This is a genomic window from Billgrantia antri (assembly GCF_019430905.1).
Classification (GTDB): domain Bacteria; phylum Pseudomonadota; class Gammaproteobacteria; order Pseudomonadales; family Halomonadaceae; genus Halomonas; species Halomonas antri.
Window position 1 is genome coordinate 1 of the sequence record NZ_JAHYCA010000002.1, and the last position, 55,815, is coordinate 55,815.

Consider the following 55,815-nt stretch of genomic DNA (forward strand, 5'->3'; position numbering starts at 1 on the left):
ATCCCATGCCGAACTCAGCAGTGAAACCGCTCAGCGCCGATGGTAGTGTGGGGTCTCCCCATGCGAGAGTAGGTCATCGTCAGGCATCTCTTCAGAAACCCCGGCCAACTGGTCGGGGTTTCGCCGTTTAGGGCCTGTCCTGGAGAGTGGCGGAGCACCGCCCTCCGGACGGCCCGAACATCGTCAGGCACCATCTCTTCCCAAACCCCAGCTTCGAAAGAGGCTGGGGTTTTTTCATGTGCGCCTGTCTGAGGTCGGTAGAGCGAAGAAGAGCACGTTACACTGGTAAACAGGACCACACAGGATAGAGTGGAACAGAGGGTAGTACAGGGTTAGCGTATCGCTGAACGCCATCACCGACATGGAGCAAACTGAGTGAAGTCAATAAGACACGGAAAAGTCGCCTGGTTGCTGGTGGCAATCCTGATGGGCCTGATGGGCCTGCTGGGCTGCAGTGAGCCGGATCGTGAGGATACGACGGAACGTAATATCGACAAGGCTATGGACGAGACTCAAGAGCGCCTGGGAGAGGTAGGCGAAGAAATCGAGAAGGATATGGAGGAAGAGAGAAAGAACAACGGATAGAGGAGGCGCGCCACCTTGGCCGCTTGATTCAAGTTTCTTCCCCGAGTGCCGATAAATTTGACTAAACGGTCAAAGCGGCGTGACCACCCTGGCGATACGCCGCAGCCAAGGGGAAGTAAAATGAAAAACCTCACCATCGCCCAACGGTTGATGCTAATCATCAGCCTATGCATGCTCCTGATCGTCGGCGGTGCCACCGCCATTCAGTACCGTCTGTTCGGCGATTTGGTGACCGACCGGGTCACGACGGCCGAGTTGCCGGCCACGCTGTCGAGCATTCGCAACGATATCGAAGCGACGCTGGCGCCTCCTATCGCCGTGGCCGAGGAGTTGGCTCACAATCGCTATCTCAAGGATTGGCTGGCCGCAGGCGAGCCAGCCGTGGACGCCGACCGGGCCACTACCCATTTCAGGGACATTCAGCAGCGCACTCAGGCCGATGTGGTGTTCTACGTATCGGCGCAGAGCGGCAACTACTACACCGCCAATGGAATCCAGCGCACCCTGAGTCGCGAGGACGACCGCTGGTTCTACGACCTCATCGAGGCCTCTGGCGGCGACGCTTACCAGCTCGATATCGATAACGAAGGCGGTGAGCTGAAGGTTTTTATCAACCATGTGATCGAAGCGAACGGTGAGCGTGTCGGCATTGCGGGGGTGGGGTATACCCTGGAGACAATGGCGTCCGCTATTCGCGATTATCGCCTGGGTGAGAGTGGTACGGTATTCCTGGCCAACCGGGCTGGTGCCATCAGTATTCATCCCGACGGCGCAGAGCGGGTAGGCGAACCATTGACGGAGCTGCCAGGCTGGGAAAGTGTCGCCCCTGCACTGCTGGCGGAGGAGGGTTATCGATACTCTACGCTGCGTGACCTGGAAGGCGCCGAGCATTTGGTAGCAGCCATCGACATACCCGGCACCGAGTGGGTCGCCTTCGCCCAGGTTCCGCGTGATGAGCTGTTTGCCGATCTCAACCGAGCGGTCGTGCTGATTCTATTGGCTGTGGGCCTTATCCTGCTGGCGAGCCTGGGAGTGATCGCGCTATTGCTGCGCTCGCAAATGCGGCCGATACGGCGTACTGCCGAAGCGATGCGGGATATCGCTCAGGGAGACGGGGACCTGACCCTGCGCTTGCCGGTCAACGGCAAGGATGAAAGCGCTGAGCTTGCCGTGCAGTTCAATGCCTTCGCCGACAAGATGCATGACGTACTGAGTCTTGTGCGGGCCAGCAGCGATACTGTGCGCCTCGCCGCCCAGGAAATCGCTACCGGCGGCAAGGACATGTCAAGGCGCACGGACCAGGCGGCTTCCAGCCTGCAGGAGACTTCGGCCTCCATGGAGGAGATTACCGGCACCGTGGAAAATACCTCCGCGTCATCCCGAGAGGCCAATGCCTTGTCGCAGGCTTCGGCAGAGCTTGCCCAGCGTACCAGCGGGCAGGTAGAACAAGTCGTGACCACCATGGGGGAGATTCAGCAAGCCTCGGTGAAAGTCGGCGACATCGTACGGGTCATGGACGATATCGCCTTTCAAACCAACCTGCTGGCTCTCAATGCTTCGGTCGAGGCGGCGAGGGCAGGTGAGAGCGGTCGCGGGTTTGCCGTCGTGGCTGGCGAGGTACGCCAATTGGCCACGCGCAGTGCGGCGGCCTCGCGTGATATTCGTCAGCTGATCGAAGCCTCGGGCGAAAAGGTGCAGAGTGGTACCCGTTTGGTGAGTGAAGCCGGCAAGGCAATGCATGAGCTGATGGAAAGAGTGCAACGCGTGGCGGGCATGCTGAGCGAGATCAGCCATGCCGCCGGTGAACAGAGCGATGGTATCGGCCAAGTGAATATTGCCGTGGCGGAACTGGACCGCATGACGCAGCAGAACGCTGCGTTGGCGGAGCAGTCGACCACGGCGGCCGATCAGCTCAGCGAACAGGCCGATCAGCTAGCGTCGATGGTGGGCCGCTTCAAGCTGCGCAGCGACCTGTTGCCGGCACCCGACGCCGAGCCAGCCTGAAATGTCACGTGGCTATTGCTGCGATGGGGCATCACGGGATTGCTCGGTGTCCGTGACGGAATAGGAAGAGCCGGTCAAGGACCGGCTCTTCGCCTTATAAGTACAGGTCAGCTGGCGTTCTGCTCAATACCTTGGAGGTACCAGGGAGCGCCATCGCGCACATCGCGAATCAGATGCCAAGTCTCGTTGAATTCGGTTTGTTCACCGTTTTCTTCGAGAATGCCATGGAAGATCACCGTGGCTTCCGCTTGGCCACCCATCTCACGCACATCACCGAGTTCGGCGAACAGGCGCACGATCTCCGTGCGGTTGTTGGCCGGCTGCCTGTCGCGCTCTTCACGCAACAGATTGTATAGCTCGGGCGTTACATACTCCTGGATACCTGCAAAATCGTTATTGTCCCAGGCGCGTTGCAGGGTCATGAAGTGTTCCTTGGCCCCGGTAAGGAAGCGCTCTCGGTCGAACCAGGCCGGTAGGCTGCCAAAGCTGCTTCCACCCATGGCGACACCCTGTGTCGGCTGGAAGGCCTGGGGCTCAAGCGGTGACTGACGCTCGGCCGCTGGCTGGGGGCCTCCGGCCACGGCAGGGCGGCGGCGCGCCAACAGCCGGAGCAGCAGGAAGCCGAGGCCGGCGATCAGCAGAATGTCCATCAGCCGCAGTTCGTCGAAGGCGCCGCCAAAGAACATTGCCGCCAGCAGCCCGCCGGCGAGCATGCCCCCCAGCATGCCGGGCATGCGTGAGCCGGTAGCCCGGTTCGACTGTGCCTGACGTGCCGGAGCGGCCTGGCTGGAGGTGGCTGCCGGGCGGTCGGCCGAGCGGGAGAAACTGCCGATGTTGCCGCCGCCGCCCATGCGGCGGGCTTCGGCATGTTCGACGGCCAGGCCGAAACCCATCACGGCGACTATCAGCATGACCAGGAAGTGGCGCATCGATTGGTTCCTCTTCAGGATTGAGGGTAAAGTCGAATTTGGTTGCTCCATTCTAACGGCTATGCTGGAGGAAGTGCTGAAAAAATGGGGAAAACCATGCGCTTGAAGAGTGAAAGCAGCTTGCTGCTGATCGTTGATCTGCAGGCAGGCCTGCTGCCGGTCATCGATGGCGGCAACCAGGCCCTTGCCGAAGCGCAGTGGCTTGGCGGGCTCGCCTGCGAGCTGGACGTGCCGGTCTGGTTGACCGAGCAGTATCCGGAGGGGCTGGGCGGGACCGAGCCGCGGTTGGTGGAAGCACTACCCGATCATCGGCTGTGGCGTAAGGTGCATTTCAACGCCCATGCCGAGGCGGATTTTGCCGCTGCGCTGGAAGCGAGCGGCAAGCGACAGGTCGTGCTGTGCGGCAGCGAAGCGCACATCTGCGTGCTGCAGACCGGCCTGGGACTACTGCAAGCGGGCTATGAGGTGTACTGGCTTTGCGAGGCAACGGTCAGCCGGCGTGCGGAGGAGGCAAGGCTCGCCCGCGAGCGCATGACCGCGGCGGGGGCGATCCCGGTGAGTGCCGACATGGTGGCCTACGAGTGGCTCGAGCGCTGTGACGACGAGCGTTTCCGCCAGGTCCACAAGCGCTTTCTCAAGCCACGCTCGTCGCGCCCGCTACGTTTCTTCTGACCCGTTCAGTTCTGGTTCTCACGGCGCGTAAAGACCAACGTGTCGCCTTCCGACATGGCGGGGTTGAAGGCGTAACCCGCCACATCGAACGCCTTGAGATCCTCAGGGTCATCCAGACGCTGCCGGATCATCCAGGCGGCCATCAGGCCACGTGCCTTCTTGGCATAGAAGCTGATGATCTTGAACTTGCCGTTCTTTTCGTCCTTGAACACCGGTGTGATCACGCGAGCATCCAGCCGCCGGGTGTCGATGGCCTTGAAGTACTCGTTGGAGGCCAGGTTGACCAGCACCTTCGAGCCGCTCTCGGCAATGGCTTTGTTGAGTGCCCCGGTCAGAGTGCCTTGCCAGTAGGCATACAGATCCTTGCCGGCCGGGTTGGGCAGTCGAGTTCCCATCTCCAGGCGGTAGGGCTGGATCAGGTCGAGCGGGCGCAGCAGACCGTACAAGCCTGAGAGGATGCGCAGGTGTCGCTGGGCAAATTCGTTGTCGTCGTCGCGGAATGCACTCGCCTCGAGACCTAGGTAGACGTCGCCCTGGAAGGCTTGTGCGGCCGGCTTGGCGTTCTCGGGCGTGAAGCGGGGCTGCCATTCGGCGAAGCGGGCGGCGTTGAGGCCGGCCAGCTTGTCGCTGATGCCCATCAGCTCGCTGAGCTGCTGCGGCGAGTAGTCGCGGAGAATGGCAACGAGTCGCTGGCTATGGTCGAGAAAGTCCGGCTGCGAATGGATGGTCGTCGTGGCAGGGGTCTCGAAGTCCAGCGTCTTCGCCGGCGAGATCACGCTCAGCATGGGGTACTCCTGTAGCTGATATGAGGCGAATCGGGAATGGACCGATTATATCAGCAGCGCGGAGTTCGCAGGGCTATCGTGGCGATAGCCCTGGCGAATGAAGCGATGACGCAGGTGGCACCCTCAGGGACAGGGGTTGGGAATTCGCTGATGCACCTCCTCGATGGCGTCGAGCACGCTCTGGTCGAGCTTGAGCGATTCGCTCGCCAGGTTGCTCTCGAGCTGCTCCATCGTGGTAGCGCCGATGATATTGCTGGTGAGAAAGCTACGCGAATTGACGAAGGCCAAGGCCATCTGAGCCGGGTCCAGATCGTTCTCCCGAGCGATATCGACATAGGCGCGGGTGGCCTGCTCGGCAAGTGGGGAGGTGTAGCGTTTGAAGCGCTCGAAGAGCGTGAGGCGAGCGTTCTCAGGACGCGCACCATCAAGGTACTTGCCCGATAGCACACCGAAACCGAGCGGCGAGTAAGCCAGCAGGCCAACGTTCTCGCGTTGGGCGACTTCGGCCAGGCCGATTTCGAAGGTTCTGTTGAGCAGATTGTAGGGGTTCTGGATCGAGGCCACGCGCGGCAGGTCGAGCCGCTCGGCCAGCTGCAGCGACTTCATCACGCCCCATGGCGTCTCGTTGGAAAGGCCGATGGCGCGAACCTTGCCGGCTTCGACCAGTTCCTTGAGGGCAGCCAGGGTCTCTTCCAGCGGGATGGCTTCGTCCTCTTCATCGTGCTCGTAGCCCAGGCGTCCGAAATAGTTGGTCGAGCGTTCAGGCCAGTGCAACTGGTAGAGATCGACGTAATCCGTCTGCAGTCGAGCAAGGCTGGCATCGATGGCCTGGTGAATGTGTGCACGGCTCAGGCGCGGGCCGCCCCGAATGTGCTCGAGGCCCGGTCCGGTGACCTTGGTGGCGACGATGACGTCATCGCGGCTTTCGCGACGCCGGAGCCAGCTGCCGATGTAGGCTTCGGTGCGGCCCTGGGTTTCGGCGCGGGGCGGGACGGGATACATCTCGGCGGCGTCGATGAAGTTGATGCCGAAGGCTACGGCGCGGTCGAGCTGTTCATGGGCTTCGGCTTCACTGTTCTGCTCGCCGAATGTCATGGTGCCCAGGCACAGGCGGCTGACTTCGATGCCCGTGTCGCCAAGCGGTCGCGTCTGCATCTTCGCTCCTGTCTGAGAGGGGTCGTAAGCGTTCTCGAGGCATATCCAAAGCCATGCTAGCCGAGGCCTACCACGGCAGCAAATCATAGGGGTTGAGTCCCCGCCGGGGCGAGCGTATGCTGGCGACCCTCAGCGGCCCCGGCGGAGTCCCGCGGCAAGCTCAAGACAGGCCATGACGAGGATCACAGGGTGTGAGCGCAGCGTCATATGGCCAGCTTCACGACGTAGGCAAGGTTGTTTGCACTATGACGCAGGCATCATCATTGTTCACCCGACTCGAGTACCGTCTTGCGGAACAGCTCTTCCACACGCGCTGGCTGCCTCGTTCGCCGCGTACCCAGCGTCTGACCATGCATCTGTTCGAGCGCTGCGCCGATGCCGGTCATCCTGCGGCACTCTCGCTTTACGGGCATATGCTATTCCAGCGTGGCGTGAGTCCGCAGGACAAGGCGCGCGGGGCGCGCTACGTCATCGAGGCGGCGCAGGCCGGCAACCTCAAGGCTCAGTACCAGGCCGGGCGCATCCTCGAGCATGGTTGTGCCCAGTATCCGCGGCGCGAGGAGCGTGCCGTCACCTGGTATGCCCGTGCCGGCGAATCGGGACATCCGCTCGCGGCCATGCGGCTGGCCAAGGCCTATCGCCTCGGCGAGCTGGGGCTGCCCGTGGATGGCGCCCAGGCCGAGCGCTGGCAATCCCTTGCCGACCGCCACGCCGGATGGGAAGGTGACGAACTGGACAGCGGTACTGCCCAGGCCCGACACTAACCGTAACCTTTCCCGCCACGGCTGATGCCATGCCGCCCTGCTTTCGAGGACACGCCCATTCGTGACGCTGCCGACACTGCTGGATATCGAGGCGTCCGGGTTCGGGCGCGGTAGCTACCCCATCGAGATCGGCCTGGCACGGGCCGACGGCAGCTGCTGCGCTTTTCTCGTCCAACCCATGGCAGAGTGGACGCACTGGGACCCCAAGGCCGAGCTGCTGCATGGAATCTCCCGCGCACGCTTGCAGCGCGAAGGGCTGCCCGTAGCGCAGGTCGCTCGCTGGCTCAACGATGAGCTGAGCGAGATCGGCGTGGCCTACAGCGATAGCTGGGGTTACGACAACACCTGGCTGTCGTTGCTGTTCCACCATGCCGGCATGCTCCCTGCCTTCCGCCTCGAGGCGCTGCGCATTTTGCTCAGCGAGCCGCAGCTTGCCGTCTGGCACAGAACCCGCGAGGCGCTGGTCAGGGAGTTAGGTATTCATCGCCATCGCGCCGGCGAGGATGCCCGCCTGCTCCAGCTCACCTACCAGCGCACCCGTCAGCAGGCCAGCTGCGGCTAGCCCTCACCGCTCACTGCCAGCAGTACCTTGCCGATATTGGCATCCCGCTCGATATGGGCATGGGCGGCTTCGGCTTCTTCGATCGGCCAGCTGCGGTCGATCAGCGGGCGGATCTCTCCACTGGCCAGGCGAGGCCAGACATGAGCCAGAAGCGCATCGAGAATGGCGCCCTTGGCCGCTGGCGGCCTGGCACGCAGGGTCGAGCCGATCAGTCGCTGCCGCTTCATCAGCATTCGCCCCATATCGAGTTCGGCGCAGCGTCCACCCATCAGGCCGATCAGCACCAGGCGGCCCTCGGCGTTGAGTACCTGTTGATTGTCGGCAAGATAGGCCGCGCCGACCGGGTCGAGAATCACATCCGCACCGCCCCATTGCTTTACGGCTGTCACGAAGCTGCCCTGATGACGATTGAAAACGCCATCGGCCCCCAACTCACGGCAGGCGAAAAGCTTGTCATCGCTGCCCGCCGTGACGAAGCAGGGGTGGCCGAAGGCCCGGCAGAGCTGGATCGCCGCAGTGCCGACGCCGCTGGCGCCGGCGTGCAGCAGGACGCGCTCGCCGGCTGCCAGCTGGCCCTCCATGAACAGGTTGAGCCAGGCGGTGGCGAACACCTCGGGCAGGGCCGCGGCGTCACGCAGGCCGAAGCCTTGTGGCAGTGGCAGGACCTGCCGCGCATCGACGACTACCTCCTCGGCATAACCGCCTCCGGCCAGCAGGGCGCAGACCCGCTCCCCTGGGCACAGGCTGTCGACTCCGGGGCCGGCCTCGACCACCGTGCCACTGACCTCGAGGCCGAGGATGTTGCTGACGCCGGTCGGGGGAGGGTAGTGCCCGGCGCGCTGCATCAGGTCGGCACGATTGACGCCGGCCCAGGCGACACGCAGGCGAACTTCCCCCGCTGCGGGCCCCTCGGGGGCGGGCTGCGCACGCCAGCGCAGGTGGTTCTGCTCGACGGCGATGGCATGCATGGGTGACCTCCTAGGTTGCGGTCTCGGCGAGGCGGGCTTCCAGGGCGTCCAGCAGGGCGGCGGGCTCCTCGGCATCGATCAGGCAGGTGCGGGTTCGGGCGTTGAGGAAGCCGTGCTCCACGGTACTGTCGAGGAAAGACAGCAGTGGGGAATAGAAGCCGGCGGTATCGAGCACGCCGATGGGCTTGTCGTGCAGGCCCAAGTACTGCCAGGTCCAGGCCTCGAACAGCTCTTCCAGGGTACCGATGCCACCGGGCAAGGCGATGAATGCATCGGCGTGAGCCGCCATGCTGGCCTTGCGCTCATGCATGTTGTTCACGCGGATCAGCGTGGGCAGTTCTTCGTGAGCCTGCTCGCGCTCCACCAGATGGTCGGGCATCACCCCGATCACATCACCGCCGCCGGCCAGCACGGCGTTGGCCAGCTCGCCCATCAGGCCGATGCGCGCGCCCCCGTAGACCAAGCCATGGCCACGCGAGGCCAATTCTCGCCCGAGTCTTCGGGTCGCTTCGACAAAGGCGGGATCCCGGCCGTCGCGGGAGCCCAGGTAGACACAGAATCTCGACATGCGCTTCTCCTTGGCAAGCACTTATCCTAGCTGCCCGAAAGAGGCTTCGAAAGCGTCGAGACGGTCTCAGGGAAGGCAGTCGGCCACGGCAAACTCGGCGTCGAGCCACTGGCCGATGACGTTATTGCCGCACAGGTGGTGGGCGTACTGGGTGTGCAGACAACGCACCTGATCCCAGTTGGCGATGCCGCCGATGCCGCGTTCGCGCAACACGACCTCGTAGCCGAGGCGTTCGACCTCGCTGCGCTGCGCCGCATTCATATGGCGCCAGCGGGTCTCGACATAATCGCGATGGCTGGCATGGTAGGCAGCGAGAAAATCGGCGTCGTCCCGCAGTCTTGCCTCGAGCTGCTTGATCACACCGCTGGCTTCGATGCGGGAGATGTCGATCTTGAGTCGCTCGGAGCAGAGCCAGTAGAGCGTGGGAAAAGGCTTGCCGTCGACGATGGGGGCCATGCGCAGCACCAGAGGAGTGCCGTTGCCATCGGTGGCGGCGACCGCCTCGATGCCGCGCGGGGCTCGTCCCAATTGCTCGGTGATGATGGCCAGTTGGCGGGCGTCAGGCGTCTGGTCGGTCTGGATCACCATCGTTGCGGTCCCGTACGAACTTGTTGGAGCGGCCCACGGCGCGAAAGAAGGTCCGGTTGAGCTGCTCGGGCGTGGGCACGTAGCCGCGCCATTGGCGTTCGCAGTACTCGTTGGCCCGCGCCATCAGCACGTCGTAGAGGCGATTGAACGGCGCATCATAATCGTAGGGGTCGGCGCCGAACAAGCGGATATGCGGATAGTCGGCGAACCGTTCCATGAAATAACGCTCCAGATCGGCCTCCACGGCGCGATGCTGGGCCACGTTGTCGGGGTCGAGCCAGAGGTTGTAGCGGATGCCCATCTCGGTCTCCTGCCAGTATGAGTGGCCCTTCATTCCGTGGGTCACATTGTTTTGACCACGAGAGCGCGGGTTTGGCTCATGCGAATCAGGCGCGTGCCAATGGCACCAGGCGCGCATGGCACAGGCGAATCAGGTCGGCAGGCGCCAGGGTGATCTCCAGGCCACGCCTTCCGCCGCTGACGTGCATTTTCCCGAGACCCTCGGCGCTGGCGTCGAGGAAGGTCGGCAGCCGTTTCTTCTGGCCCAGCGGGCTGATGCCGCCCAGCACGTAACCGGTGCTGCGCTCGGCCTCGGCCGCCTCGGCCATGCTCGCGCGCCGGGCCCCGGCCGCCTTGGCCAGCGCCTTGAGGTCGAGCTGGCTGGTGACCGGCACGATGCCCACCGCCAGGCGTCCGTCATCGAGGCGGACAATCAGAGTCTTGAACACGGTATGAGGGGCGAGCCCAAGAGCGCTTGCCGCCTCCTCGCCATAGGCGGGGGCGCGGGGGTCGTGCTCGTAGCTGAGCAGCTCGAAGCTGGCGCCATCGCGCTCCAGCGCCCTGACGGCCGGGGTCATGCGTCGGTGGTCTCCTCGAGCGGCTGCAGGTGGGCCTCCAGGGCTGCACGCAGCTCGCCCGCGATGGGCACGGCGCGCTTGGTGGCGTGATCGAAGTGCACCATCACGGTATGGCCCAGGTTGGTCAGCTCGCCCTTCTGCCTCGCCTCCTGGGTCACGGTGAAGGAGCTGTTGCCGAGCCGCGAGACGTAGGTACGGATCTCGATCTCGCTGCCGTAGTGCAGTTCGGCCCGGTAGTCGATCTCCATGCGCGCCATGATCAGCCGCCACTTGCGGGGGTCCAGGTCCGGGGTGAATAGCCGGAACAGATCGTTGCGTGCCAACTCGAACCAGGCGGGCAGGCGGGTATTGTTGACATGGCCGAGAGCGTCGGTGTCGTAGAAGGCGGGTTCGATGGTGCGCACGAACATGATGGGCCCTTTGCTGTCTTGTGGTCTTGTGGAGTGCCGTCGTCAGGCAGACAGCATTGCCCCGAGCAAACGCTAGGTCAAGTGTCGGCGACCTGCCTCTCGCCGTACCAGGCCTGCAGCCGCATCCAGCCGAGCAGCCATAGAGTAGCCACGGCGAACCCCGCCAGGGTGCCCCATAGCAGGCCCAGCGTGGCATAGGTGAGCGACACGCACAGCGCATAGCAGAGCAGTGCGCCAAGGCCGGCCGGATAGTGCTTGATCACCGTGGCGGCCGGCGCTGCGCCGTGGGTGAGATGCAGGATCACCAGCAGGGGGTACATCGAGATCGGAAACGCCGCCAGCATGCCGGCCCAAGACGTCGGCAGCACGTGGGCCAGGCCGGTAACCACGAAGACGATGGCGGTAGCCAGCCCGGCACGAAGCAAGAGCGGCCTCCAGCGAGCTCCGTTCTGATGTACCGTGACTCGCGTTTCCGGCACGTGGCGATAGAGCCAGGTGAAGGCGAAGATGGCTACCAGGGTGACCAGCGTCCCGCTCAACCGATCGAAATCGAAGCGCGTCAGCACGAGGCTGGTCAGCCACCAGGCGGCGAGGCCGCCAACGGTGCCTCTCAGCACACCGCGAAGGCCGTCCCGGCGACCGCACAGCAGGTAGCCGCCGCCCAGCGCCATGGTGGCGGTGAAGCCGGCCAGGCTGAACACGGCGCTCTCGGCGGCGAAGCCGGGAGATATCTCCAGGCCGATGAAGAACAGCGCGATGGCCGTCCCCAGCGGGTAGCCGGAAAGCAGGCCGGCCACCCGCGTGCTGACGCGTTCGGCCACGATCGACAGGCCGAGTACGATACCGATCGACACCGCGAGCTTGGCCAGCTGCCAGCTCAAGGGGACATCCATGGCGATTTTCCTTGCAGGTAGACGGCTAGATGAGGCGCAGGCCCTGGCGGTCGGCCCAAGCGGCACCCACCGCATGGGTCAGTCTCTCCTGCAGGTGGGCAGGCAGGGCGGCACGTGCTTGGTCGACGCTGGCAAACTCGCGGTTGCGCAGCCAGCAGTAGGCCCAGGCGCAGGCCTCGTCCTCGCTCTTCGGTACCGGGCGCGCCGGCATCTGGAACAGCAGGAAGGCAGCGGTACGCGCCGCCCACAAGGGAATGTCGTCGCCGGATCCGGAGCGGCTCCATTCGGCGAGTCGGGTGCCGTCGGGCGTCGCCTCGGGCTCGCCCAGTTTCGCCACTCGGGCGGTCTCTGCCAGGATCAGGGCGAGGCGGTCCGGCTCGCCTTGGCCGAGCTGACGCCACTGGTCGATCAGTGCCGGCATGCCCCGGCGAACCTTGGCATAGAAGCCGCTTTGCGGCATGGTTTCGCTCATACTGCTGCTTCCCGAGGAGAGGACATGGAGTTCGATTTTGCCACGCCTATCGAGCGTCGCCACCCTGGTCAGGGAGAGTGGCCGTCGCAGAAGTGGCATCGCTATGATGCCAGTATCCTGCCGCTATGGGTGGCCGACATGGACTTTCGCTCTCCTCCGCAGGTGATCGAGGCGCTAAAGGCACGGGTTGATCACGGTGTCTTCGGCTATGGACTGGTGCCGGACAGCCTCAGGCACACCCTGTGCGAATGGAGCACGCGGGAGTACGCTTGGCCGATCGAGCCGGAATGGCAGCTGTGGCTGCCAGGTGTGGTGCCGGCGCTGCACCTGGCCAGTCTGGCGCTGACCGAGCCGGGCGAGGGCGTCCTGACCGTTACGCCGATCTATCCGCCGTTCCTGAAGGTGGCCGAGCGTACCGGTCGCCTGGCCCAGCAGGCTCCGCTGGGCGAGCCGAGTGGCCCCGGCGAGCCTTGGCGGCTCGACCTGGAGGTGCTTGAGGCGGCGATAACCCCCGAGACGCGGCTGCTGCTATGGTGCCATCCCCACAACCCCACCGGCCGGGTGTGGCGACAGGCAGAACTGGCCGCACTGGCCGAGCTGGTCGAGCGACACGACCTGCTGGTGGTTTCCGACGAGCTGCACTGCGACCTGCTGCTCGAGGAAGGGGAGTCGCATAGGCCGCTGGCGGCGGCTTTTCCGGCGCTGGCGGCCCGCATCATCACGCTGTGGGCGCCCTCCAAGACCTTCAACCTCGCCGGGCTCACCGCTGCCTGTGCGGTGATCCCGGATGCCACGCTGAGGCGACGCTTCGCCGCGGCAATGCGGGGCCTGATGCCGGACGTCAACGTGTTGGGTCTGGTCGCTGCCGAGGTGGCCTACGACCAAGGCAATGCATGGCGTAAGGCCCTGCTTGGGGTTTTGCGGCATCACCGGCAAGCGCTGGTCGAGCGCGTGGAGACATGGCCGGGTGTGAGCATGAGTGCGCCGGAATCGACCTACCTGGCCTGGCTCGATCTGCGCCGCGCCAACGGGCTGTCGCCACATTCGGCTTCGCCGCAACAAGTGCTGATGGAGCGGGCCGGGGTGGCTCTCTCCGACGGTGCCGATTTTGGCTGGCCCGGCTTCGTGCGACTCAACTTTGGTACTACCGCTACCCAGCTCGAAGCCGCCCTGACGCGGCTTGACAGGGTGCTGAAAACGTAGGCCGAAGCGGCAGTCGGCCCGTTCGGGCCGACTGTCATTCCCCGGCAGGTGTTCAGTAGAGCAGCGTGAACAGCTTGCGACGATAAGTGACCGTCAAGGGATGGTCGGCTCCCAGGGCGTCGAAGACCCGCAGCAGGGTCTTGCGCGCTGCATCGTCGCCGTAGCCGCGGTCCTGGCGCATCACGCCGAGCAATCCCTCCAGCCCGTCCTCGTAATTGCCATCAGCGACCTGGCGCAGGGCGCGCTTGTAGCGCGCCTCGCTGTCGTCGCGTGCGGCCAGGGCGGCGAGCTCGTCGTCGTCGGGCGCTTCCTCGCGAAACTCGACGCTGGCACGCACGCCACGGGCCGGCGCGGCGTCGCGCTCCTCCGGCGGCAGGTTGTCGAGCAAGTCGAGGGCTTCCTGGCTGCGGCCTTCTGCGACCAGCGCGCGGGCCAGCTCCACCTGATAGGGGTGGTGCTCGGGATTCTGCTGCACGAGCTGCTCATAGAGGGTGCGTGCCGTGGCTGCGTCGCCCTGGGCCAGAGCCTCGGCGGCTTGCTCCTCGGGGCTGGCAGGAGCGTCTTCCGGCGCCGGGAAGTAGCGTGACAGCCACTCGCGGATCTCTTTCTCGGGCAGGGCTCCCTGGAAATGATCCACCAGCCCGCCCTGACTGATCAGCTTGACGTCGGGCACCGAGCGCACGCCGAGTTGAGCGGCGATCTCCTGATTCTCCTCGATATTGAGCTTGGCCAGGAGGAAGGCACCGCGATACTCCCGGGTCAGCTTCTCGAGGATCGGCATCAGTGTCTTGCAGGGCTGGCACCAGGGCGCCCAGCAGTCGAGCAGCACCGGTACCTGCATGGAAACCTCCAGCACCTGCTGGATGTTGCTGCGGTCGACGTCGATGATCAGCTGCTCATCGCCGGGCACCGCTTCCTGCGATGACGGGGAGGGTTCCTGTGGTGCCGTCAACGGGGCGCCACTGCGAGGGTCGACGATGGACATGGAAACGACCTTGGTCAAAGAGTGAATTTGTTTGAAAGATGCGGGTAAAGGCCGCGGGATTCAAGGGGCATCCATTGTCCCACGTTGCGCGTTGGTCGAGGGGACGGATGCAGGCGCGGCATCCGGTCGGGGGCTGTGGTAGTCTCATCCTCGTCCGGCCGTATCGGGGCCGGGCACCCAGACATGAGGAGCCGTGGGATGGCAACGTACCGACTGAACCGCGATAGCGACCTGATCGACAACCCTTCACCGCGCTGCGCCTGCATGCTGGTACTGGACACCTCCGCGTCGATGTTCGGCCCGCCGATCCGTGAATTGAACGCTGGCGTTCAGGCTTTCATTTCGGCGATTCAGGAGGACGACATGGCCGCCTGCTCGGTCGAGCTCGGCGTGATCACCGCTGGTGGCAAGGTCACCGAGCAGTTGCCTTTCACCACGGCCATGGATATCTCGCAATGCCGTCAGTTTACCGCCGCGGGCCTGACACCGCTGGGTGGCGCCATGGAGCTGGCGCTGGATCGCCTGGAGGAGCGCACCTCGGCCTATCGCAAGGCCGGCGTGGCCTACTACCAGCCATGGCTCGTGGTGATCAGCGACGGCGTGCCGACCGACCAGTGGCAGGCGGCTTCGGTGAGGGCACGGACCCTGGCCCAGCAGCGCAAGCTGGTGGTGATGCCGGTGGGCGTCGAGGAAGCCGATCTCGAGGCGCTCAGCGCTTTTTCCACTCGGCCGGCCAAGCGCCTCGATGGGCTGAAGTTCCGAGAGTTCTTCCTCTGGCTCTCGGCCAGCATGAGCCGGGTTTCGGCGTCATCGTCGACCACCGATCAGGTCAAGCTGCCGCCAACGGACAGCTGGGACAGCATCTAGAGCGGATGCATGGCGTCGAAGGAGGCCGAGTGGTAGCACGCGCACTGGTGGTGACGGATTCGCAGGGCAAGGAGCGCCGGCTCGGCAAGCGCCTCGAGCGTGGTGGCGAAGGCGAGATTTTCGCCCTGCGCGAACGCCCCGACGTGATCGTCAAGTGGTACTACCCCGAGGTGCTCGACAAGCGTGGAGAGGAATTGCACCGCAAGGTCGAGGCGATGCGTAGCCTGCGCGACGCCCACATGACCCGCGATGTCTGCTGGCCATTGATTCGGGTTTTCGATGCACAGCAGCGCTGGATCGGTTTCGCCATGTACCGGGCGCGTGGCGTGAAGATGAGCTTCCTCGCCCATGCCCTGTTGTACCAGCGATATTTTCCCGGCCTGGATCGCCGCCGTATCGTCGCTTACCTGATCCGTTTCGTCGAGATCGTCCAGCAACTGCACGAGGCCGGGGTCTGTATCGGTGACTACAACCTCAACAATATATTTTGTGTTCCTGGGTCGGAGCAGGTCACGCTGATCGACTGCGACAGCTACCAACTGCGCGTTGACGGCACTTTCTACCCTTGTCCCGTGGGCAGTCCGGACATGACGCCCAAGGAACACCAGGGCGTCTCGTTCCGTCATACGGTACGTTCGCCGCGCAGCGAGGCTTTCTCGCTGGCGATCGTGCTGTTCAAGTGTCTGATGCTGGGGCGTCACCCTTATGACATCGTAGGCGGCGACGATCCGGTGCGTAATCTGCGGCGTGGCAACTTCGCCTATGGCCGTGGCCAGCGCGACGTGCCTCAGGGCGTCTGGTACGAACTCTGGACCGAGCTGCCCGACACCGTCCGCGACATGTTCGTGACGACTTTCACGGTAGGGGCCGATGCCCCCATCCAGCGCGCCACGCTGGCGCAGTGGCATGCCGCGCTTAGCGACTACCGTGAGGCGATGACGGCGGGGGAGTATGCCGTGCGTTTGGCCAGCCCCGGCCGGCCGCTACGTTCACAGGTGCAGCATGCCCGTTGAATCGTCACCCACCCACGGCGCGTCGTTGTCTGCCTGGTCGGTCATGAGCGTCGCTACCGCCGGGCTGGCGCATCTGGAAGGCTCGCCGCCCTTGCCCTGCCAGGACGCGGCGGGTGGCGCGGCGACTCCTCGCCCCGCCCTCGTGCTGGCCGATGGGGCCGGCAGCTCGCCGGACTCCGGCTTGGGCGCGCGCGTGCTGATCGCCGCCATGTTGCGGCTGGTCGATACCCTCGAGGCGCAGCTCGCCTGGCTGCTCGACGGTCGGGATGAGCCCTCCCCGGAGGTGCTGCGCCAGTTCGCCGAACTGCTCTCCCGCCATGCACGAGGGAGCCTGGTCGACCGCGCTGCCGAACAGCATCGCGCGGCGCGAGATCTGCGCTGCACGCTGCTGCTGGCATTGGTAGGCCATGAGCGGCTGCTGTGGCTCAAGATCGGCGATGGCGAAATCGTGCTGGAGCGGGCCGCCCCCCTTGCAGAGCGGGCGGGAGAGGAGCCTGGGCTGGCGCCGCATCTCTTCACCTTGGGCGAGCGGGGCAAGGGGGAGTTCGCCAATCAGACGTGCTTCGTCGACGAGCGTCTGGACGTCACACAGGTGCAGTACGGTTGCGAATCAACGGTGGCACTGACGGGAATCGCCTTGATGAGCGACGGTGCTGCCGAGAAACTGGTTTCGCTCGACGGCGAACAGGTCTCGGGGCAGCTCAGCTACTGGTTCGATGATCTGCGGCAGGGACGGCTGCGCCAACGCCAGCTGGTGCGGCGCTTCTACAGCGAGGAGTTCTGCCGTGGCACCAGCGGCGACGACCGCAGTATCGCCTTGTTGGCCAGGGAACCGGAGGCGCGGTGAGACGTCGAAGTAATGCCATGGCGGCGAGACGAGCCAGCGGTCGCCATGGCCGGTCAGCGTTCCGTATGCCACCGACCAAGCTATTACCTGGCGGTCCTGAATACGCTGACTAGACGCGGTGCCAGGTACGGCTCGCATGGCGACGCGAAGGCAGGCGGTTCGCCGCGCGGCGAAGGAAAAACCAGGGAGGGAAGATGCGATGCAGCCGCCGCAGTACAGGCCGGATATCGATGGCCTTAGGGCGATAGCCGTCATTCTGGTGGTCACCTACCATGCCGGAGTGCCAGGGTTTGCGTTCGGCTTCATTGGCGTGGATATCTTCTTCGTCATATCGGGTTACTTGATCACGAGTTTGCTGATACGGGAGCTGGCGGATACCGGCCATATCAGTCTTCTCGCTTTCTACGGCCGCCGCATCCGACGACTGATGCCGGCAATGGTCGTCGTGATTCTCTCTTCCCTCGTTCTGGGCTATGTCCTCCTGACACCCATCGGACAGCAGCAGAGCCTGTCCGAGTCGGCCATCGCCTCCATCGCGTTCTTCGCCAATTACTACTTCATTGCCACCACAGGCGGCTATTTCGATGGCCCCACCGACCAGGTGCCCTTGCTGCACATGTGGTCTCTCTCCGTGGAGGAGCAGTTCTATGCGCTTTGGCCGGTGCTGCTGATTGTCGGCACGCTCCTCGCCAAGCGCTGCGGAAAACATCCCTGGACCTTCTTGGCAGCGATTGCCTCGGTCGGCATCGGTGCTTCATTTTGTTATGGAGTATGGCTTTCCAGCCTCAATCCGAACGCGGCGTACTTCTCCGTTCTTTCCCGCGGCTGGCAACTGCTGGCGGGCGCACTGCTGGCATGTCTCATAGGCCGCGGGCTGCTTCCGCAAGCCTCGAATATCGCCATGTCTGCTTTAGCTGTGCTCGGAGCGGTGCTGTTGCTGGTAGCGGCGTCGATCATTGAGGGTTCTCACGGGTATCCCGGCTGGGCGGGCATGCTGCCCGTTCTCTCGGCATTGGCGTTGATCGTATCGGGGTTCGGCAGTGCTTCGACCCCAATCTCGTGGCTACTCTCCACGCGACCTTTCGTCTTCGTGGGCAAGGTGTCGTATCCCTGGTACCTCTGGCATTGGCCCCTGTTGGCCATGTCGCGCGCCTATCACCTGGGCGAAGCCGACCTCAGCCGCGATCTGGCGCTGGTTGCTCTCTCTTTCGTACTGGCATGTCTGACGTACTGCCTGGTGGAGAAACCCGCGGTGCGCTTCTTCAAAAGGCATTTCATCACCAACAAGCAGCTCGTCAAGCTGGGCGGCCTGTCATCCGTCCTGCTTGCTCTCGCTGCATTCGGGCTGATGAGTCATGCCAATCAACAGAAGAGCGTCGGTCTCTATCGGCAGCTTGAAAGCGCTGCGCAAGAAATGCCCGACCTGCGTGCAGCGTGCCATTTGAGCACTCCCTTTCAAGGACTGCCGGAGGTGTCCACTTGTATGAACCGCTCCGAAACGGACTCTCCCGACCTGTTGCTATGGGGGGACTCTCATGCCGATCACTACTCGCCGATGCTGGACGAGCTGGCAAGCAACTTGCAATTTACCTTCCTGCAGAGAACCTTCAGCACGTGCCCGCCATTGATAGGTTATTCACACGGCTACTCCAGCGGTCATTCTCGGGAGAACGACCGCCACTGTGAGCTGTTCAAAGCGGAAATGACGAGCGAGCTGTCCCGGTTGGTTGAAAGGGGGCTTTCCGGCGTCGTGTTGAGTGCCAGTTGGCTGGGGAGACCGAGCAGTGAGACGCATATCGCTCAGGCAGAGGAGGGCCTCAGGAAAACGGTCGATACGCTCCTCGGGCATGGGTTGCGCATCGTCGTCGTCGCCCCCACGCCTGTGTTCAGCGTGCCCATGACGGAGTGCCTGGCCAGGCGGACGGAGGCATCATGCAATAATTACCAGCGACGGCGGGAAAAGCGAAGGGAAGCCATGCTGGCCGTCATGCATGACATTGCCGAGCACGAAACGGACGTCAGGGTGGTCGACTTCCATGAGCAGCTGTGCCCCGGCGGGAATTGCCACTCTCTGCTGGGGGATACCGTGGTGTATCGAGACGAGCACCATCTCACGACGCGAGCCGCCAGAGAACTTGCCTCCGCTGCGCATGGCGATATCGCCTGGCTGTTGGCGGACACGGCTCCGGGCCGCTGACGTTGAAACGAAGAGCGAACCGACGGTCGTCGGTTCTCACCGTGCGGGCAATAAAAAACCGAGGCTTCAGGCCTCGGTCTTCCTGTTGGATAGCGGGGGCCGCTGACGTTGAAACGAAGAGCGAACCGACGGTCGTCGGTTCTCACCGTGCGGGCAATAAAAAACCGAGGCTTCAAGGCCTCGGTCTTCCTGTTGGATAGCGGGGGCCGCTGACGTTGAAACGAAGAGCGAACCGACGGTCGTCGGTTCTCACCGTGCGGGCAATAAAAAACCGAGGCTTCAAGGCCTCGGTTTTCATGTTTGGTAGCGGGGGCCGCTGACGTTGAAACGAAGAGCGAACCGACGGTCGTCGGTTCTCACCGTGCGGGCAATAAAAAACCGAGGCTTCAGGCCTCGGTCTTCATGTTTGGTAGCGGGGGCCGGATTTGAACCGACGACCTTCGGGTTATGAGCCCGACGAGCTACCAGACTGCTCCACCCCGCATCAACGTGTTGCGTATTCTACGCTTTTTCTGCGCTGTGTCAAGGTGGGCAGCAATCCTCGTGCAAGCGCGGCGCTTGTGTCCATAATCAAGGGGGGAAGCTTGAAGGCGAGCCCTTCTGCCAGCATCCTGTTATTGCTGGCCTGCTGTGCCAGATCAAGCAATACGATGACAAGCGTCATGATCAGGGAGGTGGAATATGACTCAATCAGCACCCGTAGCGTGGGTCACCGGCGGAACCGGTGGTATCGGTTCCGCGATCTGCCGCGCACTGGCGTCGGCGGGCTACCACGTGGTGGCGGGCTATCACAATCCGGAAAAGGCCAAGACCTGGCTCGAGACGCAGAAAGCCGACGGATTCGACAATATCTCCCTGTCGGGTATCGATCTGACCGACTACCAGGCCTGTGAAGCGGGCGTGAAGGAGATAGAGGCGGCCCATGGGCCGATCAGCATTCTGGTCAACTGTGCCGGGATCACCCGGGACGGAACCATGAAGAAAATGACAGCAGAGCAGTGGCACGAGGTCATCGACACCAATCTCAACAGCGTATTCAACACTTGTCGCAGCGTCATCGAAAGCATGCTCGAGCACAAGCATGGGCGCATCATCAACATCTCCTCGATCAACGGGCGCAAGGGCCAGTTCGGTCAGGTCAACTACTCGGCGGCCAAGGCCGGCATGCATGGCCTGACCATGGCCCTGGCCCAGGAGACGGCCACCAAGGGCATCACCGTCAATACCGTGTCGCCCGGCTACATAGCCACCGACATGATCATGAAGATTCCCGAGAATGTGCGTGAAGCCATTCGTGAAACCATTCCGGTGAAACGCTATGGCACACCGGAGGAGATAGCCCGGTTGGTCGTGTTCCTGGCTGACAAGGAGTCCGGCTTCATCACCGGGGCCAACATCGACATCAACGGTGGCCAGTTCATGGGTTGACCGTGCAGCGAGACTTGACGGGAGGCCACTGGCCTCCCGTTTTGGTTAGTACGGCCCGCTTCACGGCGGGGGCAGACGTGTCAGGCGCGTCAGCAGCGAATCGAGCTCGCCGACTTCCCGTTCCCATTGCTCGGGTGAGACCGGTCCCGTCGCCAGCAGGTTACGGAGTACGATGCGGACCTCCTCGGCACGGCTCAGCTCGCGACCAAGTCCTTCGTTGAGTCGCTCGACCTGAATGGCCAGACGCAGGGGCTCGTCGTGCTGGCTGATGCGGCCCATGGCGAGCAGCGAAAGATGAACGCGCAGTCGGGCCAGACGTTCACCGACCTCTTGAAGCGGCGGCGGGTCTTGCCGCGCGGCGTTGCGCCGCTCGTGGGCGCTGAGCATCTCATCGGACAGGTCGAAGTCCTGAGCAAGGGGAACGTCCTCGCAGGCACCCCCTTCTAGGTAGGCGGCATCGGCTGCCAGATGGGCTTCGAGCAGGGGGCGGCAGGCTTGCCACTGCTGAATTTCTTCCACCACTGCCAGGCGTGCCAGACGTTCGCGGCGGGTGCGCACGATACCACTCCAGCGACGACGCATACCTTCCGTGCGTCGTCCCGTGGGCAGCGGCTCCAGGGCGGCGGCTTGTGCAATGGCCTGCTCCAGTACCTGACTGTCGGCGTGGCGAGCCGGCTGCCACGCGTCGAGCCGGTCGATTAGGGCCTGCATCTCGTCGAGACGTTGACGCGCTCGCTGAGCGCGGTCGTCGCGTTGTGCCTCGCGCATGGCGAAAACCTGATCGCAGGCCGCGCGGAATTCGCGCCATAGCGTCTGTTCTTCACCGCGCGGGGCGCGCCCCAGCTCCCGCCAGCGCTGTTGCAGGCTTTTGGTGCGTTCCGCTCGCTCATCGGGGGGCAGCGGGCGCTCAATCAAGGCCTGGACTTCATCGATGAGTTCGCGCTTGGCATCGGCCACCTCCTTGGCACGCTGGTCGATCAGCCCCTGCAGGGCAAAGCGGATACGACCGAAGCGGCGCCCGATGGCCTGGGCCTGATCGCGCGGTACGGGAGAGTGGCGACGCCACTCTTCGCGTGCCTGATCGCGGATGCGCCGCAGTGCATCCGGGTCGGCATCGCCGGCGGGCGCTTCGAGCAGCGCCTCGAGCTGTTCGCAGAGGGCGGTGCGTGCCTCGAGGTTGCGGGCACGCACGTTGGCCTGATGCTCGCGCCAGGGGGCCAGGCGCTCATGGATGCGGTCTGAGGCACTGCGGAACCGTTCGGAGAGCTCGCGGCTGGCCGCGGCATCGCCGAGTCCCTTCCAGTCGCGCACGAGCTGGCGGTGGCGTTGATCGAGTTCGGCGTCGGTGATGCCGCTGTCGTCGGCAAGCTGCTCGATTGCCTGACACAGCTGTTCACGCTTGGGGCCGGCGACGAAGCCGCGCCAGTCGCGTAGCTCCGCGAGCCTGGCGCCAAGGCGCTTGAGCGTAGCAAGTTGGGGACGCAGGCTCGCGGCGGGAAGCGAGTCGGAACGATGACGGAGGCTCTGGTGCAGGCGACTGGCGCCCTTGAAGGCACCGCGGTCGAGCAGTTTTTCCAATTGGATGAGATCCTGGGAGAAGCGCTCGAGGCGTACCTCGAGGGCCTCGTCTTCGGACTCTTCCCGGCCGGCCAGCCATTGCTGTGCGCGGGCCAGCAGCGGCGACGGCGGTAGCGTGTCGGGCCAGTCACATGCAGCGACGCTGGCCTGCAGCCGCTCGGCGTCCTGCTCCTTCAGTGCTATTTCGATATCGGCAGCACGTGCTTCGAGGCGCTCCCAGGCTCCGAGAACCCAGTCGTAATCCTCGAGCACACTGTCGTAGCGCTGACGCAGCGCCTCGTCGGTCACGTGCAGGTCGGAGAGCGCTTGCCAGCGGTTGGCCAGCAACACCTTCTGGGCGCGCAGGCTGGCGATGTCCTGAGCCGTCAGGCGGTCGCCTCTGGGCAGGCCAGCCAGGCTCTCCTCAAGCGCCTCGAGCAGCGATTCCCGAGCCTCGGCCGCCTGCTCGCGGCGGCGGTCCGTCTCGGCAATGGCATGCTCGCGTGCCTCGTGGTCGGAAATGACCTTGCGGCACTGCAGGCTGGCCTCCTGGAAACGGCGCTCCTGCTTGGGGTCGGGTAGGTCCTCGAGCGACTCCCATTCGCGCACCAAGTGCCGGTACCGGCCCGCATAGAGGGGTTCCCAAGGCGCTCTGGCATGTGCCTCGAGCTTTGCCAGCAGTGCTTCGCGCTGCGCCCGGGCCGCGGCCAGGGAGGCGGCATCCGTGCGCAACCGGTTCAAGCGCTCGCGTGCCTGGCGCATCACCTGGCGGTCGCGGCGCGCCCGCTGGACCAATTGCTGCAGGCCAGCTTCGCTGGTCACCCGTGCCGCTGCTGCATGCCGCACGGCAGCGATGCCGTTGTCGCAGGCTTGTTGGATGAGGTCCTCTTCCGCCGTCAGGCGTGCCACCGCGGCCAGGCGCAGTTGCTGGTTGTCCCCCTCCAGCGCTACTTGCGACAGCAGCCCCCTGTCGTCGAGGCGCTCGACGATGCGCAGGCGCTGAGTCAGGTCGATACCGCCGCTGCGGCCGCTGAGCAGCATGACCAGCCGATGGCGGATCTCGGTCAATTCCGGCTGGCGCGTCAGGAGTTCGAGGAGCGTCTCGGGAGAGGCGATTCTCTCCAGTGCGGCCTGGCGGACGGTGGCTTCCGCATCGAGACACAGCGTCTCCAGCACCTGACGCTGATCAGGGCTCGCGGGATCGAGTCGGGCAATGGCCTGACATCGAACCTCGGCATCGGGGTGCTGCCAGCGTGGGGCGAACAGGCGGCGAAGGAATCCGGGCATGGGGCATCCTGAAAGTAAGACGCGCAGCGGTGGCTGCGCATGCCGTATTGTTGCTGTCGAATCGGCGTCTTTCGTCTAATGTGTGTTATCTAAGCACGCGCCGCGGCTGGGGAAAAGCCTGCCGGAACAGGAGCGTGTGGGCAAATCGCGACAATGGCCGCCGAGGCCTGGCTGGCCGTATCATCAGTTGCAGGGGGGATGGGAGTCGCTTAGCTTTAGTCCCACGACCCGACAACACCCGAGTGGAGTCCGGCAATGAGCCTCAAAGTGGACAGGGCAGACATGGCATTCACCTTCAAGGGGGGCATGCTGCCCATGACGGTCATGGAATTGGCTAGTGCGGATCCGGAGCAGATCCGCGAGCAGCTTTCGGGCAAGCTTAGCCAATCTCCCGCCTTCTTTCAGCATACCCCCGTGGTCCTCAGCGTCGAGAAGCTCGACGAGCCCCATCTGGCTCTTGAGCGGATCTGTGCCGTGTGTCGCACCCACAAGCTGTTGCCGGTGGCGGTACGTGGCGGGACAGATCCCGTCAAGCAGTCGGCTTGGGCGCTGGGGCTGGGTTGGTTTCCACCCTCAGATGGGGCGCGTACCCGCTCGCTCGAGGAGGTTCCCCCCGTTGAAGCGCCGACGGCCAATGCACCCGAGTCGGCCGCCTCGGTGGCGAGTGGCGGACGCATCTACCGGGGAACGGTACGCTCGGGGCAGCAACTGAGCGCTCCCGACGGCGACCTGGTGGTCATCGGGGCCGTCAACGCCGGGGCGGAGGTGCTGGCGGCGGGTAGCATCCACGTCTACGGCGCACTGCGCGGACGTGCCCTGGCCGGCATTCATGGCGATACCGAGGCTGGTATCTTCTGCCGTGAACTGCATGCCGAGCTGCTTTCGGTAGCGGGTAACTACAAGCGTCTCGAGGACATCGACCCGCATCTGCTGGGTGCCTCGGTCCAGGTCGCCCTGCGTGACGCGCAGCTGGGGATAACCTCGCTGGCCTAAAGCGATTTGCGCTTTCTTCGTCTTTCTTCGTCTATCCAAAGGAACGTGTAACTTGGCCAAGATTATCGTAGTGACCTCAGGCAAGGGTGGGGTCGGCAAGACGACCAGTGCAGCGGCCATCGCCACCGGGCTGGCGCTGCGAGGCAACAAGACCGCTGTCATCGACTTCGACGTGGGGCTGCGCAACCTGGATCTGATCATGGGCTGCGAGCGTCGTGTGGTGTATGACCTGGTCAATGTGATCCAGGGAGAAGCCGGGCTCAACCAGGCGCTGATCCGCGACAAGCGCGTCGACAACCTGCACATCCTGCCCGCCTCCCAGACACGCGACAAGGATGCCCTCACGCCTGAGGGCGTCGAGAAGGTACTCGATACCCTGGGTAAGGACTTCGACTACATTCTCTGCGATTCCCCCGCCGGTATCGAGCGCGGCGCGCAGCTGGCCATGTACTACGCCGACGAGGCGATCGTGGTCACCAACCCCGAAGTATCATCGGTGCGCGACTCCGACCGTATCCTCGGGCTGCTCGCCTCCAAGACACGGCGTGCCGAGCGTGGCGAGGATCCGGTCAAGGAGCATCTGCTGATTACCCGCTATAACGCCGCACGGGTCGACCATGGCGACATGCTCAACCTCGATGACATTCGCGAGATTCTCGCCATTGATCTGCTCGGTCTCATTCCCGAGTCAGAAGCGGTGCTGCGTGCCTCCAACCAGGGGGTGCCCGTGACTCATGACGATGACAGCGATGCGGGCCAGGCATACATGGATACCGTCTCGCGTCTGCTCGGAGAGGAAGTGCCGCTGCGCTTCCATGAACTCCAGAAGAAGAGCCTGCTGAGCCGCATGTTCGGAGGAGGTCGCCGGTGAAGTTGCTGGAATTTCTGAAGCGCGAGCGCAAGAAGACCGCCTCGGTGGCCAAGGAGAGGCTGCAGATCATCGTGGCGCATCAGCGCAGCCAGCGTGGCCAGCCCGACTACATGCCGATGCTGGAGAAGGAGCTCCTAGAGGTGATCCGCCGCTACGTGCAGGTGGACGACGACGCCATCAATATCAGTCTGGACAGCGAGGACAACTGTTCGGTACTGGAGCTCAACGTCACGCTGCCGCGCAGCTAAAGACACCGAGCGAGCCGCGCTGCGTCCGCAACGCGCTCGTTCGACGCTTCCGCGGCTGAGACGTCCGCAGGGCTATGGTAGGCTGTGCCGCTCAGGACGCAGTCAGGAGACAACGCGCCCATGGCGAAGCCCAATGCCGCCCAAATGACCTTCCTGTGGCACGATTACGAGACCTTCGGCGCCGACCCTCGTCGCGACCGGCCCTCTCAGTTCGCCGCGATACGCACCGATGCCGACTTCAATGAGATCGGCGAGCCTATCGAGCTCTTCTGCAAGCCGGCGGACGACTACCTGCCCCATCCTCAGGCGTGCCTGATTACCGGCATCACGCCGCAGCAGGCGCGCCGCCGCGGGCTGCCCGAGGCCGAATTCGCCGGTCGTATCCATGCGTTGATGAGCGAGCCAGGCACCTGTGCGCTGGGCTACAACAGCCTGCGTTTCGACGACGAAGTGAGCCGCTGCCTTTTCTATCGCAACCTGCTCGACCCCTATTCGCGGGAGTGGCAGAACGGCAATTCGCGCTGGGACCTGATCGATGCGGTGCGTGCCTTTCATGCTCTGCGCCCGGCAGGTATCGAATGGCCACGCCGCGAGGACGGCTCGCCCAGCTTCCGGCTCGAGGACCTGACCGCCGCCAACGGTATCGTTCATGAAGGGGCCCACGACGCGCTTGTCGACGTGCGCGCGACCATTGCGCTGGCGCGACTGCTCAGGCAGAGCAATGGCCGCCTCTTCGACCACCTGCTGGCGCTGCGCAGCAAGCGCGAAGTGGCCAAGTATCTCGACATCGCGGGGCGCAAGCCGGTGCTCCACGTGTCGCGCCGCTATCCGGCCAGCCGGGGCTGCAGTGCCCTGGTGATGCCGTTGGCCGAACACCCCACCAACCCCAATGGGGTAATCGTTTACGACCTTTCCGTCGACCCGGGAGCACTGCTCGAGCTGGACGCCGAGCAGATCCGTCAGCGAGTCTTCGTCAGCAGCGATGACCTGGCCGAAGGCGAGGAGCGGATTCCGCTCAAGGTCATCCACATCAATCGTAGTCCGGTGGTGCTGCCGGCCGCGGCGCTCAAGGAGGTGGAGGGACCGCGCAAGGGCGAATATGGCGAGATCGTCGAACGCCTGGGGCTCGATCTGGCGGCATGCCGCACCAACTGGAAGCGTCTCGCAGCGAGCCCCGAGGTGGCGCAGAAAGTCAGCGAGGTGTTCGCCCAGTCGCCGCCGGAGGGCCCTCACGATCCTGATCTGATGCTCTACAGCGGCGGCTTCTTCTCCCCTGCCGACCGTCAGCAGATGGCCCGTGTGCGCGAGACGCCGCCGTGGGATCTGGTAGATGCCCGGTTTGCCTTTCAGGATCCGCGCCTGGAAGAGATGCTGTTTCGCTATCGGGCCCGCAGCTACCCCGACACGCTGACCAGCGAGGAGCAGGCGCGCTGGGAAGCCTACCGCTGGGAACGCATGAACGATGCGACGGTGGCCGGTTTCACGCTGAAGGATTTCGCCCGCGAAATCGAGCGCCTCAATCAGGTGGCGCTGAGCGATCGCGATCGCCTGATTCTCGAGGAACTCGTCATGCATGTGGAAGCGATGATGCCCGCTCAGGCCTTCGGCTGAGGAGAACAGCACCCGGCGACTATGACGCCTCGTTTCGACATGACAGCGCCCGGCCACTGGCCGGGCGCTGCGTTTGGATGGCTCGCCACGCTTAGTCGTCGGCTTCCGGCAAGGGTTCCAGGTGCCGGGCCAGGGCGGCGACGTCGCTGGGCTCGTCGCCAGGGTCATAGGCCACCGTGGCGATGGCCGTCTCGAGCAGCCCCGGCCAGGTCTGACGCAGGTCGTCGGCGGTTACCGTCAGCACGCGCTGGGCCAGCAGCTCGCGGCGATCGAAATCGGTGTCGCCGAACGACAGGGCTCGCCAAAGACGATTGGTGCGCTCGGACAGACTGGTGTCGCGCTGCAAGAGCGTGTCATGCACGGCTTGGCGATAGGGGGCCAGGTCGGCATCGTTCATCGCTGCCAGGCGCTGGCCGAAGTCTGCCAGGAAGGCGTCGATATGCGCCTGGATCTCGTCGCTGGTGGCGTCGGGAGACTGCACCAGCAGGCTCAGCCCCGGGGCGTCGATCAGCGGCGAGTAACCGGCGTTGACGACGTAGCCCAGCTGCTCCTCGGTGCGCAGTCGTTGGTAGAAGGGTGTGTCGATCACCTGTCCCAGCACCGAGAGGCGTGCCTGGGTGTCGAGCGAGCGGTCATTGCCCTGCAGGTAGCGCAATACCAGTGACTCTTCGCGCGTCGTATGGGGATGCAGGGTGGGGAGGTCGTCGTCGACGCGCAACGGCACCAGGTCGGGTATTGCCTCCTTGGGCTGCGTGGGGGCGAGCATCTCCGCCACGAGTCGGCCTTCGCGCCGCGCCAGCTCGGCATCGAGGTTGCCGACGGCAAGCGCCTGCAGGCGCAGTTCGTCAAGGAACTGCTCGCGGAACTCGCGCAGGTCCTCTACCGTCAGTTCGCGGCTGGCTTCAAGCAGTCTTTGTGTTGGCCAGTGAGGGCGCATCAGGGCTTCTGTCAGGGTGCGGTGGCCCTGGCGGAACAGCGCCGCCTGGGGGGCATTGCGCCACTCGCGCTGCAAGCGGTAGCGCACTCGCTCGAAGTTCGCCGTATCGATCTCACCCTCGATCAGCTGCTCGAGGGTGCGGCGCATGACGCGGTCCTGGCGGTCGCGCCAGCCCGAGAAGGCCAAGGTGATACCGCGGGCATGGGCGTAGGCATCGACGTCGTGCCCGGCCAGCCGAGCAGCGTAAAATTCCTCGTTGAGGCTGTCGTCGAGCCAACCTGCCAGGAGATCGGCCAGGACGGCATGGCGTGGGTCGCTGCTGGCCTTGGGATTCTGCAGGCTGAAGCGCCACTCCACTTTGGGTGTGTTGAAGCTGGAGTCTGCCATGTGCCAGAGCTCGAAGCCGGGGGCCTCGAGCAACTGTGAGGGGCGCTCACTCTGCACATCGAGCAGCGTCACGTCTTCGGCGATGAAGGGGTTGGGGGCGGGCAGGGCGAGACCCGCCAGCGGCTCTGCAGCGTCCGTTCCCGGCTCGACTTCGCGCCATGGGGTGTCGAACCAGGGCGACGTCCGCTCGCCCTCGACCTCGGGCCCGCTGTAGACACGCAGCAGCGACTCGGGACGCAAAGCATCGAGGTATTCCTCGATCAGGCCACGATCGAAGCCCTCCATGCGGTAGGCAGCATACTGCACGTCCTCCACCGGGAAGCGGGCCAGGTTCATGGCCAGGCGCATGGCGCTCTGCAGCGCTGAGCCGTGCTGCTGGAAGCGAAACTGCTGTTCGGCAAGCTGGGCCTGCTCATCGTAGCGCCACGCTTCCAGGCCCTGGTCGCGAATCTGCTCGATGGCGGCAAACAGCGTTGCCTGAATCTCGTCGATGCGTTCGGCGCCGTCAGGTGTCAGGCTGACCCGGACGGTGAAGAGCGCATGGCGCTCATCGCCACGCCCCACACCGGCGGAGAGCCCATCGGCCAGCCCCGCCTCGCGTAGTATCGAGTAAAGGCTGCCGTCCCCTTCGTGCCCCAGCAGGTGGGAAAGGTACTCGGCGGGTTTATGACGATAGTGCCGAAGCGGATCGGGGATCGGGAACATGAAGCTCACATGACGGCTATCGCGTACCGACTTGAGCCTCACGTAGAGCGGTAGGCTTCCTTCCTCTATCAGGGGCTCCTCGATCACGGGACGCTCCAGGCCACGGTCGGCGATGCCTGCGAAGCGTTCGGTCACCATGGTTTCCAGCGCGTCCAAGGATTGCGGAGCGACCACGGCCAGGTGCATCACGTTGGCGTCATAGTGGTGCTGATAGAAGTCGATCACCCGTTCCCGCAGGGTAGGCTCGCCTTCAGGCCGGTCTGCCAGCGTCTCGCGACTGCCCACCGAGAATCCAGTAGTGGGGTTCTCGTCATTCAGCACCTCATTGAGCACGTCGTTCTCGCGCCGGCCATCGTCGCGTATACGAGACATGTACTCGGAGTGCACGATATTGCGCTCGCTCTCGAGCTTCTCGGGATTGAACAGCGGCGAGAGAAAGAACTGGCTGAAGCGGTCCAGGGCACCGGGCAGTGCCTCTGGCTCGATGTCGAAGAAATAGTTGGTGTCCTGCGGGGCGGTGAAGGCGTTGTGAGTGCCGCCGTGACGTTGCAGGTAGCCTTGGTAAGCATCGGCTTCGGGATACGGTTCGGTGCCAAGAAACAGCATGTGCTCGAGGAAGTGGGCAAGCCCGGCCAGGTCGTCAGGGTCCTGTGCGCTGCCCACGCCGACGTTCATCGAGACCGCTGCCTGATCGGCCTCGGGGTCGCTGACCAGCAGCGCGGTGAGGCCGTTGTCGAGCTTCAGGACCCGGTAGTCGCGACTGTCGTGGGGGCTGACATGAGGATGGACGACTTCTTCGACCGCCTCCTCCGAGGCGCTGGTGTCATCCGCTGGCTGTGCCTGGCTGAGGGCAGGCAGCGAAAGGCCGAGCAGCAGAGTCGCCAGCCAGGGCAACGGACGCTGGCGGGACAGGCAATGCAAGGGCAGGCGGGGGTTGGACATCATCTCTCCTGTTCGTTCCAGCGCAGCATGGGGCCCGTAGGGTGGGCGCAGGCGGGATCCTGATTGACGGGGTCGTTCACCCTTCTTGATACCGGAAAGGCGCCCAACAGTTCCCGTGGGGCGGGACGCAAGAGTGCCTGGGCCGTCTCTCGTGGAGTCTCGGGGTCGAGCCAGCGCAGGGCGTCGGCGGCGTCGATCAAAGCCGGCAGTCGATCGCTGAGCGGGGCCAGGAAACCGTTGGTTGGCACCGTGACAAGGGCCGTCGAGTCGGTGTATTCGGTCAGGTCGGTATGGTAGCGACACCAGATCCCGGCCAGCAGCATCGGGCCGCGATCGACTCGAACGACCAGGAACGGCTGCTTGAAACGCGGCTGCAGCTTCCATACGTAGACGCCCCCCGCCGGCACCAGGCAGCGGCGGGCCGAAAAGGCATCGCGGAACATCGGACGTGAATCGAGCGACTCGGCCCGGGCGCAGTGGGGCGCATGATCGAGCACGGTCAGCCATGAGGGTGTCAAGCCCCAGAAGGCCCGAGCCAGGCAGGTGCGGCCGGCTTCCAGCCGAACATGCGAAACTGGGCGCCTCGGCGCCAGGTTGGCGGAGGCCAGCAGGGGGGACTCTTGGTGCAGTTCGGGCAGCAGTCGGCCAAGGTCGAGTGGCGGAATGTAGAGGCGGCCGGCCATGGCGTCTCCAGGTGTCGGGGTGGCGTCAGGTTAGCCAAGTCGAGCAAAACAGGAAAGGGCAGATGTTCAGTGGTCGAAAACAGTGTTCGATGTGCGCTATCCTAAGCTACCGGGTGAAGTACTTCCGCCCCGAGATGTGCAAGCTCTGCGAGGAACTCGATGGCTCGTCCCCGACAGCATGTGCCCGAAGCGCTCCATGCCCAGGTCATGGCCGCATGCGATGACTGGCTGCAGGGCAATCCCGTGCATGCGCTTTCGCTGCGCGCGTTGGCGCGCGAGGTGGGCTGTGCGCCGAGCACCCTGCTCAAGCTTTATGGCAGCTTCGGCAATCTTCTGCAGCACGTGAACATCGAGACCTTGGCAAGCTTGCGCACGGTCATCGAGCCGTTGACCCAGGGTGCGGAGCCTGAAAGGCAGATGCGGGCACTGGCACTGGCCTACTGGCAATTCGCCCAGCGCGAGCCGTTCCGCTGGCAGTTGCTGTTCGATTATCCGCTGGCCCAGGAGGGCGAGCTCGACCAGCGGCAGTCCGATATGATCGAGGCCCTGTTCCTGCGTGTCGAGACGAGCCTCAAGGAGTATCAGCCGGCGCTAGGCGACCTGGAGGCGAGGCGCCTCGGGCGTACCCTGTGGGGCAGCGTGCACGGCCTGGTACAACTGGGCCTCAACGAGCGTCTCGGCTACTGGCAGGGGCAGCAGCTCGAAGTGCCGGAGCTGCTCGACCAGTTGCTCTCCACCATTCTCGCCGGCCTCAGGAATAGGTCCGATATCGCGTGAAGCTCGTGCTCTACGGGCTGCTTGGCTCACTGGTGGTGTTGGGGAGCTGGCGTGTGGCGCGTGCGCCACGGCCGCTCATCCGCTTTCTCATCTTCGTGCTGATTCACTGCTGCTACCGCCTGCGCCTGCGTGGGCGTGCCTTCATCCCGGCCAAGGGGGCCGCGGTAGTGGTGTGCAATCACGTCAGCTTCATGGATGCGCTGGTCATGGGTGGGGCAAGCCCCCGCCCGTTGCGTTTCCTCATGGATCGGCCAATCTACGAGTCGCCTTGGCTCAACTGGTTGTTCCGGCTGGTGGGAGCGATTCCTGTGGAGTCCGATCGGCGTGATCCCGGCAGCGTGCGCCGTGCCCTGGAGGAGGTCAGTCAGGCGCTGCGCAGCGGCGAGATAGTGATGCTCTTTCCCGAAGGGCGATTGACTCCGGATGGCGAGGTGCATGCCTTTCGCCGTGGCCTCGAGACGATCCTGGCGCGTGACCCGGTGCCGGTGATTCCGGCTGGCCTGTCGGGTCTGTGGGGCTCATGGACCTCGCATCGCGATGGTCCGGCGCTGTCCGGGCGGCCGCGTCGCTTCCGAGCCAGGGTGGCACTCTACTTCGGCAAGCCGATACCGCCCCGGCTGGCGCGCCGCGAACTGCTCGAGGCGCGGGTGCGTGCGCTCAAGGCCGAGGGCGATACGTGGGTCTGCGCGCGCGAGGTGACTTCCTCGTCGCGGCGACCCTGATCAGGGCTGACGCCGGCCGCTGCGTACCGTCTGCCAGCAGCGCGCCGAGGTGATCAGGTTGTCGCGGACGTCGAGAATCTCCATGCGAACGCTGCCGATCTGGAGGCAGGCAGGGCCGTCGGGAAAGGCTTCCAGATGCTCCAGGATCAAGCCGTTGAGGGTCTTGGGGCCATCGGTGGGCAGTTTCCAGCCCAGCGTCCGATTGATATCGCGGATGTTGGCAGTGCCATCGATCACGTGGCTGCCGTCGTCCTGACGGTGGATCTCCTGATCCTGCCCGGCCACGTCGGTGGTGAACTCGCCGACGATCTCCTCGAGGATGTCCTCCAGCGTGACCAGCCCCTCCACGTCGCCGTATTCATCCACCACGATACCGATGCGCCGCTTCTGCTTCTGGAAGTTGAGCAGTTGAGTGTGTAGCGGTGTCGACTCGGGAATGAAATAGGGCTCACGCGCTTCCTGCACGATGGAGGCCTTGGTGACCTCATCACGTGAAAGGAAGCGCGCCGCGTTGCGCAGGTGCAGCATGCCGATGATGTTGTTGATGTCGCCCTTGAACACCGGCAGGCGGGTGTGCTGGCTGGTGCGGATCTGGGCCAGGATGGCTTCCAGCTCGTCGTCCAGGTCGATGCCGACCACCTCGTGGCGCGGCACCATGATGTCGTTGACCGTGACGTTCTCGAGATCGAGGATCGACAGCAGCATGGCCTGGTGGCGGCGTGGAATCAGCGTGCCCGCCTCGTGCACCACGGTGCGCAGTTCGTCGCGAGTCAGGCTGTCCGCACCGCCCTCGATACTCTTGACCCCGAGCAGGCGCAGCAGGCCGTTGGAGATCGCATTGACCAGCCATACCAGCGGATAGAGCAGCTTGAGCAGCGGTTCGAGTATCAGCGATGAGGGGTAGGCGATACGCTCGGGCTTGATCGCGGCATAGGTCTTCGGGCTGACCTCGGCAAAGATCAGGAGAACGATGGTCAGGATCAGTGGGGCGATCGCGGGGCCGGAAACCTCGCCGAAGAAGTGGATGGCGAGCACGGTGGCGATGGCGGCCGCCAGGTTGTTGACCAGGTTGTTGCCGATCAGGATCACGCCGATGAGCCGATCCGGGCGGCCCAGCAGCCGTAGCACTCGGCGAGCCCGGCCATCTCCGCTATTGGCCTCGTGATTCAGCCGGTAGCGGTTGATCGACATCATGCCGGTCTCGGAGCTCGAGAAGAAAGCGGAAAGACAGATGAGCAGGAACAGCAGGCCGAACAGCAATCCCAAAGGGAAGTCGTCGCTCAAGGTCGTTGGATCCTCGTTGGCGTGTCAGCCCCGTTTGTAGGGATTAGGCTCGGCAGTGTCAAGGGGGCTTCCGATTCAGGTGCGGTTGAGGATGACTTCCAGCACGAGTTTGCTGCCGAAATAGGCCAGCAGCAGTACGGCGCAACCACCCAGTGTCCAACGCACCGCACGCATGCCTCGCCAGCCCAGGATATGATGGCTGATCAGCAGGATGGCAAAGATTACCCAGGCGGCCAACGAGAGAATCGTCTTGTGGGCCAGGTGCTGGGCAAACATGCTCTCGACGAAGACGAAGCCGCTGAGGATCGACAGGGTGAGCAGTGCCATGCCGGCCCAGATCAGCTCGAACAGCACGCGCTCCATCGTGGCCAATGGGGGAAGCACTTGCACCATGCCACGAATATGGTGATGACGCAGGGCTTGATTCTGCAGGCCGAGGAGTATCGCCTGGCAGGCGGCGATGAACAGAATGCCGAAGGCCAGGGCCGAACTCACAGCGTGTAGGGCGATGCCCGGCGTCATGCCGCCGGTGCGCTCGGGGCTCGGCAGGCCGACTGCCAGAAGCAGCGCCAGGCCCGACACGGGGAACAGGGCGACGGCCACGCTGAGCACCGGCTTGGCCAGGCTCACGCTGAGCAGCAGAAGCACCATGATCGCCGTCAGTACCACCGCGCTGGTCGACAGGCCCGGCATCAGGCCGGGGCTCCGGTCGATCAGCCCGACAGCGACGGGAAGATGGAAGAGCAGGCCGAGCAGGCCCAGGGCGCGCACCAGGGCAGGACGCTGCGGCACGCGCCGAAGCAGCGTGAGCCCTTGCCAGGAAGCTGCGCCCAGGTAGAGGATGAAGGCCATGATGGCCAGAGGAAGCGCCTGCATCAGTTGTCGTCCGTGCGCCGTCGCCGACGTCTTTGCATCTCATGTGGATGGTGTCTGTCGAGAGCTCCACTATACCCAATCCTCGCTGCGGCGCACAGCCGTGGCGCGTGGTGGCATGCATGGAGACTGGCCGCCGCAGGGCGTATAATGTCGCCCAGATTCTACAACCGCATCATCAGGGCTGTTCCGTCGCCGGGTGGGCCGTCGCTTTCGCGAAGTGCGTGACACGTCGCCGCAGGCCCTATCGCCAGGACGAGACATCGCCTCGATCCGACAGCCTGACAGCCGGAGTGGCTTATGTTCCAGAACCTCAGCGAGCGGCTTTCTCAGACGCTCAAGTCGATCAAGGGCCAGGCACGCCTGACCGAGGACAACATCAAGGACACCCTGCGCGAGGTGCGTCGCGCCTTGCTCGAGGCCGATGTCGCCCTGCCGGTGGTCAAGGATTTCATCGAGCGGGTGCGTGAGCGTGCGGTGGGCCAGGAGGTGTCGAAGAGCCTCTCGCCCGGCCAGCAGTTCGTCAAGATCGTCCAGCAGGAGCTCGAGGCGACCATGGGCGAGGCCAACGAAGGGCTCTCGCTCAAGGGGTCGCCCGCGGTGGTGCTGATGGCCGGCCTGCAGGGGGCGGGCAAGACCACCTCCGTGGCCAAGCTGGCGCGCTACCTGAGGGAGCGTGAAAAGAAAAAGGTGCTGGTGGTTTCCGCCGACGTCTATCGCCCGGCAGCCATCGACCAGCTCGAGACGCTGGCCGGCGAGGTGAACGTCGACTTCTTCCCCTCGCGCTCCGACCAGCAGCCGGTGGCCATCGCCGAGGCGGCGATCAAGCACGCCAAGATCCAGTTCCACGATGTGGTGATCGTCGACACCGCCGGCCGCCTGGCCATCGACGACGCCATGATGGCCGAGATCGCCGAGCTGCACCGCTCCTGTCAGCCGCAGGAAACCCTGTTCGTGGTCGACGCCATGACCGGTCAGGATGCAGCCAACACGGCCAAGGCGTTCCACGAGGCGCTGCCGCTGACCGGCGTGATCCTGACCAAAGCCGATGGCGACGCCCGCGGCGGTGCGGCGCTGTCGGTGCGTCACGTCACTGGCAAGCCGATCAAGTTCATGGGGGTGGGCGAGAAGGTCGATGCCCTGGAGCCCTTCCATCCGGACCGGGTGGCCTCGCGCATCCTCGGCATGGGCGACGTGCTGTCGCTGATCGAGGAGGCCGAGCGCACGGTCGACAAGAAGAAGGCCGAGCAACTGGCCAAGAAGGTCAAGAAGGGCGAGGGCTTCGACCTCGAGGACTTCCGCGACCAGCTTCAGCAGCTCAAGAAGATGGGCGGCATGGGCGGCCTGCTCGGCAAGCTGCCCGGCATGGGGCAAATGGCCGAACTCGCCCAGGGGCCGGGGCCGGAGAAGGAGCTGGGCAAGCTCGAAGCGCTGATCAACTCGATGACGCCCCAGGAGCGGCGTAAGCCGGAGATCATCAACGGTTCGCGCAAGCGTCGCATTGCCGCCGGCGCCGGCCTGCAGGTGCCCGACCTCAACCGTCTGCTCAAGCAGCACAAGCAGATGCAGAAGATGATGAAGAAGGCGGGCAAGAAGGGTGGCATGCAGAAGATGATGCGCGGCATGTCCGGCATGATGGGCGGAGGCGGCCCCGGCGGCCCCGGTGGGATGGGCGGTATGGGAGGCCCCGGCGGTTTCCCGTGGCGCTGATGCGGCGCTCGAGAAAAGGGTTTCAAAGCGGGGCTGATTTCCGTAGAATGCTGCGTCTTCATGGCAGGACCGTGGTTCTGCCCGGCTGCACGCTTGTAAAGAAGCGCAAGTAAAGAAAGTGACCGAATGACGCGAAGGCGGGTCCACGGGCCCGCTTTCCTGGCAGTTGCCGAGTACCCCGGCCGTTCGCCGGGCCGGCGCATCGGTATTAAACGTAACCTCAACCGAAGGACAGTTAACGCCATGGTTACCATTCGTCTGGCACGTGGTGGCGCCAAGAAGCGTCCCTTCTACCACCTGACCGTGACCGATTCACGCAACGCCCGTGATGGCCGCTTCATCGAGCGCCTGGGTTTCTTCAACCCGATCGCCCGCGGTCAGGAAGAGCGTCTGCGCGTCGACCTGGACCGCATCGCCCACTGGCAGAGCCAGGGCGCGCAGCTGTCCGGCCGCGTTGCCGAGCTGGTCAAGGAAGCCCGCAAGCAGGCCTGAGCCTGTGATGCCCCGTCAATGTCATGAGTGAGCAGGCCGCAAGCAGCATGCGCGACGACCACGTCGTGCTGGGCAAGTTGACCAGCCCCTACGGCGTCAAGGGGTGGCTCAAGGTCTACTCCCATACCAGTCCGATGGACGGCATCCTAGATTATCCCGAATGGGTGATCAGGCAGGGTGGTGCGTTGACGCGCCATCGGCTGTTGCAGGGGCGCCGTCATGGCAAGGGCCTGGTAGCCCTGCTGGAAGGCATCGACTCGCGCGAATCCGCCGAACGCGCGGCCGGCGCCGAGATCCTGCTGCCCAAGACGGAGCTGCCCGAGCTAGGCGGCGGCGAGTACTACTGGCACCAGCTCGAAGGGCTCACGGTCGTGACCCGCGAGGGTGTGGTGCTGGGGCGTGTCGCCTACCTGTTCGAAACCGGGGCCAACGACGTGCTGGTGGTCAGGGGTGACCCGCAGGGGGAGCCGCCGGCCATCGACGATCGTGAGCGTCTGCTGCCCTTCCTGCCCGACGAGGTGATCGTCGGGGTGGATCTGGCGGGAGGCACCCTGAGCGTCGACTGGGATCCGGACTTTTGAGCTTTGAGACAGAAGCCGGGGCGAGCGCAGTGCCGGCCATGTGGGTCGGTGTGGTGTCGCTGTTCCCGGAAATGTTCGAGGCCATCACCCGACACGGTGTCACCGGGCGAGCGGTCGACCAGGGGCGCGTGGCGCTGGAGTTCTGGAATCCGCGCGACTATGCCAGCGACCGGCATCGTACCGTGGATGACCGCCCCTACGGCGGCGGTCCCGGCATGCTGATGAAGGTCGACACCCTGCGTGCGGCTATCCATGCCGCCCGCAAGAGGGCGGGCGAGGCGACGGGGCAACGGCCCAGGGTCATCTACCTGTCGCCCCAAGGGCGACGGCTCGACCAGCAGGGCGTGCGCGAGCTGGCCTCCGGCCCTCCGCTGGTGGTGGTGGCCGGACGCTATGAGGGCATCGATGAGCGCATCGTGGAGAGCGACATCGATGAGGAATGGTCGATCGGCGACTATGTGCTCAGCGGCGGCGAGCTGCCGGCCATGGTGCTGATCGATGCTGCGGCAAGACTGGTTCCCGGTGTGCTGGGGCATCAGGATTCCGCGGTCGAGGACTCCTTCAACGAGGGGCTGCTGGACTGCCCGCACTATACACGCCCCGAGGAGATCGACGGGCGGCGAGTGCCCGATGTGCTGCTCAGCGGACATCACGGCGAGATCCGGCGCTGGCGGCTCAAGCAGTCGCTGGGGCGGACCTGGCTGAGGCGCCCCGACCTGCTCGAAGGCAGGACGTTGAGCGACGAGCAGCGCACGTTGCTCGAGGAGTTCATCGAAGAGTACGCCCTGTCAGGTGCCAGGGCGGAGGTGCAGGACGCGAAGCGCTGAGGCCGTGCCTCTCGGGTTTTCCCACGCTGCGGACCTGCGTCACCCATCATCTCCCGCGCTCTCGAGCCAGGCTCGGGCGCCGGGATCACGCGCCGTCGTCGATCTTGTAAGAAGCGGCGGCGCCGAATACGAGGAGTCATTATCATGAGCAGCAAGAACAAGGTGATCCAGGCGCTCGAAGCCGAGCAGATGAGCAAGCAGGTGCCGGAATTCGCCCCGGGCGACACCGTCGTCGTGCAGGTCAAGGTCAAGGAGGGCAACCGCGAGCGCCTTCAGGCCTTCGAGGGCGTGGTGATCGGCAAGCGTAACCGCGGCCTGAACTCCGCCTTCACCGTGCGCAAGATCTCCCACGGCGTTGGCGTCGAGCGTACCTTCCAGACCTACAGCCCGCTGGTCGACTCCATCGAGGTCAAGCGTCGCGGCGACGTGCGCCAGGCCAAGCTGTACTATCTGCGCGAGCGCAGCGGCAAGTCTGCCCGTATCAAGGAAAAGCTCTCCTGATCCGGGTTGGCTGAAGGCGCTTGCGCCATCGCGAAGCCCCGCCACCGCTCACGCGGGGCGGGGCTTCGTCGTAGTGGACGATGACATGACACACGACAGCCGATCCCTGGCCCTGATCGAGACGTTCCTCGATGCCCTGTGGCTCGAGCGCGGGGCCAGCGAGAACACGCTCGCAGCCTACCGGCGCGACCTGGAGGCCTGGGCGGCCCGGCTGGCGGAGACGGGTGGCGAGCTGCTCACGCCGGATGCGGCGCTGCTGCCGGCCTGGCTCGACGCGCGCCGTGCTGCCGGCTATCAACTGCGCAGCAATGCCCGCTTGCTCTCCAGCCTGCGCGGCTTCTATCGCTGGGCGCTGAGCGAAGGGCGCATCGGGCGCGATCCGCTGGCCGAGGTGCGTCTGCCACGGGTGCGTCCCAACCTGCCGGATACGCTTGACGAGGACGAGGTGGAGCGCTTGCTGGCTGCACCTGACCTGGCGACCGATCTCGGCCTGCGCGACCGTGCCATGCTCGAGGTGCTCTACGGCTGCGGTCTACGCGTCTCGGAGCTGGTCGGGCTAAGCGTCGATGCCGTCAATCTGCGCCAAGGGGTGGTACGGGTGCGCGGCAAGGGTGACAAGGACCGGCTGGTCCCGCTGGGGGAAGAAGCCGTACACTGGCTGACACGCTACCTGCGCAGCGCTCGTGGCGCGCTGATGAACGACGTGACACGACCGGCGCTGTTTCCCGGGCGTGGCGACAATTGCATGACGCGCCAGACATTCTGGCATCGGATCAAGGCCCATGCGCGCACCGCGGGTATCACGCGTCCGCTGTCTCCGCATACGCTGCGGCATGCGTTCGCCACGCATTTGTTGAATCATGGGGCCAATCTGCGTGTCGTACAGCTGCTGCTCGGGCATAGCGACCTGTCGACCACCCAGATCTATACCCATATTGCGCAGGCGCGACTCGAAGCACTGCATGCCGACCATCATCCTCGAGGCTGAATCATGATTGCGTTCCTTCACCGTCCTGCCGGGGCCCTTTTCACCCTGGCCCTTCCTCTGGCAGCACTGCTGCTGCCCGGCGCCGTGCTGGCCGATGGTGCCGAACGGCTCGCCGAGCGCCTCAAAGTCAACGGCCAGCCAATGCCCGTTGCCAGCGTGCACGAGACGCCGCTGGAGGGCTTCTATCAGGTGCGGCTGGAGTCCGGCGAGGCGTTCTACAGCGATGCCGAAGGCAACTACTTCCTGGTCGGTGACCTTTACGAGAACGGTGAAGGCGGCCTGACCAACCTGACCGAACAGGCGCGCAACGTCGAGCGCACCGAGCAGCTTGCCCAAGTGCCCGAGAGCGAGCGGGTCGTGTTTCGCGGTACCGGCGACAGCCGCGCCAAGCTCGTCGTCTTCACCGATACCACCTGTCCTTATTGTCGGCAGTTTCACGAGGAAGTGCCGGCGCTCAACGAGATGGGCGTCGAGGTGCACTACCTGGCGTTTCCGCGGGCCGGCATGAACTCACAGGGCGCTCGGATCCTCGAGCAGGTCTGGTGTGCCGACAATCGCAGCGAGGCGATGAGCGCGGGCAAGCGCCAGGAAGCCATTTCCGCTAGCGCCGACTGCGACAATCCGGTCGAGGAACAGTATCATCTGGGCATGGCCATGGGCGTACAGGGTACGCCGGCCATCGTGCTGCCCGATGGCCGGCTGGTGCCGGGCTACGTACCTGCCGAGCGCCTCGCCGAGATGCTTGGCCTGGCCGCCGAGTGAGAGATGAGCGATGGCAGACAGAGAGCTGCCGAATGAATGAACGCTGGACATGAGACACCATCAGGGGAGCAGGACATTGAAACCGGTGAGAGTGGGAATCTGTGGTCTGGGTACCGTCGGTGGCGGCACCTTCAATGTGTTGACGCGCAACGCCGACGAGATTGCACGGCGAGCCGGCCGCCCGATCATTATCGAGCAGGTGGCGCTTCGCAGTGCCAATCCGGAGTGCGACCTCACCGGTATCAAGACCACCAATGACGTCTTCGAGGTGGCCCGCAACCCCGACGTCGACGTGCTGGTCGAAGTGCTGGGCGGCTATGACGTGCCTCGTGAGCTGGTGCTGACGGCCATCGCCAACGGCAAGCACGTGGTTACCGCCAACAAGGCGCTGATTGCGGTGCACGGCAACGAAATCTTTCAGGCCGCCCACGAGCAGGGCGTGATCGTGGCGTTCGAGGCCGCCGTGGCCGGCGGGATCCCCGTCATCAAGTCGCTGCGCGAGGGACTTGGCGCCAACCGAATCGAATGGGTCGCGGGGATCATCAACGGCACCGGCAATTATATCCTTACGCACATGCGCAGTGAGGGGCGCGCCTTCGAGGACGTGCTCGCCGAGGCCCAGGCACTGGGCTACGCCGAAGCCGATCCCACCTTCGACGTGGAGGGCATCGATGCCGCCCACAAGCTGACCATCCTGGCTTCCATCGCCTACGGTGTGCCGCTGCAGTTCGAGAAGGCCTATACCGAGGGCATCTCGCGGGTCACCTTCGACGACGTGCAGCAGGCCGACAATCTCGGTTACGTGATCAAGCACTTGGGCATTTCCAAGCGCACTGAGCAGGGCCTTGAACTGCGCGTGCATCCGACCCTGATTCCCAAGGAGCGACTGCTGGCCAACGTTCACGGGGTCAAGAACGCCATCGCCATCATGGGCGATGCCGTGGGCCCGACGCTCTACTATGGTGCTGGAGCAGGCTCCGAGCCCACCGCCTCGGCAGTGGTCGCCGACCTGCTCGACGTGGCCCGCGACATCGCCACCGACCACCACTACCGCGTACCCTACCTGGCTTTCAGCGGTATCGGCGAGGACGAAGGCAACCTGCCGATCCTGCCCATGGAAGACATCGTTACCGCCTACTACCTGCGCCTGCTGGCGGTGGACCGCCCCGGGGTGCTGGCGCGCGTGGCGACGATTCTTTCCGAGCAGGGCATCTCCATCGAGGCACTGGTGCAGAAGGAAGCTACCGAAGGCGAGCTGGTGCCGATCATCCTGCTGACCCACAGCTGCCGTGAAAAGCAGATGAACGAGGCGATCCGCCATATCGAGTCGATGGCCGACATCGCCGGGCCGGTCACGCGCATTCGCGTTGAATCGCTGGACGAGCAGGAGTAAGGGCATGCGCTATATCAGTACCCGCGGGCAGGCACCTGCGCTCTCTTTCGAGGAGGTCGTGCTGACCGGCATGGCCAGCGACGGCGGGCTCTACGTGCCGGAGGAGATCCCGCAGCTCTCGCGCGATGGACTCGAGGCGATGGCAGGCCTCTCCTACGCCGAGATCGCCTTTCGCGTGATGCAGCCCTTCGTCAACGGCGAGATCGACGACGAGACGTTCCGCGGCATCGTGCGCGATGCCTACGCCACTTTCAGCCACGACGCCGTGGTGCCGCTCAACCAGCTCGACGCCAACCACTTCCTGCTCGAGCTGTTCCACGGCCCGACGCTGGCGTTCAAGGACGTCGCCCTGCAGCTGCTCGGCCGTATCCTCGACCACTTCCTGGCCAAGCGCGGCGAACGCGCGGTAATCATGGGGGCTACCTCGGGCGACACCGGCTCGGCGGCGATCGAAGGCTGTCGTCACTGCGACAACCTCGACATCTTCATCCTGCATCCGCACAACCGGGTTTCCGAGGTGCAGCGTCGCCAGATGACCTCGGTGCTGGCCGACAATGTCTTCAACATCGCCATCGAGGGCAACTTCGACGACGCCCAGGCCATGGTCAAGGCGAGCTTCGCCGACCAAGGCTTCCTGAATGGCACGCGCCTGGTGGCGGTGAACTCGATCAACTGGGCGCGCATCATGGCCCAGATCGTCTACTACGTGGCTGCCGGCGTGGCGCTGGGTGCGCCGCACCGCCAGGTCAGCTTCTGCGTGCCCTCGGCCAACTTCGGCAACGTCTTCGCCGGCTACATGGCCTATCGCATGGGGCTGCCGGTCAAGCAGTTCATCATCGCCACCAACGCCAACGACATCCTGCACCGCACCATTGCCGCCAACGACTTTTCCAAGCAGGAGCTCAAGGCAACCCTGGCGCCTTCCATGGATATCGTGGTGTCATCCAACTTCGAGCGCCTGCTGTTCGAGGCCTACGAGCGTGACGGCGCCGCCGTGGCCGCGCTACTCGAGCGTTTCCAGCAGGAGCCCACGGCGCTGGCCGAGGCCCCGCTTACGCGGCTGCGCGCGCTGTTCGCCAGCCACAGCGTCGACGATGCCACCATCCTCGAGGTGATCCGCGAGGCGCACCACCGCACCAAGGAGGTGCTCGACCCGCACACCGCCACCGGCTACCGCGCCGCCGAGCGTGCCCGGGCCGATGCCGCCACGCCGATGATCACCCTGGCCACGGCCCACCCGGCCAAGTTCGCCGAGGCGGTGGTCAAGGCGGGCTTCCCCGGCGTGCCGCTGCCGCCGCACATGGATGACCTGCTGGAGCGGGAGGAGCGCTACACCGTGCTGCCGGCGGAGTTGGCGAAGGTGCAGGCGTTCGTGGCCGAGAACCGGCGATAGGATCAGCCAAGGTAGCAAGGGCATAGGGGGCAGGGCGAAGAGAAGGCCTCGATGCCGCTGGCGCCAGATGCCTGCTCAGGGCTGATCCGGCGACAGGCCTACGAGGGGGCGCTGTGACCCCTTCCCTGGGCGCTACTTTTGCCATCCATGGCAAAAGACTCCCTCTTCGGCCTGTCCCTGGCGCCCTTCGCTCGGTACGACGTTTCCATCGCCGAGCACCATCAGATGCGAACCAGAGGAGTCAGGCTTGGACGCCGTGACCGACCCCATCGACCTGCACGCCCGACTCAAGCCGCGGCTGCTGCCGCGCCCACGCAACGAGGCGCTTTATGCTCGTGCCCGTGCCGAGGGGCTGACCGAGCTGCAGGCCCGCGTACTCGCCGGTCGCCTGGCCAACTATGAGGGCGAGCTGGCGCCACTGACCCAGCCCAGCCTGCGCTACCTCGAACACCCAGAACGCCTGGCCGACGGCCGCCGTGCCGCCGAGCGCATCGCCACCGCCGTAGCCGAGGGCGAGCACATCGGCATCCTCACCGACTACGACGTCGACGGCATCACCTCCCACGTGGTGATCCGGCGCACCCTGGTGGAACTCTTCGGCGTACCGGAATCGCGCTTGCACAGCCTGATCGGCCATCGTATCCACGACGGCTACGGCATCAGCCTGCCGCTGGTGGAGCGCACGCTCGGATTCTCGCCGCGGCCGACGCTGGTGATCACTGCCGATTGCGGCAGCTCCGATGAGCCACGCATCGCCCGGCTCAAGGCGGCGGGCATCGACGTGGTGGTGAGCGACCACCACGCGCTGCCGGTGGAGGGACCGCCCCCCTCGGCCCATGCCGTGGTCAACCCGACACGCAACGACTGCCAGTATCCCGACCGTACCATTGCCGGCTGCATGGTGGCGTGGCTGGTGATGTCGCTGACGCGCAGCGTGCTGGTGGAGTGGGGCGTGATTCCCGAGGCCACGCCCAAGCTCTCCGCCTGGCTCTCCTACGTGGCGTTGGGCACCGTGGCCGACTGCGTGTCGCTGGGCGCGAGCCCGGCCAATCGCGCCGTGGTCAGCCATGGTCTGGCGTTGATCAACCGCATGGAGGCGGCCTGCTGGCGCGCCATGGCCGCGCGCCTGGGCGAGGATAGCGTGCCATTCTCCGCCGAGACTCTCGCCTTCCAGATGGGGCCACGCATCAATGCCCGCTCGCGCCTCGACGACCCCTACGCGGCGCTGCACTTCATGCTGGCGGGAGACGACGCCACCGCGCAGCGCCATCTGCAGACGCTGGACGACGACAACCAGTCGCGCAAGGTGATCGAGGCGGAGATGGTCGAGGAGGCGCGAGCCCTGGCCCTGCCCCAACTGGAGGCCGACCTGCCAGCACTGGTGGTCTATCTCGAAAGCGGGCATCCCGGCGTGCAGGGTATCGTCGCCTCGCGTCTGGTGCAGTCCTTCGGACGCCCTGCGTTGGTGCTCACGCCGGCCGCGGCGCCCGGCATGCTCACCGGCTCGGGGCGCTCCATCGAGGCGCTGCACCTGCGTGACGCGCTGCAGCGCACCCACGAGCTGGCGCCCGAAGCGCTGCCGCGCTTCGGTGGTCATCGCGGTGCGGCCGGGGTCGGCGTGCCGGGGCAGCAACTCGAGGCTTTTCGTGCCGCTTTCCTGCAGGCCGTGGGTGAGCAACTGGGTGGCTGCGAGCTGTTTCCCCATGTGTTCACCGATGGGGCGCTGGCTCCCGAGCAATTCCAACTGGCCACGCTGATCGAACTGGAGGCGTTGGGTCCTTATGGTCGCGAGTTCGACGCCCCGCTGTTCGAAGGAGAGTTTTTTGTCGAGTCGCTACGTGCCGTGGGCGCCGAAGCGAACCATCTCGCCATGCAGCTCTCCTCGGGGCTGGTGAGCCTCAAGGCGATCTGGTTTCGTGCCCTGACGCCGGGAGAGCTGCCTGCCTTCGGCATGGGGGACAGGCTGCGCTGCGCCTATCGGCTCAATCGCAACCGCTGGCGGGGGCAGGAGTCGCTGCAGCTGATGGTGGAGGTTGCCGAACCGCTGGTGGCCAATCATCGCGTAACCTAAGCACGATCAATGATTTCCTACGCTCGACCCGCTAGAATCCGGGCCGTTCGGGCGAGCCGCCCGTTTGCCAAGGAATCGTGAATGGATCCACAAGATCTGCCCACCGATCCCCATCGCCCCTACGAGGACGTGATGGCCATGCTGGTGGGCACGCTGTTCGTCGCCCTCGGTGTCAGCTTCTATACCCATGCACTGCTGCTCACCGGCAGTACCGCCGGCATGGCCTTCTTGTTGCAGTACGCCAGCGGTTGGCGCTTTGGCGTCTGGTTCTTCCTGATCAACCTGCCGTTCTATTACCTGGCAGTGAAGCGCATGGGTTGGTCGTTCACCCTGCGTACCTTCGTCGCCATCGCTCTGGTATCGCTATTCTCCGAGCTGACCGGCAGTTGGGTCGCCTTCGACAGCCTCAATCCGCTCTATGCCTCGCTGATGGGCGGCAGCCTGATCGGCATCGGCATGCTGGTGCTGTTTCGCCACCGTACCAGCCTCGGCGGCATCAACATCCTGGCGCTCTATCTGCAGGGGCGCTACGGCTGGCGCGCCGGCTACGTGCAGCTCGGCATCGACGGGCTGATCATGCTCGTCGCCTTGCTGGTGCTGCCGCCAGAGCGGGTCGGGCTCTCGGTGCTGGGCGCCGTGGCGCTCAACTTGATCATTGCCCTCAATCACAAGCCCGGCCGCTACATGGGCGTGAGCTGAAAAGTGGCGGCATGAGCGGGGCGGAGTCAGTAGTTGGGCCAGATGCCCGGCGTGGCCAGCTCGATGAGATGGCCGTCGGGGTCGCGGAAATAGAGGCTTTCGCCGCCGCGGGGCCAGTGGGTGCGCCCCTCGATGGTCACGCCATGATCGCTGAGCTGGCGTTCCCATGCGGTCAGCTCACGCTTGGCAATGGCGAAAGCGAGGTGTACCCGCCCTTTACCGTCGTGAGGCGGGATGGTGCCCATGTCGTTGGGCAGCACCACGGTTTCCAGCGTCTCACCCTGCAGGAACAGCAGCAGCACCGTGTTGGCGCCGACGTCGTAGGCGGTGAAGCGGTGATCGGCGTTGAAGGGTTCTAGGCCCATCACGCCTTCGAAGAAGACCCGCGCGCGATCCATGTCGTCGACGTAGAGGGCGGTCTCCAATACGCCGTTGAGCCTGGGCATGGCGTTCTCTCCTTCAGCCATATGCTTTCAGCTTAGCAAATAAGCCAGCAGGACTTTTTCAGCCTGCTGGCGCGGTTCCCCTCAGCAATGCCCCAGAGCCTCACGTGAGCAGGGTGTTTTTGCGCTGCATCATGGAAAAGTTCAACGGCTTACACCAAAACACAACTAAAGTATGAGGATTTATCGCATTAAAACGAACGTTTGGCCTTGATCCGAACGAGTGTTTGGCGAAAACTGACCGGGTAGGGCACCGCTCCGGCGAGGGCGGGATACACAACCAGCGCCAGCTCGCATCTGGATAGAGGACGTCGAGACCATGCAGAACAAGTTCAACAAGATCACCTGGGCCGTGGCCATCGCGGCCGCCGCCTTCGCCAGCCAGGCCAACGCCGGCGGTTACCAGATCAACGAACAGAGCGTCAGCGGCCAGGGTTATGGCCACGCGGGCCGGAGCTCCAACGTCAACGACGCCACCATCGTGTTCGGCAACCCGGCGGGCATGTCGTTCCTCGATCGGGCGCAGCTGACCGCGGGCGGCACCTATTTGAACGTCAATAGCGAGATCCGCAATGCCGAAGCGACTCGCTCCAACCTTCTTACAGGCGGACTTGCTCAGCCGGTTGATGGTTCCTCTGAAGGCGATATGGTCCCGGGGACTCTGATTCCCTTTGCTTTTTACGCCCATCCGGTCAATGAGCGTCTGGCCTTTGGGTTTGGCGTGTATGCTCCCTTCGGCTCAAAGACCGAATACGAAGACGGTTTCATTGGTCGCAACCTGGGCAATTACACCGAGCTGAAGGTAATGAGCGCGCAGCCAACCGTTTCGTATCGATTTAACGAGCAGTGGTCGATCGGTGCTGGCCTTACCTATAACCGCGTGGAGGGTGAGCTCCAGCGCCAAGTGCCGCAGCCCGGTATGGGGATGGCGGATCCAGACCAGGACTTGGATTCACGGGTAGAAGGGGACGACGATGCTTGGGGGTATAATCTGGGCATCATGTTCCAGCCAGTTCCCGAAACCACGTTGGGTCTGACTTATCGCTCGAAGGTCGATTACGACCTTACGGGTACCTACAGGGCAACCAACCCCGACGGTTCGGTCGCTACCAATCCCCTCACAGGCGCAGCGTTGGAGGACAATGCACGCTTGAACCTGGTGACGCCGGAAACCATCAATTTCTCCGTGACCCAACAGATGAGTGATCGCTTGAAGCTGATGGTGGGCGCCTCTTGGGTTCGCTGGGACCGCTTCGATGAAATACATGTCACGAATGATGCAGGCGACACGATTACCCGGGAGACCCAGGATTATTCGAATGCCTGGGCTTACGGTGTCGGCGGGGAGTACCAGCTCAACCCACAGTTGGTTCTGCGTGCTGGTGTCACTCTCGACTTCACGCCCACCAGCGACGAGTTCCGTAGCGCACGGATTCCCTCGGATGATCGCCGCATCTTCTCCATCGGCGCCGGCTGGACGCCCATGGAAAACCTAACGCTGGACTTTGCCTATTCCTATCTGACCGAGCGTAGCACCCAAGTCGATCAAACTCGGACGGATCATGAGGGGACCATGGCAGAGACTGATCTGGCCTACTCCGCTGATTACAAGAACGAAGCCCATGGCTTCGGCGCTCAGCTGACCTACCGCTTCTAAGCGCTCTCGACACTGTGGCCTGCCGGCACCCGCCGGCGGGCTTTTCATTCACCGCCATCGGCTTATAGCCGTCATGCTCTTGCTGAGCGAAGCATTGTAGACACTCAATAATAAAACGAACGTTTGTGCAGTGTGGAACGGAAGGGTCCCGAGTTCGCCACCGGTGAACGTCATGCGTCGCCAGACGACTGAAAAGGACACTTTCATGAACAAGATCAAGACAACCGGAATTTCCCTTGCCCTGTCAGTGGGCAGTATCGCAACACTTGCCGCCAACTATGCCGCTGCCGGTGGCTTCGAGATCACCGCCCAGAGCATCGGTTCACAGGGCACCGGCCATGCCGGGCGTAGCTCCAACGTGGCGGACGCCACCATCGTCTACGGCAACCCCGCCGGCATGTCCTTTCTCAACCATGCTCAGGTATCGGTCGGAGGTACCGGCATTCGTGCCTACACCGAGATCGACAACGTCTCCTCCAACTTCAGCGCCGACGCCGAAGGCAGCCTGTCGCTGCTACCCTTCCTGCCACCGCTGACCTTCCAGCTGGGGCCGGGCGACATGGGGCGGGTGAACGGCACCAACGAGGGCGACATGGTGCCCGATTCGCTCATTCCCTACGCCTTCTACGCCCAGCCACTCACCGACCGGCTAAGCGTTGGCTTCGGCGTCTACGTGCCGTTCGGAGCCCGCACCGATTACGATGATGACTTCGAGGGGCGTTATCACGGCACCCTGACCGAACTCAGCGTGATCACGGCGCAGCCAACTCTCTCTTATCGCCTCACCGACCGCCTCTCCTTCGGTGCCGGGCTTACCTATAACCGCGCCGAGGGGGAATTGGCCGTCAAGGTGCCGCATATCGAGGATGCGGTGAACGGCACGCCTCCCTCGCCCGAGACCGACGAGGAGGTGCAGGTAAGTGGCGACGACGATGCTTGGGGCTATCACTTGGGACTGATGTATCGCCCCACGGATGCCACCTCGCTTGGTCTGACCTATCGCTCGAGCGTCGAATTCGAGCTGGCCGGTGAGATTGAGACCACCGGCTTCGTCCAGGAGATGCTGCCGAACCAGCCGGGCAGCCTCGACTTGACCACGCCGGAAACGGTTAATCTCTCCATCTCGCATGACCTCTTCGAGCCCTTGACGCTGATGGCAAGCGTATCTTGGACCCGCTGGAGCCAGTTCGAGGAGATCGCCATTGATGGCGAAGCGTCGGGTGAGCGAATCATCGTCGAGCCGCAGGAGTACAATAATGCTTGGGTCTATTCCGTGGGGGCGGAGTATCGGCCGACCAACACGCTGGCACTGCGGGCCGGTTTTGCCATCGACAATTCCCCAACCAATGACCGCACGCGCAGCGTTCGTGTACCTTCCGACGACCGCAAGCTCTACTCACTGGGGTTGGGCTGGACGCCGCTTCCCAACCTGACCTTCGATCTGGCTTACACCTACATCACCGAGAAGCGCACCCGGGTCGATCAGGCGCGCACCTACCAAGGCTCGAGCGAACTCCTGGCAGGGCTGGTGGACATCGATGCTGATGCCTCGACATATTATGGCGCCAACTACGAGACCGAAGCACATGCGGTGGGGGCCGCCGTCACCTATCGATTCTAATCGTCCAGCCCATCTGCGCATGACCTGGCGATCCGGCTTCGGCCGGGTCGCTTGCGTTGGGGCTTTGCGATGGATGCGCCGAATCGGTGAGTTCGCTACAATAGCTGCCTTTTACGCGCCGCCGGGGCCGGGCCATGGCCTGGCCCCGGTCGCCGCCTTCACCAAGCGAATCAGGCGAACGAGCCCATGCTGGAAACCAACCCCATCCATAACCTCATCAAGGACCTGTCGGAACGGACAGACGTCCTGAGGGGGTATCTTTGACTATGCCGAGAAGAAGGATCGGCTAGAGGAAGTCTCCCGCGAGCTGGAAGACCCGAACGTCTGGAACGACCCCGACTACGCTCAGAAGCTGGGCAAGGAGCGTGCCTCCCTCGAGCTCGTGGTCGAGACCATCGACGAGCTCGATCAGGGCCTGGCGGACAGCCGCGACCTGCTCGAGCTGGCCGAGATGGAGGAGGACGAGGACACCGTCGACGAAGTAAAAAGAGAGCTCGACGGGCTCCAGGAGAGTCTGGCGAAGCTCGAGTTCCGGCGCATGTTCTCCGGCGAGATGGACGCCAACAACGCCTACCTCGACATCCAGGCCGGCTCCGGCGGCACCGAGGCCCAGGATTGGGCCAACATGCTGCTGCGCATGTACCTGCGCTGGTGCGAGCACCACGGCTTCAAGGCCGAGATCGTCGAGGTCTCTGCCGGTGAGGTGGCGGGCATCAAGTCGGCGACCATCCATGTCCAGGGCGACCACGCCTTCGGCTGGCTGCGTACCGAGACCGGCGTGCACCGCCTGGTGCGCAAGAGTCCGTTCGACTCGGGAGGGCGCCGCCACACCTCCTTCGCCTCGGTATTCCTGTCGCCTGAGGTGGACGACAACTTCGAGGTCGAGATCAATCCGGCGGACCTGAGAACGGACACCTATCGTTCCAGTGGCGCCGGCGGCCAGCACGTCAATACCACCGACTCCGCGGTGCGCATCACCCACGAGCCCACCGGCATTGTCGTGGCCTGCCAGAGCCAGCGCAGCCAGCACGCCAACCGCGATTTCGCCATGAAGCAGCTCAAGGCGAAGCTGTGGGAACACGAGATGCAGAAGCGCAACGCCGCCAAGCAGGAGGCGGAGGACGCCAAGGCCGATATCGGCTGGGGCAGCCAGATCCGCTCTTACGTGCTCGACGACCAGCGCATCAAGGACCTGCGTACCGGCGTGCAAACCAGCAACTGCGACCGGGTGCTGGATGGCGATCTAGACGCTTTCATCGAAGCCAGCTTGAAGCAAGGGCTATAGCCTGCTGCGCTCGCCGATACGGCGTTGCCCCTCGACTCGAGAGTCTCATTGACGACAGTCAACTCCGTTCTCTCGTTGAGGGGCGCCTTGCCTCAGCTCCGCTTGCGCGGCTCTAGTCGCGTTTACAACACCGCATATTGTGACTGCTAACAGGTAGCGAGATGGCCAACCAGAGCTCCTCCCCGGAAAGCCCCCAGATCGACGAGAACCGCCTGATCGCCGAGCGTCGGGCCAAGCTGGCGGCTCGCCGCGAGCGTGCCGCGGCCAGCGGCGGCAGCGCCTTCCCCAACGACTTTCGCCGCGACAGCCTGGCGGCCGACCTCGCGGCCGAGCTGGGCGAGAAGGACAAGGCGGAACTGGAGTCGCTGAACCGCCCTGCGGCGGTGGCCGGGCGCATCATGCGCAAGCGTGGCCCGTTCCTGGTGATCCAGGACCCCAGCGGCACGATTCAGCTCTACGTCGACAAGAAGGGGCTGGCGGAAGAGGTGCTGGAGGACATCAAGGGTTGGGACATCGGCGACATCGTCGCCGCCCGCGGCCCGGTGCACAAGTCGGGCAAGGGCGATCTCTACGTGATGATGGAGGAAGCCAGGCTGCTGACCAAGAGCCTGCGTCCGCTGCCCGACAAGTTCCACGGTCTGACCGACATGGAGGCGCGCTATCGTCAGCGCTATGTCGACCTGATCATGAACCCCGACTCGCGCAAGGTGTTCGAGACCCGCGCCGGAGTCATCAGCGCCATGCGCCGCTTCTTCGAGGAGCGCGGCTTCATGGAGGTGGAAACCCCCATGCTGCAGCCGATCCCCGGCGGCGCCACCGCGCGGCCGTTCATCACGCACCACAATGCGCTGGACATCGACATGTACCTGCGCATCGCGCCCGAGCTCTATCTCAAGCGCCTGGTGGTGGGCGGTTTCGAAAGGGTCTTCGAGATCAATCGCAACTTCCGCAACGAAGGCCTGTCGACGCGCCACAACCCCGAGTTCACCATGGTCGAGTTCTACCAGGCGCATGCCAATCACCATGACCTGATGGACCTCACCGAGGAGATGCTGCGTGCCGTCGCGCTCAAGGTGCTGGGGACCACCACGGTGGTCAATACCGTGCGCAGCGCAGAGGGTGAAGTGCTCGAGACCTACGAGTACGACTTCGGCAAGCCGCTCAAGCGCATCAGTGTGTTCGACTCGATTCTCGAGTTCAATCCCGACATCCACGCCGAGGCGCTGGCCGACGAGGCCGCCGCACGGCAGATCGCCGAGCGGCTGGACATCGACGTCAAGGATGGCTGGGGCCTGGGCAAGATCCAGATTGAGATCTTCGAGAAGACCGTCGAGCATCGTCTCAAGGACCCCACCTTCATCACCGACTACCCCACCGAGGTGAGCCCGCTGGCGCGGCGCAACGACCGCGACCCGTTCGTCACCGAGCGCTTCGAGTTCTTCGTCGGCGGGCGCGAGATCGCCAACGGCTTCTCGGAGCTCAACGACGCAGAGGACCAGGCCGAGCGCTTCCGTGCCCAGGCGGCGGAGAAGGAGGCCGGCGACCTCGAGGCGATGTACTACGATGCCGACTACGTACGTGCGCTGGAATACGGCCTGCCGCCCACAGCCGGCGAGGGAATCGGCATCGACCGCCTGGTGATGTTGTTTACCGACAGCGCCTCGATCCGGGATGTATTGCTGTTCCCGGCCATGCGCCCAGAGGTGGACTGAAGGGGCTGAGTAGCGCCGCTGGGCGGAAGTATTGGTAAGCGGCGGCGCTAGCGCCCATAATGATCACCGTTTCGACGTCGAGGAGACCGCGATGAAACTGCTCAACCGCTCCGCCCTGAGCGTCAGGCCGACCCGGCACTTCGTGGACTGGATCAATGCGCTGGAACCCACCATGGGCGAGGACGACCTCACCCTGGCCGACGTCGAACGCGAAAGCACGGTCTATCTGATTCCCGAGATGGACACTCCGGAGGCGCTGGAGGCCTTCGTGCGCGAGCGTTACCTCGAGATCCTCGAGACCGAGCTGCGCGCCTGGGAAGAGGACGAGCGCCAGTGGCCCGAGGCCCTGGACTGGGCGCTGTTCCAGCGCTTCCTGCAGGTCGAGCACAGCTATCTCGCCATTGACCTGGACGACGAGACGGCGCTGGAGATCTCCGAGGTCGACGATTCGCTGCTATTGGAAACCGATCAAGATTGATCCGCTTTCCTCGTTGATTTTCGAAAACCGGCTGCGGCCGGTTTTCTCGTTACGCACCTTGCCATGATGGAAACCGCATGAGCCGACTCTTCTCGACCCGGCCCGGCGACGATGGCCTGCCGGGCCCCGAGCGACGCCTGGCGGTACTGGCGCTGATCCTCGGTACCCTGATGGCCGTGGTGGACGTCACCATGGTCAATATCGCGCTGCCCTCCATCGCGCGTGACCTCGATGTATCCGCCGCCCGGACGGTCTGGGTCACCAACCTCTTTCAGATCGTCTGTGCCGCGTTCCTGCTGGTATGCGCTTCGTTCAGCGAGATGATCAGCCGGCGCCGGCTCTACGTGGCGGGACTCGGGCTGTTCGTGCTGGCTTCGCTGGGAGCCGCGCTGTCGCGTAGCCTGGAGTGGCTATTGGTGTTTCGCGCGCTGCAGGGTCTCGGTGCGGCGGCTACGCTCTCCATCGGCCCGTCGCTCTATCGCTCGATATTTCCCACGCGGCTGCTGGGCAGCGCACTGGGGCTCTCGGCCTTGGTGGTGGCGGGAGGCTACGCCGCCGGCCCGGCGCTGGGCGGGTTGGTGCTGTCGGCCGTCAGCTGGCCCTGGCTGTTCGCTCTTCACCTGCCCCTGGGCGCCGTCTCGCTGTGGCTGGCGTGGCGCGCGCTGCCGCGTGAGAAGGGGCGTCGCGGCGGCTTCGACGGTCGTGGTGCACTGGGCTCGGTGGTCATGCTGGGCAGTTTTTTCCTGGCCATGGATACCCTGGGCCACGGGGCGCCGCTATGGCAGGCGCTGGCCTGGTTGACACTGAGCGGTGTCTCGGGCTGGCTATTCCTGCGTCGCCAGCGACGGGCCTCGCACCCGCTGTTGCCGCCGCGGCTGTTCCAGGTGCCACGCTTTCGCCTGGCGGTCTCCGCCTCGGGGCTCGCCTTCGTCGGCCAGGGGCTGGCATTCGTCGCGCTGTCGTTCCTCTATCAGCAGGAGATGGGCTTCTCGCCGCTGCACACCGCCTGGCTGTTCACGCCCTGGCCGCTCGCCATCATGCTGGTCGGCCCGGTGGCCGGCCGTCTGGCCGATCGCGTGAACCCCAGCGTCATGGCAAGCCTGGGGCTGGTATTGCTGATGCTGGGGCTCGCCTCGCTGGCCTTGCTGCCACAGGATGCCGGCGTACTGGACAGTCTGTGGCGTACCGCCCTGTGCGGCATCGGCTTCGGGCTGTTCCAGCCGCCCAACAACCGCGAGATGATGACCAGCGCGCCGCATGAGCTGAGCACCAGCGCCTCGGGCGTGCTGAGCACGACACGCACCGTGGGCCAGTCGCTCGGCGTGGCCCTGGTCGGCGCCTTTCTGGCCGCGAGTGCACCGGTGCAGACGACGCTGTGGGCTGGCTGCCTGGCCTGCCTGCTGGCGCTGGTAGCCAGCCTGGCGCGAATGCGGCTGGCCGAGGCTGCCCGCAAAAACGGCGGCGAGCAAGTGCCCCAGGTGCAGTCGCCGGGCAAGCGAGTACAATGATCTGACATCCATGATCGAGGAGCCCTCATGAGCGTTCAGGCCGATATCGAAGAGAAGCTGCAGGCCCTCGAGCCCACCCATGTGACGGTGGAGAACGAGAGCCATCGGCATGCCGTGCCGGCCAATTCCGAAACCCATTTCAAGGTCACGGTGGTGTCCGACCATTTCCAGGGGTTGATGCCGGTGAAGCGCCACCAGCGACTTTACGCGCTGCTGGCCGACGAGCTGGCGGGGCCCGTGCATGCCCTGGCGCTGCATCTCTACACACCCCAAGAGTGGGCGTCGCGGGGCGAGGCACGACCCGACTCGCCCAACTGTCGTGGCGCCGGCGCGTGACTTCCGAACCACAGCGCCTCCAGTACCTGGAGGCGATGGGATTGACCGCCTGGGTGGCGCGCTATCGGCTACCCCATGCCCAGCCGAGCGAAGCCTGCGAATGGGAGCTGCCCGAGCGGCCTGCTGCCTCGCCGCCAGCGGAGCGGCTGCATGCACTGCTCGACGAGGCGGATGCTGCCGCGCGCCAGGCTCCTTCTGGACCGCCGGTCGCTGAGCCGCCGAGAGCATCGTCACCCAAGCGTGCTCGTCAGCTGCTGGGGATCGGGGCTGGCGATGAGGAAACCGGGCAGGCGACCCGCCAGGAGGCGACTCTCGACGTGTCGAAGCCGGCCCAGGAGCCGCTGCGCTTCACCCTGCAAGTGACCTGCGTGGCGGGGCGCTGGCTGGTGGCCGTGCCCGGGGAGTCGCCGCTGGCCATCGACCAGGGACAGCTGCTGGGCAACCTGTTGCAGGCGGCAGGAATCGCTGCCGAGTCTCCGCTGACCTTCGAGACGTTTCGCTGGCCGCCGATGGAGAATCTACCGGTCGAGGCGCCGCTGGAAGAGGCGCGAGAGGGGCTGCAGGCGTTCATCGAAGGTACACGCAGGCGTGGCTGGGCGCTTGAACGTATCCTGGTGTTTGGTCACGACGAAACCATGGATCGACTGCTTGGCTCGCAGCAGGGCGCATTCGAGCTGCTTGGCCTGCCCGGATGGCAGGGGCCCTCGCTCGCCGAGCTGACGCAGAGTG

The 55,815-nt window shown here is 64.5% G+C and carries 54 protein-coding genes, 1 tRNA gene and 1 rRNA gene (1 of these 56 only partly in view); 37 read left to right on the forward strand and 19 right to left on the reverse strand.

Going from position 1 to position 55,815, the window contains the following annotated elements; genetic code table 11:
* The 3 genes from rrf to KPL81_RS04320 all read left to right on the forward strand — a co-directional run.
* A 5S ribosomal RNA gene (gene rrf / locus KPL81_RS04310) occupies positions 1-85 on the forward strand; the annotation flags it as partial.
* A 290-nt stretch (positions 86-375) separates the two neighbouring features.
* A complete protein-coding gene (locus KPL81_RS04315; protein ID WP_219790824.1) occupies positions 376-585 on the forward strand; it encodes a hypothetical protein in 210 nt (69 codons plus the stop codon).
* Positions 586-705: 120 nt separating this feature from the next.
* Positions 706-2,589, forward strand: a complete 1,884-nt coding sequence (locus KPL81_RS04320) for a methyl-accepting chemotaxis protein (RefSeq protein ID WP_219790825.1) — start codon at positions 706-708, stop codon at positions 2,587-2,589.
* Positions 2,590-2,696: 107 nt separating this feature from the next.
* Here KPL81_RS04320 and KPL81_RS04325 read toward each other — a convergent pair whose 3' ends face one another.
* Positions 2,697-3,518, reverse strand: a complete 822-nt coding sequence (locus KPL81_RS04325; protein ID WP_219790826.1) for a Tim44 domain-containing protein — start codon at positions 3,516-3,518, stop codon at positions 2,697-2,699.
* Positions 3,519-3,614: 96 nt separating this feature from the next.
* On the opposite strand from KPL81_RS04325, the gene KPL81_RS04330 reads away from it, so the two are divergent.
* Positions 3,615-4,190 carry an isochorismatase family protein gene (locus KPL81_RS04330; RefSeq protein ID WP_219790827.1) on the forward strand — a complete coding sequence of 192 codons (576 nt, stop codon included), beginning with the start codon at positions 3,615-3,617 and terminating at the stop codon, positions 4,188-4,190.
* Positions 4,191-4,195: 5 nt separating this feature from the next.
* On the opposite strand, the gene yaaA is transcribed toward KPL81_RS04330, so the two are convergent.
* Positions 4,196-4,975 (reverse strand): peroxide stress protein YaaA, encoded by a 780-nt coding sequence (yaaA, locus tag KPL81_RS04335; RefSeq protein WP_219790828.1) that lies wholly within the window; start codon positions 4,973-4,975, stop codon positions 4,196-4,198.
* Between the two features lie 123 nt (positions 4,976-5,098).
* Entirely contained in the window at positions 5,099-6,130 is a 1,032-nt protein-coding gene (locus tag KPL81_RS04340; RefSeq protein ID WP_219790829.1) for an NADP(H)-dependent aldo-keto reductase, read from the reverse strand.
* Between the two features lie 245 nt (positions 6,131-6,375).
* Between KPL81_RS04340 and KPL81_RS04345 the strand changes: the two genes are divergently transcribed.
* Positions 6,376-6,894 (forward strand): tetratricopeptide repeat protein, encoded by a 519-nt coding sequence (locus KPL81_RS04345; RefSeq protein WP_209475804.1) that lies wholly within the window; start codon positions 6,376-6,378, stop codon positions 6,892-6,894.
* A gap of 61 nt (positions 6,895-6,955) precedes the next feature.
* Complete coding sequence (locus KPL81_RS04350) at positions 6,956-7,456, forward strand: 3'-5' exonuclease (protein ID WP_209475806.1); 501 nt, start codon at positions 6,956-6,958, stop codon at positions 7,454-7,456.
* Here the strand turns inward: KPL81_RS04350 and KPL81_RS04355 are convergent.
* The 8 genes from KPL81_RS04355 to KPL81_RS04390 all read right to left on the reverse strand — a co-directional run bounded on the left by KPL81_RS04355 (position 7,453) and on the right by KPL81_RS04390 (position 12,200).
* Entirely contained in the window at positions 7,453-8,424 is a 972-nt protein-coding gene (locus KPL81_RS04355) for an NAD(P)H-quinone oxidoreductase (protein ID WP_219790830.1), read from the reverse strand. The two genes, KPL81_RS04350 and KPL81_RS04355, sit on opposite strands and share 4 nt — an antisense overlap.
* 10 nt (positions 8,425-8,434) lie before the next feature.
* A complete protein-coding gene (locus KPL81_RS04360) occupies positions 8,435-8,992 on the reverse strand; it encodes an LOG family protein (RefSeq protein WP_219790831.1) in 558 nt (185 codons plus the stop codon).
* Between the two features lie 66 nt (positions 8,993-9,058).
* A complete protein-coding gene (locus tag KPL81_RS04365) occupies positions 9,059-9,580 on the reverse strand; it encodes a DUF501 domain-containing protein (RefSeq protein ID WP_219790832.1) in 522 nt (173 codons plus the stop codon).
* A complete protein-coding gene (locus KPL81_RS04370; RefSeq protein ID WP_197449412.1) occupies positions 9,552-9,881 on the reverse strand; it encodes a hypothetical protein in 330 nt (109 codons plus the stop codon). Before KPL81_RS04370 ends, KPL81_RS04365 begins: the two co-directional genes overlap by 29 nt.
* An 85-nt stretch (positions 9,882-9,966) precedes the next feature.
* The gene (gene ybaK, locus KPL81_RS04375) at positions 9,967-10,437 is read right to left on the reverse strand and encodes a Cys-tRNA(Pro) deacylase (protein WP_219790833.1); all 471 of its coding nucleotides are present in this window, start codon (positions 10,435-10,437) and stop codon (positions 9,967-9,969) included.
* Positions 10,434-10,847: an acyl-CoA thioesterase gene (locus tag KPL81_RS04380; RefSeq protein WP_219790834.1), complete on the reverse strand. Its 414-nt coding sequence runs from the start codon at positions 10,845-10,847 to the stop codon at positions 10,434-10,436. Before KPL81_RS04380 ends, ybaK begins: the two co-directional genes overlap by 4 nt.
* 77 nt (positions 10,848-10,924) lie before the next feature.
* Positions 10,925-11,740, reverse strand: coding sequence for a hypothetical protein (locus KPL81_RS04385; RefSeq protein ID WP_219790835.1), 816 nt, complete (start codon positions 11,738-11,740; stop codon positions 10,925-10,927).
* A gap of 25 nt (positions 11,741-11,765) precedes the next feature.
* A complete protein-coding gene (locus KPL81_RS04390) occupies positions 11,766-12,200 on the reverse strand; it encodes a hypothetical protein (protein ID WP_209478482.1) in 435 nt (144 codons plus the stop codon).
* A gap of 36 nt (positions 12,201-12,236) precedes the next feature.
* On the opposite strand from KPL81_RS04390, the gene KPL81_RS04395 reads away from it, so the two are divergent.
* A complete protein-coding gene (locus KPL81_RS04395) occupies positions 12,237-13,415 on the forward strand; it encodes a MalY/PatB family protein (RefSeq protein WP_219790836.1) in 1,179 nt (392 codons plus the stop codon).
* A 52-nt stretch (positions 13,416-13,467) separates the two neighbouring features.
* On the opposite strand, the gene KPL81_RS04400 is transcribed toward KPL81_RS04395, so the two are convergent.
* Positions 13,468-14,400: a thioredoxin family protein gene (locus tag KPL81_RS04400; protein WP_219790837.1), complete on the reverse strand. Its 933-nt coding sequence runs from the start codon at positions 14,398-14,400 to the stop codon at positions 13,468-13,470.
* Between the two features lie 198 nt (positions 14,401-14,598).
* Here KPL81_RS04400 and KPL81_RS04405 point away from each other — a divergent pair, with 198 nt between their 5' ends.
* The 4 genes from KPL81_RS04405 to KPL81_RS04420 all read left to right on the forward strand — a co-directional run bounded on the left by KPL81_RS04405 (position 14,599) and on the right by KPL81_RS04420 (position 19,324).
* A complete protein-coding gene (locus KPL81_RS04405) occupies positions 14,599-15,267 on the forward strand; it encodes a vWA domain-containing protein (RefSeq protein WP_219790838.1) in 669 nt (222 codons plus the stop codon).
* Positions 15,268-15,296: 29 nt separating this feature from the next.
* Positions 15,297-16,280 carry a kinase gene (locus KPL81_RS04410; RefSeq protein WP_338035589.1) on the forward strand — a complete coding sequence of 328 codons (984 nt, stop codon included), beginning with the start codon at positions 15,297-15,299 and terminating at the stop codon, positions 16,278-16,280.
* Positions 16,270-17,127: a protein phosphatase 2C domain-containing protein gene (locus KPL81_RS04415; protein ID WP_219790840.1), complete on the forward strand. Its 858-nt coding sequence runs from the start codon at positions 16,270-16,272 to the stop codon at positions 17,125-17,127. Before KPL81_RS04410 ends, KPL81_RS04415 begins: the two co-directional genes overlap by 11 nt.
* A gap of 136 nt (positions 17,128-17,263) precedes the next feature.
* Positions 17,264-19,324 carry an acyltransferase family protein gene (locus tag KPL81_RS04420; protein ID WP_219790841.1) on the forward strand — a complete coding sequence of 687 codons (2,061 nt, stop codon included), beginning with the start codon at positions 17,264-17,266 and terminating at the stop codon, positions 19,322-19,324.
* A 407-nt stretch (positions 19,325-19,731) separates the two neighbouring features.
* Here the strand turns inward: KPL81_RS04420 and KPL81_RS04425 are convergent.
* Positions 19,732-19,808 (reverse strand) — tRNA-Met (locus KPL81_RS04425).
* A gap of 197 nt (positions 19,809-20,005) precedes the next feature.
* Between KPL81_RS04425 and phbB the strand changes: the two genes are divergently transcribed.
* Positions 20,006-20,752 carry an acetoacetyl-CoA reductase gene (phbB, locus tag KPL81_RS04430; RefSeq protein ID WP_219790842.1) on the forward strand — a complete coding sequence of 249 codons (747 nt, stop codon included), beginning with the start codon at positions 20,006-20,008 and terminating at the stop codon, positions 20,750-20,752.
* A 60-nt stretch (positions 20,753-20,812) separates the two neighbouring features.
* On the opposite strand, the gene KPL81_RS04435 is transcribed toward phbB, so the two are convergent.
* Entirely contained in the window at positions 20,813-23,596 is a 2,784-nt protein-coding gene (locus tag KPL81_RS04435) for a DUF349 domain-containing protein (protein WP_219790843.1), read from the reverse strand.
* Between the two features lie 255 nt (positions 23,597-23,851).
* Here KPL81_RS04435 and minC point away from each other — a divergent pair, with 255 nt between their 5' ends.
* The 4 genes from minC to sbcB all read left to right on the forward strand — a co-directional run bounded on the left by minC (position 23,852) and on the right by sbcB (position 27,319).
* Positions 23,852-24,589, forward strand: coding sequence for a septum site-determining protein MinC (minC, locus tag KPL81_RS04440; protein ID WP_219790844.1), 738 nt, complete (start codon positions 23,852-23,854; stop codon positions 24,587-24,589).
* A gap of 52 nt (positions 24,590-24,641) precedes the next feature.
* The gene (minD, locus tag KPL81_RS04445; RefSeq protein ID WP_209475837.1) at positions 24,642-25,460 is read left to right on the forward strand and encodes a septum site-determining protein MinD; all 819 of its coding nucleotides are present in this window, start codon (positions 24,642-24,644) and stop codon (positions 25,458-25,460) included.
* Positions 25,457-25,708, forward strand: a complete 252-nt coding sequence (gene minE / locus KPL81_RS04450; protein WP_010630224.1) for a cell division topological specificity factor MinE — start codon at positions 25,457-25,459, stop codon at positions 25,706-25,708. Before minD ends, minE begins: the two co-directional genes overlap by 4 nt.
* Before the next feature lie 120 nt (positions 25,709-25,828).
* Entirely contained in the window at positions 25,829-27,319 is a 1,491-nt protein-coding gene (sbcB, locus tag KPL81_RS04455; protein ID WP_219790845.1) for an exodeoxyribonuclease I, read from the forward strand.
* Positions 27,320-27,410: 91 nt separating this feature from the next.
* On the opposite strand, the gene KPL81_RS04460 is transcribed toward sbcB, so the two are convergent.
* Together KPL81_RS04460 and KPL81_RS04465 are read right to left on the reverse strand one after the other, a co-directional pair.
* On the reverse strand, positions 27,411-30,290 hold the full coding sequence (locus KPL81_RS04460) for an insulinase family protein (protein WP_219790846.1): 2,880 nt from the start codon (positions 30,288-30,290) through the stop codon (positions 27,411-27,413).
* Positions 30,290-30,973: an SOS response-associated peptidase gene (locus KPL81_RS04465; RefSeq protein WP_219790847.1), complete on the reverse strand. Its 684-nt coding sequence runs from the start codon at positions 30,971-30,973 to the stop codon at positions 30,290-30,292. The genes KPL81_RS04460 and KPL81_RS04465 overlap by 1 nt, the downstream gene beginning before the upstream one ends.
* 159 nt (positions 30,974-31,132) lie before the next feature.
* Here KPL81_RS04465 and KPL81_RS04470 point away from each other — a divergent pair, with 159 nt between their 5' ends.
* Positions 31,133-31,750 (forward strand): TetR/AcrR family transcriptional regulator, encoded by a 618-nt coding sequence (locus KPL81_RS04470; RefSeq protein ID WP_219790848.1) that lies wholly within the window; start codon positions 31,133-31,135, stop codon positions 31,748-31,750.
* Positions 31,747-32,472: a 1-acyl-sn-glycerol-3-phosphate acyltransferase gene (locus KPL81_RS04475; protein ID WP_219790849.1), complete on the forward strand. Its 726-nt coding sequence runs from the start codon at positions 31,747-31,749 to the stop codon at positions 32,470-32,472. The genes KPL81_RS04470 and KPL81_RS04475 overlap by 4 nt, the downstream gene beginning before the upstream one ends.
* Here KPL81_RS04475 and KPL81_RS04480 read toward each other — a convergent pair whose 3' ends face one another.
* Together KPL81_RS04480 and KPL81_RS04485 are read right to left on the reverse strand one after the other, a co-directional pair.
* Positions 32,473-33,756, reverse strand: a complete 1,284-nt coding sequence (locus KPL81_RS04480) for an HlyC/CorC family transporter (protein WP_219790850.1) — start codon at positions 33,754-33,756, stop codon at positions 32,473-32,475.
* Between the two features lie 75 nt (positions 33,757-33,831).
* Complete coding sequence (locus KPL81_RS04485) at positions 33,832-34,632, reverse strand: cytochrome C assembly family protein (RefSeq protein WP_209475850.1); 801 nt, start codon at positions 34,630-34,632, stop codon at positions 33,832-33,834.
* Between the two features lie 297 nt (positions 34,633-34,929).
* Here KPL81_RS04485 and ffh point away from each other — a divergent pair, with 297 nt between their 5' ends.
* The 11 genes from ffh to KPL81_RS04540 all read left to right on the forward strand — a co-directional run bounded on the left by ffh (position 34,930) and on the right by KPL81_RS04540 (position 46,046).
* Entirely contained in the window at positions 34,930-36,339 is a 1,410-nt protein-coding gene (ffh, locus tag KPL81_RS04490) for a signal recognition particle protein (protein ID WP_209475852.1), read from the forward strand.
* A gap of 243 nt (positions 36,340-36,582) precedes the next feature.
* Positions 36,583-36,831, forward strand: coding sequence for a 30S ribosomal protein S16 (gene rpsP / locus KPL81_RS04495; RefSeq protein WP_209475854.1), 249 nt, complete (start codon positions 36,583-36,585; stop codon positions 36,829-36,831).
* A 23-nt stretch (positions 36,832-36,854) separates the two neighbouring features.
* Positions 36,855-37,412: a ribosome maturation factor RimM gene (gene rimM, locus KPL81_RS04500; protein WP_209475855.1), complete on the forward strand. Its 558-nt coding sequence runs from the start codon at positions 36,855-36,857 to the stop codon at positions 37,410-37,412.
* 38 nt (positions 37,413-37,450) lie between these two features.
* Complete coding sequence (gene trmD / locus KPL81_RS04505) at positions 37,451-38,239, forward strand: tRNA (guanosine(37)-N1)-methyltransferase TrmD (RefSeq protein WP_219791362.1); 789 nt, start codon at positions 37,451-37,453, stop codon at positions 38,237-38,239.
* A 144-nt stretch (positions 38,240-38,383) separates the two neighbouring features.
* Positions 38,384-38,740, forward strand: coding sequence for a 50S ribosomal protein L19 (rplS, locus tag KPL81_RS04510; protein ID WP_111412830.1), 357 nt, complete (start codon positions 38,384-38,386; stop codon positions 38,738-38,740).
* 85 nt (positions 38,741-38,825) lie between these two features.
* Positions 38,826-39,728, forward strand: a complete 903-nt coding sequence (gene xerD / locus KPL81_RS04515) for a site-specific tyrosine recombinase XerD (RefSeq protein ID WP_420827850.1) — start codon at positions 38,826-38,828, stop codon at positions 39,726-39,728.
* Between the two features lie 3 nt (positions 39,729-39,731).
* Positions 39,732-40,490 (forward strand): DsbC family protein, encoded by a 759-nt coding sequence (locus tag KPL81_RS04520; RefSeq protein WP_219790851.1) that lies wholly within the window; start codon positions 39,732-39,734, stop codon positions 40,488-40,490.
* Positions 40,491-40,566: 76 nt separating this feature from the next.
* On the forward strand, positions 40,567-41,883 hold the full coding sequence (locus KPL81_RS04525) for a homoserine dehydrogenase (protein WP_209475860.1): 1,317 nt from the start codon (positions 40,567-40,569) through the stop codon (positions 41,881-41,883).
* A 4-nt stretch (positions 41,884-41,887) separates the two neighbouring features.
* Entirely contained in the window at positions 41,888-43,276 is a 1,389-nt protein-coding gene (gene thrC, locus KPL81_RS04530) for a threonine synthase (protein ID WP_219790852.1), read from the forward strand.
* Positions 43,277-43,523: 247 nt separating this feature from the next.
* Positions 43,524-45,347 carry a single-stranded-DNA-specific exonuclease RecJ gene (locus KPL81_RS04535; RefSeq protein WP_219790853.1) on the forward strand — a complete coding sequence of 608 codons (1,824 nt, stop codon included), beginning with the start codon at positions 43,524-43,526 and terminating at the stop codon, positions 45,345-45,347.
* A gap of 81 nt (positions 45,348-45,428) precedes the next feature.
* Positions 45,429-46,046: a YitT family protein gene (locus tag KPL81_RS04540; RefSeq protein ID WP_209475865.1), complete on the forward strand. Its 618-nt coding sequence runs from the start codon at positions 45,429-45,431 to the stop codon at positions 46,044-46,046.
* 26 nt (positions 46,047-46,072) lie between these two features.
* On the opposite strand, the gene KPL81_RS04545 is transcribed toward KPL81_RS04540, so the two are convergent.
* Entirely contained in the window at positions 46,073-46,492 is a 420-nt protein-coding gene (locus KPL81_RS04545; protein WP_219790854.1) for a VOC family protein, read from the reverse strand.
* A 316-nt stretch (positions 46,493-46,808) separates the two neighbouring features.
* Between KPL81_RS04545 and KPL81_RS04550 the strand changes: the two genes are divergently transcribed.
* From KPL81_RS04550 to KPL81_RS04585, 8 genes are all read left to right on the forward strand, one after another.
* On the forward strand, positions 46,809-48,146 hold the full coding sequence (locus tag KPL81_RS04550; protein WP_219790855.1) for an OmpP1/FadL family transporter: 1,338 nt from the start codon (positions 46,809-46,811) through the stop codon (positions 48,144-48,146).
* 205 nt (positions 48,147-48,351) lie between these two features.
* Positions 48,352-49,767 carry an OmpP1/FadL family transporter gene (locus KPL81_RS04555; RefSeq protein WP_219790856.1) on the forward strand — a complete coding sequence of 472 codons (1,416 nt, stop codon included), beginning with the start codon at positions 48,352-48,354 and terminating at the stop codon, positions 49,765-49,767.
* Between the two features lie 186 nt (positions 49,768-49,953).
* Positions 49,954-51,052, forward strand: a protein-coding gene (prfB, locus tag KPL81_RS04560) for a peptide chain release factor 2 (protein WP_338034799.1) whose coding sequence is annotated in 2 segments (ribosomal slippage) — positions 49,954-50,028 and positions 50,030-51,052 — 1,098 coding nt in all. Because the reading frame shifts where the segments join, the coding sequence is not laid out codon by codon here.
* Between the two features lie 161 nt (positions 51,053-51,213).
* Entirely contained in the window at positions 51,214-52,764 is a 1,551-nt protein-coding gene (gene lysS / locus KPL81_RS04565) for a lysine--tRNA ligase (RefSeq protein WP_219790857.1), read from the forward strand.
* 91 nt (positions 52,765-52,855) lie between these two features.
* A complete protein-coding gene (locus KPL81_RS04570; protein WP_197449449.1) occupies positions 52,856-53,242 on the forward strand; it encodes a hypothetical protein in 387 nt (128 codons plus the stop codon).
* A 77-nt stretch (positions 53,243-53,319) separates the two neighbouring features.
* A complete protein-coding gene (locus tag KPL81_RS04575; RefSeq protein ID WP_219790858.1) occupies positions 53,320-54,750 on the forward strand; it encodes an MFS transporter in 1,431 nt (476 codons plus the stop codon).
* 27 nt (positions 54,751-54,777) lie between these two features.
* Positions 54,778-55,086, forward strand: a complete 309-nt coding sequence (locus KPL81_RS04580; RefSeq protein WP_209475875.1) for a BolA family protein — start codon at positions 54,778-54,780, stop codon at positions 55,084-55,086.
* A protein-coding gene (locus tag KPL81_RS04585; protein ID WP_219790859.1) for a hypothetical protein crosses the window boundary here: on the forward strand, positions 55,083-55,815 show its 5' portion. It continues 83 nt past the right edge of the window; only the first 733 of its 816 coding nucleotides appear in the window; it begins with the start codon at positions 55,083-55,085; its stop codon lies beyond the right edge, outside the window. The genes KPL81_RS04580 and KPL81_RS04585 overlap by 4 nt, the downstream gene beginning before the upstream one ends.

Coding starts and splice junctions, on each gene's coding strand:
- KPL81_RS04380 (WP_219790834.1), bottom strand. CDS start 10,847: ATGTTCGTGCGCACCATCGAACCCGCCTTCTACGACACCGACGCTCTC.
- lysS (WP_219790857.1), top strand. CDS start 51,214: ATGGCCAACCAGAGCTCCTCCCCGGAAAGCCCCCAGATCGACGAGAAC.
- yaaA (WP_219790828.1), bottom strand. CDS start 4,975: ATGCTGAGCGTGATCTCGCCGGCGAAGACGCTGGACTTCGAGACCCCT.
- KPL81_RS04435 (WP_219790843.1), bottom strand. CDS start 23,596: ATGCCCGGATTCCTTCGCCGCCTGTTCGCCCCACGCTGGCAGCACCCC.
- KPL81_RS04570 (WP_197449449.1), top strand. CDS start 52,856: ATGAAACTGCTCAACCGCTCCGCCCTGAGCGTCAGGCCGACCCGGCAC.
- KPL81_RS04400 (WP_219790837.1), bottom strand. CDS start 14,400: ATGTCCATCGTCGACCCTCGCAGTGGCGCCCCGTTGACGGCACCACAG.
- KPL81_RS04540 (WP_209475865.1), top strand. CDS start 45,429: ATGGATCCACAAGATCTGCCCACCGATCCCCATCGCCCCTACGAGGAC.
- xerD (WP_420827850.1), top strand. CDS start 38,826: ATGACACACGACAGCCGATCCCTGGCCCTGATCGAGACGTTCCTCGAT.
- KPL81_RS04395 (WP_219790836.1), top strand. CDS start 12,237: ATGGAGTTCGATTTTGCCACGCCTATCGAGCGTCGCCACCCTGGTCAG.
- KPL81_RS04555 (WP_219790856.1), top strand. CDS start 48,352: ATGAACAAGATCAAGACAACCGGAATTTCCCTTGCCCTGTCAGTGGGC.
- trmD (WP_219791362.1), top strand. CDS start 37,451: ATGTGGGTCGGTGTGGTGTCGCTGTTCCCGGAAATGTTCGAGGCCATC.
- ffh (WP_209475852.1), top strand. CDS start 34,930: ATGTTCCAGAACCTCAGCGAGCGGCTTTCTCAGACGCTCAAGTCGATC.
- phbB (WP_219790842.1), top strand. CDS start 20,006: ATGACTCAATCAGCACCCGTAGCGTGGGTCACCGGCGGAACCGGTGGT.
- KPL81_RS04355 (WP_219790830.1), bottom strand. CDS start 8,424: ATGCATGCCATCGCCGTCGAGCAGAACCACCTGCGCTGGCGTGCGCAG.
- KPL81_RS04420 (WP_219790841.1), top strand. CDS start 17,264: ATGGCGACGCGAAGGCAGGCGGTTCGCCGCGCGGCGAAGGAAAAACCA.
- KPL81_RS04390 (WP_209478482.1), bottom strand. CDS start 12,200: ATGCCGCAAAGCGGCTTCTATGCCAAGGTTCGCCGGGGCATGCCGGCA.
- KPL81_RS04345 (WP_209475804.1), top strand. CDS start 6,376: ATGACGCAGGCATCATCATTGTTCACCCGACTCGAGTACCGTCTTGCG.
- KPL81_RS04405 (WP_219790838.1), top strand. CDS start 14,599: ATGGCAACGTACCGACTGAACCGCGATAGCGACCTGATCGACAACCCT.
- KPL81_RS04365 (WP_219790832.1), bottom strand. CDS start 9,580: ATGGTGATCCAGACCGACCAGACGCCTGACGCCCGCCAACTGGCCATC.
- ybaK (WP_219790833.1), bottom strand. CDS start 10,437: ATGACCCCGGCCGTCAGGGCGCTGGAGCGCGATGGCGCCAGCTTCGAG.
- rimM (WP_209475855.1), top strand. CDS start 36,855: ATGAGTGAGCAGGCCGCAAGCAGCATGCGCGACGACCACGTCGTGCTG.
- KPL81_RS04545 (WP_219790854.1), bottom strand. CDS start 46,492: ATGCCCAGGCTCAACGGCGTATTGGAGACCGCCCTCTACGTCGACGAC.
- thrC (WP_219790852.1), top strand. CDS start 41,888: ATGCGCTATATCAGTACCCGCGGGCAGGCACCTGCGCTCTCTTTCGAG.
- KPL81_RS04550 (WP_219790855.1), top strand. CDS start 46,809: ATGCAGAACAAGTTCAACAAGATCACCTGGGCCGTGGCCATCGCGGCC.
- KPL81_RS04325 (WP_219790826.1), bottom strand. CDS start 3,518: ATGCGCCACTTCCTGGTCATGCTGATAGTCGCCGTGATGGGTTTCGGC.
- rplS (WP_111412830.1), top strand. CDS start 38,384: ATGAGCAGCAAGAACAAGGTGATCCAGGCGCTCGAAGCCGAGCAGATG.
- sbcB (WP_219790845.1), top strand. CDS start 25,829: ATGGCGAAGCCCAATGCCGCCCAAATGACCTTCCTGTGGCACGATTAC.
- KPL81_RS04580 (WP_209475875.1), top strand. CDS start 54,778: ATGAGCGTTCAGGCCGATATCGAAGAGAAGCTGCAGGCCCTCGAGCCC.
- KPL81_RS04415 (WP_219790840.1), top strand. CDS start 16,270: ATGCCCGTTGAATCGTCACCCACCCACGGCGCGTCGTTGTCTGCCTGG.
- KPL81_RS04520 (WP_219790851.1), top strand. CDS start 39,732: ATGATTGCGTTCCTTCACCGTCCTGCCGGGGCCCTTTTCACCCTGGCC.
- KPL81_RS04575 (WP_219790858.1), top strand. CDS start 53,320: ATGAGCCGACTCTTCTCGACCCGGCCCGGCGACGATGGCCTGCCGGGC.
- KPL81_RS04370 (WP_197449412.1), bottom strand. CDS start 9,881: ATGGGCATCCGCTACAACCTCTGGCTCGACCCCGACAACGTGGCCCAG.
- KPL81_RS04330 (WP_219790827.1), top strand. CDS start 3,615: ATGCGCTTGAAGAGTGAAAGCAGCTTGCTGCTGATCGTTGATCTGCAG.
- KPL81_RS04320 (WP_219790825.1), top strand. CDS start 706: ATGAAAAACCTCACCATCGCCCAACGGTTGATGCTAATCATCAGCCTA.
- rpsP (WP_209475854.1), top strand. CDS start 36,583: ATGGTTACCATTCGTCTGGCACGTGGTGGCGCCAAGAAGCGTCCCTTC.
- KPL81_RS04460 (WP_219790846.1), bottom strand. CDS start 30,290: ATGTCCAACCCCCGCCTGCCCTTGCATTGCCTGTCCCGCCAGCGTCCG.
- KPL81_RS04340 (WP_219790829.1), bottom strand. CDS start 6,130: ATGCAGACGCGACCGCTTGGCGACACGGGCATCGAAGTCAGCCGCCTG.
- KPL81_RS04360 (WP_219790831.1), bottom strand. CDS start 8,992: ATGTCGAGATTCTGTGTCTACCTGGGCTCCCGCGACGGCCGGGATCCC.
- KPL81_RS04485 (WP_209475850.1), bottom strand. CDS start 34,632: ATGCAGGCGCTTCCTCTGGCCATCATGGCCTTCATCCTCTACCTGGGC.
- KPL81_RS04385 (WP_219790835.1), bottom strand. CDS start 11,740: ATGGATGTCCCCTTGAGCTGGCAGCTGGCCAAGCTCGCGGTGTCGATC.
- KPL81_RS04470 (WP_219790848.1), top strand. CDS start 31,133: ATGGCTCGTCCCCGACAGCATGTGCCCGAAGCGCTCCATGCCCAGGTC.
- minC (WP_219790844.1), top strand. CDS start 23,852: ATGAGCCTCAAAGTGGACAGGGCAGACATGGCATTCACCTTCAAGGGG.
- KPL81_RS04465 (WP_219790847.1), bottom strand. CDS start 30,973: ATGGCCGGCCGCCTCTACATTCCGCCACTCGACCTTGGCCGACTGCTG.